Origin of the sequence: Roseovarius sp. MBR-78 (genome assembly GCF_040547535.1) — a bacterium.
Lineage (GTDB): Bacteria > Pseudomonadota > Alphaproteobacteria > Rhodobacterales > Rhodobacteraceae > Roseovarius.
Window position 1 is genome coordinate 108,407 of record NZ_JBEPPX010000001.1, and the last position, 55,895, is coordinate 164,301.

The following is a 55,895-nucleotide window of genomic DNA, read 5'->3' on the forward strand; positions in this document are numbered from 1 at the left end:
TCCTCGGACATGGTGGCGGCGAGCAGTTTCTCGCGCTGCGGCGTATCCACCCCGTAAAAGCAGGGCCAGGCCGTGGGCGGCGAGGCAATGCGGAAATGCACCTCCGCCGCACCGGCATCGAGGATCATTTCCTTGATCTTGCGCGAGGTGGTGCCGCGCACCACGCTGTCATCCACCAGGATCACCCGCTTGCCCTCAATGAGCGCGCGGTTGACGTTGAGCTTGAGCCGCACGCCCATGTTGCGGATCTGCTCGGTCGGCTCGATGAAGGTGCGGCCCATGTATTGATTTCGCACGATCCCCATCGCGAAGGGAATCCCCGATTCGTGGCTGAAGCCGATCGCCGCAGGCGTGCCGCTATCGGGCACCGGGCAGACCAGATCGGCCTCCACCGGGGCTTCGCGGGCAAGCTCCACCCCGATCTGGTGGCGGGTCTCGTAGACCGACCGCCCGCCGATGAGCGAATCGGGGCGCGAGAAATAGACATGCTCGAAGATGCAAAAGCGCGATTTGCGGCGGCGGAAGGGGAAATGGCTCTCGACGCCGCCCTTCGCGGAGATCACCACCATCTCGCCGGGGGCGATCTCGCGCACGAGGCGCGCGCCGATGATGTCGAGCGCGCAGCTTTCCGATGACAGCACCCAGCCCTCGCCCAACTGCCCCAGCACCAGCGGGCGCACGCCCAGCGGATCGCGCACGCCGATGAGCTTGGAGCGCGTCATCGCGACCACGGAAAACGCCCCCTCGACCCGGCGCAGCGCATCCTCCATCCGCTCAACGATGTTGCGTTGCAGCGAGCGCGCCATCAGGTGGATGATGCATTCGCTGTCCGAGCCGCTCTGAAAGATCGAGCCGCGCTCGATCAATTCGCGGCGCAGCGCGTCGGCATTGGTGATGTTGCCGTTATGGGCAATCGCCGCCCCGCCCATCGAGAACTCGCCAAAGAAGGGCTGCACGTCGCGGATCTGCGTCGGGCCCTTGGCGCCGGAGGTGGAATAGCGGACATGGCCGATGGAAAGCGGGCCGGGCAGCGTTTCCATGAGGCTCTGGCGGGTGAAATTGTCGCGCACATAGCCGAATCGGCGCGCCGAGTTGAAGCCGATCTCGGGGTCGTGGCTGACGATGCCGCCGGCCTCCTGGCCGCGATGTTGCAGCGCGTGAAGCCCGAGGGCCACGAAATTGGCGGCGTCCGAGAGGCCGATGACGCCGAATATGCCGCATTCCTCGCGCAGCTTGTCGTCGTCGAACGGGTGGGCGGGGGGCATGATGCCGGACAGGGACAAGGGCAGGCTCCGAATCCGTTGATGTCGCTTGGCCCCCTCTTACGCGCTTGGCGGGCCAGTGTCACGAAACTATCACGAATGGAGCGGCCTTGCGGCGCGTGGGTGACGTTAGGTCATCCGTCGGTCACGGGGGCATGGCTGATGCGCATGTGTGCGGTGCGGGGCAGGGGGCGGGCGTTCAAGGCTTCGTCCCCGCGCGGCTCGTTTATTGAAGCCAATAACTGACATGACACTTGATCACGCCTGACTTACCCCCTCGGGCACCGCCCCACCTCCCGACACGCGCACAGCGACTCAGGCCGCGTCGCACTTGCCGACAAGCTGCTCGTATTGCGCGGTGATCCATCCCAGCGCCTGTTCCGGCTCTTGCGAGGCCACCGCATCGGTGAGTTGCGAGAAGATGCGCGCCGAGCGGCTATCGTCGATCATGGCGATGGATTGCGCCGACATCACCGTATCATAGACGAAATAGGCGATCGCGACGAGCAACACCCCGCGCGCCACGCCAAAGAGAAAGCCCATCCCCTGATCGAGCCCTCCGAGCGCCGAGCGCTGCACCAGCGAGGCAAACAGCGGCGTGATGAGCGAGGCCAAGATGAGCGCCACCGCGAACACCGCCGCGAAGGCCCCGATCATCGACAATTCGCAACTGTCGGCGATGAATTCGCCCACCACCGGCACTTCCTTGACCAGCGGTTCCACCTGCGGGGCAAAGACAAAGGCCACCACCCCCGCCACGGCCCAGCCCGCGATGGCCAGCGCCTCGCGCACGAAGCCGCGCGAATAGGCCAGAAGCGCCGAGACCACGATGAAAAGCGCCACGACGCCGTCGATGATGGTAAACCCGTCCATACCTCGTCCTGTCCCTGCCGCGCGCCTATCCGGCGCCGAAAACCTCGCCCACGAACGCGGTCAGATCGCCCATGCGGGTCAGGCTGAGGCCGCTTTTGCCACCGGGTTTGCCGCCCGACGGAACGATTGCCGATGTGAAACCAAGTTTTTGCGCTTCTTTCAACCTGTTTTCGGTCTGACCCACGGGGCGCAGCGCGCCCGACAGGCTGATTTCCCCGAAAATCACCGTTTCCGCTGGAATCGGGGCGTCCTCGCGCGCACTGAGCAGCGCGGCGGCGACGGCGAGATCGGCGGCAGGCTCGGTGATGCGCAGGCCGCCCGCCACGTTGAGATAGACATCGAGCCCGGCGAACGGGATGCCGCAGCGCGCCTCGAGCACGGCGAGGATCATGGCAAGCCGCGCGCCATCCCATCCCACCACCGCGCGGCGGGGCTGGGCGTGGGGCGTGGGTGCGACCAGCGCCTGCACCTCCACCAGAACCGGCCGCGTGCCCTCGATGCCGGCAAACACCACCGATCCGGGGGCGGGCGCGCCGCGCCCCGCGAGAAACAGGGCCGAGGGGTTGGCGACCTCGGCCAGACCGCTGCCGGTCATCTCGAACACGCCGATCTCGTCGGCGGGGCCAAAACGGTTCTTGACCGAGCGCAGGATGCGGAACTGATGCCCGCGCTCGCCCTCGAAATAGAGCACGCAATCCACCATGTGCTCGACCACGCGCGGCCCCGCGATCTGGCCGTCCTTGGTGACATGGCCCACGAGGATGACGCTCGCGCCGCGCCGCTTGGCAAAACTGGTCAGCTCATGCGCGGCGGCGCGGACCTGGGACACGCTGCCCGGTGCCGAATCGATGCTGTCGGACCACATCGTCTGGATCGAATCGATGATCACCAGGTCAGGGCGCTCGGCGTCGAGCGTGGTGAGGATGTCGCGCAGGCTGGTGGCGGCGGCAAGGCGCACGGGGGCATTTTCCAGCCCCAGCCGCTGCGCGCGCATCCGCACCTGCGCGTTGGCCTCTTCGCCCGAGATATAGAGCGTCGATAGCCCCGCCCCCGCAAAGCGCGCGGCGGCCTGCAACAGCAGCGTGGATTTGCCGATGCCCGGATCGCCGCCCACCAGCACCGCGCTCGATGGCACAAGCCCGCCGCCCAGCACGCGGTCAAGCTCATCGAGCCCCGAGCGGGTGCGCGGCGGTGGCGGCTCCTCGGTGGAGAGATCGGTGATCGTAAGCGCCGCGCCGCGCGCGGCACCAAGGCTCTGGCCGCGCGGCCCGGAGGAGAGCGGGGCCTCCTCCTGGATCGTGTTCCACGCGTTGCACGCGTCGCACCGCCCCGACCATCGGGAATGCGCAGCACCACAGGCGGTGCAGGTGAAGGTGGCAGACGCTTTGGCCATGCCCGCTCACATGCCCCAGCGCGCGCGCTGCGTCAAACGCGATCTGCGGCGCGTCTATTCGGCGGCCTTGCGGGGGATGTCGATCACGGTGCCGTTCTCGGTGCCATCCGCGCGCAGGATATCCTCGATGCCAAGCTCGGGCAGGGCGGTGCGGATATCCTCGCGCAGGCGCGAAAGCTGGCTGGCGGCCACGCTTTCCTCAAGCTCGACCTCATGCGCCCAGTGGCGCAATTCCTGGCTGATCGCCTTGGCGCGCTCAATCCGGTCGTTGAAGGCGGCCACCTCTTCCTGCCGCTGGCGCAGAAAGGCACGGGCGCGGGCCACCTTGTCCTCGGAATAGATATCGGCCAGTTCTTGGCTGATATGCGACATCTGCGCCGCCACTTCGAGCAGGTCCGGCTCCAGCCCGCCAAGATCGGGATGCTCGCGCAGGTATGCCAGCCGCTCGCGCACCGCGTCGAATTCCGACGAGAGGCGAAATACGCCCTCGCGGTCGGCGGTGTGCGCGGCGTGATAGGCGCGCGCGATGTCGTGCATCCCGATGCCGAAGCGGCGATGCGAGGTTTCGAGCGCCATGATCCGCCCGTTGGCAGGCAGGTAGAAGCACAGCATGACCGCCAGCACCGTGAGGCCGATCTGCGCGATCTGGCCTGCATTGGCGTAGGTGGTGCCGCCGAACGCGGCCTCGAATTCGAGCCAGGGCAAGGCACCGAAAGCGGCGGCCCCGGTGGCGGCCAGAAGGCCCAGCGCGGTCAGGACGATAAGCGTGGCGGCAAGCCGCTGAAACAGCGCGCATGTTAGGTGCCATAAGGATGTGATCTGCGCGGACATCGTTCCCCCCAAGAAAATCATATCTTCAATATAAGCAATTTTACGCCGATTGCGCCGGTGACAAAGCGTTAATGCGGTCACGCGGCCATCAATCCGCAGAGAGCGGCGCGTGAGCAACAGGTGCAATTGTTCTCAATTTTGAAACAATTCGGGGTGACAGGCGGAATTGGCCCGTTATTGGCCGGAAGGTTCAGGGCCGCAGGATCGAGCGGCGCGGCTCCAGCGTCAGCGCCTCGGGCCAGCCGAAAAACAGCTCGATCCCGGCAATGGCCAGCCCGAGGCCAATCACGATGAGCCACAGCCGCACCGTGCGCGGCCCCGGCGGGCGGCGCGCCCAGCGCGCCATGCGCAACAGCCAGGTGATGTTCATGCCCCGGTGAACCGCACCGTGCCGATATAGGGCAGATTGCGGTTGCGCTGCGCGTAGTCGATGCCATAGCCCACCACGAATTCATCGGGGATCTCGAAGCCGGTCCAGTCGGCGCGGATATCGACCTCGCGGCGCGACGGCTTGTCCAGCAGCGCGATGGTCCGCAGGCGCGCGGGGCGGCGGCTTGCCAGCAGGTGCAGGACATGGGCAAGCGTGTGGCCGGTATCAACGATATCCTCGACCACGAGCACGTCACGCCCTTCAATTTCGCCGCGCAAGTCCTTGAGAATACGCACCTCGCGGCTCGATTTCATCGCATTGCCATAAGACGATGTCTCGACGAAATCGACCTCCACCGGCAAATCCAACTCGCGCACCAGATCGGCGATGAAGATGAACGAGCCGCGCAACAGCCCCACAACGATGAGCTTTTCGGTGCCCGCGAATTCCGCCTCGATCTCGTGCGAGAGCGCCTCGATGCGGGCGGCGATGCTCTTGGCCGAGATGAGCTTGTCGATCACATAGGCGCGCTGCGGCATGTCTTCCCCTTGAATTTTCGCCGCCAGTCTAGGACAAACCGCGCCACTGTCACGCAGAAAACCGGGGGCACCATGCCATCACATTCCGAGACGCGGGTGCTGCCCTACACGGCGGCGCAGATGTATGCGCTGGTGGCCGATGTGGCGCGCTATCCCGAATTCCTGCCCTGGACGGCGGCGGCGCGGGTGCGCAGCGTGACCCCGCGCGAGGATGGTGCCGAGGTGATGGAGGCAGATCTTGTGATCAGCTTCAAGGTGTTCCGCGAGCGATTCGGCAGCCGCGTGGTGCTCTGGCCCGAGGCGCTGCGGATCGAGACGGAATATCTGGACGGGCCGTTCCATCATATGCGCTCCAACTGGGCGTTCCGGGATGTGGAGGGCGGCTGCGAAGTGGCCTTTGACGTGGATTTCGCGCTTCGAAACAGGCTGTTGCAATCGGCGGCAGAGATATTTTTCCTCGAGGCCATGCGCCGCGTGGTGCGCGCATTCGAGACCCGCGCGCAGGCGCTTTACGGCTGAGCGCGCCTAAGCGCGTCGTGCAGCAGCGTCAGCGCGTGGTCGCGGGTCAGGCGGCGCACCTCGGCGCGGCCTTGCGCGCCGAAATCGCGGGTCTCGGTCTGCGTCGGGTGGCCCGTCATCGCAAGGCCGAAACACACCCGGCCCTCGGGTTTGTGCTCTGACCCGCCCGGCCCGGCGATGCCGGTGATCGACACCGCAAGCTGCGCCGCGCTATGGGCCAGCGCGCCCTCGGCCATCTCGCGCGCGACCTCTTCGGACACCGCGCCGTGGGCGGCGAGCGTGGCGGGGGCGACGCCGAGCATTTCCAACTTGGCGGCGTTGGAATAGGTGACAAAACCGCGATCCACCACCGCCGAAGAGCCCGCCACATCGGTGAGCGCCACCGCCACCATGCCGCCGGTGCAGCTCTCGGCGGTGGCGATCATGACCTCACGTTCTTTAGCAAGATCAAGGATTTGCGCGGCAATGCTCATGCGAAAGCCCCATGTGCCAGCCATGCGCCGAGCATCACGCAGAGCGCCGCCGCGATCCCGGCGAGGATGTCGTCGAGCATCACGCCAAGCGCGTCATTGCGCCGGTCGGCCCAGCCGATCGGCCCCGGTTTCCAGATGTCGAACAGGCGGAACGCCAAGAAGGCCACGATCCAGCCCGGCCAGAGCGCGGTGAGCGCGGCCCCCACATGCGCTGCGCCGATGGAAACCGGCAGGAAGGCCATCCATTGCCCCGCGACCTCGTCGATCACGATCTCGGAGGGGTCGTGATTGTCTTTTCCCTTTGTTTCCAGATGCGTGGCCAGCCATCCTAAAGTAAAGCCTACGACCACGCCTAGCGCCAGCAGGACCGGTCCGCCAAGCGTATGGAGCGCCCAGGCGGCAGGAAACGCGGCAAGTGAGCCCCATGTTCCGGGTGCGGGGCGGATGTGGCCAACATAGAAAAACGTTGTAATCAAATGGGTTATACGCATGTCTTCACCAATGTGACCACGGTTTGCGCGGCGATGCCCTCGGCCCGACCGGTAAAGCCGAGGCGCTCGGTCGTTGTGGCCTTGACCGAGACGCGTTCCAGCGCGACGCCGGTGATGGCCGCGAGCGCCGCGCGCATGGCCTCGGCATGGGGGCCGATCTTGGGGTGCTCGCAGATAAGAGTGATGTCCATATTGCTGATCTGAAACCCTTTTCCGCTGGCAAGCCCGACCGCGTGACGCAGGAAGATATGGCTCTCGGCGCCTTTCCATTGCGGATCAGAGGGCGGAAAATGCCGCCCGATATCGCCTTCGGCCAAAGCGCCATAAATGGCATCGGCCAGCGCGTGGAGGCCAACATCGGCATCCGAATGGCCCTGAAGCCCGCGTTCATGCGGCACGGCCACGCCGCAAAGCATGCAATGATCGCCCGGCCCAAACCGGTGCACGTCAAAGCCGGTGCCGGTGCGAATATCCATCTGCCCTCCAATGATGCGGCTGGCCCGGTCGATATCGCCGGGATGGGTGATCTTGAGATTGTCGGCGTCGCCTTGCGTGATCGTGACCGGCAGACCGGCGGCGCGGGCGATGGCGACATCGTCGGGCGCATCGCCCTGATGCGCGCGATGCGCGGCGAGGATAGACGCAAAATCAAAGCCTTGCGGGGTTTGCGCGGCAAAGAGGCCGTCGCGGTCCTGCGTGCCGGTGACGCGGGCATCACCCCCTGTCCAGAGCGCATCGGTCACGGGCAGCGCGGGGGCGGCAGCGGCGGCACCGGCGCGCAAGGCATCGAGCACGCCCTGCACAACGGCAGCGGGCAGCGTGGCGCGGGCGGCGTCGTGGATGAGGACGCGGCGCGGCGGCGTGCCGTGCCGCGCGAGATGCTCCAGCCCCGCGCGCACCGAGGCCGCCCGAGTGGCCCCGCCCGCCGTCACCTCGACGCCCTCGGGCGCGCGGTCCATGTCATCGGGGTGCAGTACGAGCACGCTGCGTGTGACAAAGGGCGCGAGCGCGGCCAATGTCCAGTCGATCACGCGGCTGCCCGCGAGGGGCTGCCATTGCTTGGGCAACGCCCCGCCCGCGCGAGTGCCCCGGCCTGCGGCGACGATGAGGGCGGCAACTGTCATGCCCCCTGATTACGGCGCGGCGCGGGTAAGCGCAATGCCGGGATATGTGCCCATATATTAGGCAATTGCATCGGTCCGAGGGCAGAATTGGCCCTTGTTGCGTTGTGCGCGCCGGGGTGAGGGGCTAGAAGAAAGGCGTTGCACAAGGATTGGGCAAGGATGTTCTCACTCGCCGACAGACCCATCGCGCCGCCGGTGCTGCTGGCCCCGATGGCCGGAATCACCGACCTGCCGTTTCGCACCCTCGTGAGCGGGTTCGGCGCAGGGCTGGTGGTGAGCGAGATGATCGCCAGCCGCGAGATGCTGAGCGCGCGGCCCGGCGTGCGAGAAAAGGCGGAGCTGGGCCTTGGCGCGGCCAATGCTGCGGTGCAGATCGCGGGCTGCGAGGCGGGGCCGATGGCCGAGGTGGCGCGGATGCTGGCGGGCGAGGGTGCGGGCATCATCGACATCAACATGGGCTGCCCGGCGAAGAAGGTGACGCGCGCGCGCGGCGCGGGGGCCTCTGGCTCGGCGCTGATGCGCGACCCCGACCACGCGCTGCGGCTGATCGAGGCGGTGGCGGGGGCGGTCGATGTGCCGGTGACGCTCAAGATGCGGCTGGGCTGGGATCATGCCAGCCTCAACGCGGCACAGATCGCGCGGCGCGCCGAGGGCGGGGGCGTGGCGATGATCACGGTGCACGGGCGCACGCGGTGCCAGTTCTACGAGGGCCGTGCGGATTGGGCGGCGATCGCGGAAATTTCCCAAGCCGTTAACCTCCCGGTCATCGCCAACGGCGATATTGTCGATGCAGAGTCGGCACTCCGGGCGCGGGCGGGCGCGCGGGCGGCGGGCGTGATGATCGGACGCGGTGCGCGGGGCCGCCCCTGGATATTGGCGCAGGTGGCGGCCGCGCTTTACGGCACGCCTGCGCCCGTGGTGCCGCGCGGCGCGGCGCTGGCCGAGATGGTGGCCGGGCATTACGAGGCGATGCTGGGCTTTTACGGGGCGGAGCTTGGCGGGCGTGTCGCGCGCAAGCATCTGGGCTGGTATATGGATCACGCGGGCACGCCGCCGCATCTGCGCCGCGCCGTGCTGACTGCCGCAGCGGGGCAGGTGGTGCGGCTTCTGCCCGAGGCGGTCGGGCTGCGGTGCGCGGCATGAGCGAGGAAGAGCCACTTTGGGCCTCGCTGCCGATCCCGGCGCTGGTGGTCGATGCGGATGACCGGATCGTGCGAATCAACCCGGCGGCGGAGGGGTTCCTGCTGGTGTCGCAGCGCGCGGTGGCGGGCGAGCCGCTCTGGGACCGGCTGGCCGTCGATGCGCCGCTGGAAGAGGCGTTTGCGCGCGCCCGCGACAGCGGCGCGCCCTTGTTCGTCAACGATGTCGATATCGGCACCGGGGCGCGCGCGCCGGTGCTGTGCAATCTTCAGGTGGCCCCGCTCATGGGGGCACCGGGGCAGATGCTCGTGCTCTTGTCCCCGCGCGAACTGGCCGGGCGCATGGCGCAGAAAAGCGGCGTCAAGGCCGCCGCGCGCTCGGCCATCGGCATGGCCGAGATGCTGGCCCACGAGATCAAGAACCCGCTGGCGGGGATCACCGGGGCGGCGCAGCTTTTGTCGATGAACGCCAGCGCCGAGGATCGCGAGCTGACCGATCTCATCGTCGGCGAGAGCCGCCGCATCGTCGGACTTCTGGACCGGGTCGAGCAGTTCGGCAACGTCATCCGCCCGGTGCTGCGGCGGGTGAACCTGCACGATGTGCTCGACCGGGCGCGGCGCTCGGGGCAGGTGGGGTTCGCCGCCGGCATGAATTTTGTCGAGGATTACGACCCCTCGCTGCCGCCCGCGCTTGGCGACGGGGATCAGCTTTTGCAGGTGGTGCTCAACCTTCTCAAGAACGCCGCCGAGGCCGCGCCGGGGGGGCGTGGCACGATCCGGCTCCATACCTATTACGACGGCGCGCTGCGGGTGCGGCAGGGTGACGGGGCGGGGCTGGCGCTGCCCTTGCAGGTCGAGATCATCGACGACGGCCCCGGCCTGCCGCCCGACATCGCCGAAGAGGTGTTCGAGCCCTTCGTGTCGGGGCGCGAGAACGGCACCGGGCTGGGGCTGGCGCTGGCGGCCAAGATCATCTCGGAGCATGGCGGCTGGATCTCGGTCGACTCGGTGCCGGGGCGCACGGTGTTTCGCATTTCGCTGCAACGCGCGGATGCGCCGGAGAGGGAGGGCTAAGGTATGGATGGCACGGTTCTGGTCGCCGATGACGACCGCACGATCCGCACGGTTCTGACGCAGGCACTGACTCGGGCGGGGTGCCGGGTTCATGCCACGTCGAGCCTGACCACGCTGATGCGCTGGGTGGCCGAGGGGCGCGGCGACGTGGTGATTTCGGATGTGGTGATGCCCGATGGCAACGGGCTGGAAATGCTGCCCAAGATCGCGCAGGACCGGCCCGGCCTGCCGGTGATCGTGATCTCGGCGCAAAACACCATCATGACCGCGATCAAGGCTGCCGAGGCCGAGGCCTTCGATTACCTGCCCAAGCCGTTCGATCTGCCCGACCTGATGAAGCGCACGGCGCGCGCGCTGGCGTCGCGCGAGCAGGGCGTGGCGCGGGCCGCGCCGGATGAGCGGCCCGAGGACTTGCCGCTGATCGGGCGCAGCGCCGCGATGCAGCGGCTCTACAAGGTGGTGGCGCAGGTCATGCATGCCGATCTGCCGGTGATGATCTGCGGCGAGTCGGGCACAGGCAAGACGCTGGTGGCGCGTGCGATCCATGACTATTCCGACCGGCGCAGCCTGCCTTTTGTTACCGTGACGGCGGCGGATCTGCATGATCTGGACGGTCCGGCGCAGGTCATGGCGCGGGTGCGTGGCGGCACGCTGGTGCTCGACGAGGTGAGTGACCTGCCGCCCGAGATACAGGGCCGCGTGGTGCGGATGATGGAGGCACCGGGCGCGCACGCGCCGCGCTTCATGGCAATAAGCCGGGTGCCGCCCGCAGCCGCGCTCGACGAGGGGCGGCTGCGCGAGGATCTCTATTACCGGCTGAGCGGGGTGGTGATCGAGGTGCCGCCCCTGCGCGAGCGGATCGAGGATATCGGCCTTCTGGCCGAGCATTTCCTGGGCCATGACCCGCGCCCCGGCGCGCCCGAGCGGCATTTTTCCGCCGATGCGCTGGAGATGATGCGCGCCTATGGCTGGCCCGGCAACGTGCGCCAGCTTGAAAACGCAGTGCGCCGGATCGCGCTGACCGCGCAGGGCGAGGAGGTAGCCCGCGCCGAGATCGCTGCCATCATCGGCACCCAGCCGCGCGCCGAGCCGGTGATGCAGCCTGGCCGCAAGGAGACGCTCACCGGTGCCGTGGCCGCGCATTTGCGGCGGTATTTCGACCTGCACGGCACCGATCTGCCGCCGCCGGGCCTGCACGCCCGCATCCTGCGCGAGATCGAGGCCCCGCTGATCGAGATCGCGCTGGAGGCGACGGGCGGCAACCAGATTCGCTGTGCCGAGCTGCTGGGGATCAACCGCAATACGCTGCGCAAGAAGATCACCGATCTGGATATTCGCGTGACTCGTCGTCGCAAATTGATGTAAACAGGCAACAGACCTGTGACAATCAGGGCGCATATCCGGCGCTGGCCCCAAGATACTGTGGTTTATCCGGTTGCGCCCACCGAATGATGGGGGATTTGCGTGGCCGAGGTGACACGCGCATTGCGTGCAGGTCGGCGCGGCTGGCTTCGGCCCGGTCGTGTCCGACAGTTGCGCAATTGGGGTGCCTTCGGCCTTGTGCTGACTGGCCCGGCGCTGGCGGTGCTCACCTTCATGGTGATGGGGCCGCTTGACCGGGGGGCCGGGTCGGGCGCGCTTCGGCTCGTGCTGCTGTCGGACATGATCTATGTGCTGATCGTGGCGGGCCTCGTGCTGCAACGGGTGGCACGGATGATCGCCGCGCGGCGCTCGCGCTCGGCGGGATCGCGGTTGCATCTGCGGCTCACGGGCGTGTTCGCGGTTATGGCGCTCTTGCCCACGGTGGCGGTGGCGGTGTTCGCGATGCTGTCGATCAACATGGGGCTGGAGGCGTGGTTCTCAGAGCGTGTGGGCCGCGTGGTCGACAGCTCTGTTGCCGCAGCCCAGGCCTATGAGGAAGAGCACCGGCGCGACCTGCTGGCCGATGCAAACGTGCTGGCGCGGGTGATCGACGGCACGCGCCGCGCCTCGGTCTACATGGATGACGGCGATATCCGGCAGGTGCTCTCATCAGGCCAGCGCGAGATTCAGCGCGGCCTCAAGGAGGCCTTCGTGATCGACGGCACCGGCGAGATCCGCGCCCGCGGCGAGCGCTCTTACCTCTTCGATTTCGAGCGCCCGTCCGAGGCCGAGATCGCCGCCGCGCGCGAGGCGGGCGAATTGGTGATCCGCGACTGGGACAATGACGAGTTTCGCGCGCTGATCCCACTCGATGCCTTTGTCGACCGGCTGCTTTATGTCAGTCGCAGGGTGGATGGCGATATTCTCAACCTTCTCGACGACACGCAGGAAACCGCGACGTTCTACAAGCGGCGCGAGAGCGAGCGGGGCCGCGTGCTGTTCGAGTTCGGGCTGGTCTATTTTGGCTTCGCGCTCATCCTCATCCTCGCGGCGGTATGGCTGGGGATGTGGTTTGCCGAGCGTCTGGCGCGGCCCGTGGGGCGGCTGACAAGCGCGGCGCAGCGCGTGGGCGAGGGCGATCTGGATACGCAGGTGCGCGAGGAAGAGGACGATGACGAAATCGCCGAGCTGGGCCGTTATTTCAACCAGATGACGCGGCAGTTGAAGGGCCAGCGCGACCGGCTTCTGGCCAATACGCGCCAGATCGAGCGGCGGCGCAGGTTGTTTGATTCGGTGCTGGGCTCGGTCTCGTCCGGCGTGGTGGGGCTCGATGCGCAGGGGCGGGTGACGTTCGTGAACCGCGCCGCCGAGCGGCTTCTGGATTGGCGTGAGGATCAGCAATCGCTGGCGCTGGCGGTGGCGGTGCCGGAATTCGCGGCGCTGTTCGCGCGGCTGATGCAGGCCCCCGCCGGCTTCGTGCAGGAGGAAATCGCGGTGACGCGCGGGCGGCGGCAGGAAAACCTGCTGGTGCGCATGTCCACCCGTGCGGGCGAGGGCGGGCGGCGCGAGGGCTACGTGGTGGCCTTTGACGACGTGACCGAGCTTGTGAGCGCGCAGCGCATGGCCGCCTGGGGCGACGTGGCGCGCCGCATCGCGCACGAGATCAAGAACCCGCTGACGCCGATTTCACTGAGCGCCGAGCGCATCAAGCGCAAGTTCTCGCGGCAATTGCCCGAGGCGGAGGCGCAAAAACTGGGCGAATTGACCGATGTGGTGGTGCGCCAGACCAATGATCTGCGCCATATCGTCGATGAATTCTCGAAATTCGCGCGGATGCCGCAGCCCAAGACGCGGGTTGCGAGCCTTGCATCGGTGTTGCGCGAGGCGGTGATGTTGCAGGAGGCGGGCCAGCCCGACACCCGCTTCGATCTGCACCTGTGCGAGGCGGATCTGATGGCCGAGATCGACGCGGCGATGATCGGGCAGGCGCTCACCAATCTCATCAAGAACGCGGGCGAGGCGATCGAGAGCCTTTACGAGGCGGGCGTGCCGCAAGGGCATGTGCCCACCATCCGCATCGAGAGCCGGGTGGAGGGTGGCGACGCCGTGATTGCGATTTCCGACAACGGCATCGGCCTGCCCGACGACCGCGCGCGGCTTTTCGAGCCTTACGTGACGACGCGCGCCAAGGGCACCGGCCTTGGCCTGCCCATCGTCAAGAAGATCATCGAGGAGCATGGCGGCACGCTGGTGCTTGAGGATGCGGACCCGTTTGCGGAAGCAGCGCCCGTCGGGGCGCGCGCCGTGGTGCGCCTGCCGTTGCGCGAGAGCGGCGCGGCTGAGACAGAGGCCCCTGCGGCAGAGTGAGGAAGAGGTGAGGGTGGTATGAGCGATATTCTGATCGTCGATGACGAGCGCGACATTCGCGAGGTGATCTCGGATATTCTGGATGACGAGGGCTATGGCACGCGCATCGCTGCCAATTCCGACGAGGCGATGGCGGCGATCCGGGCCGAGCCGCCGGGCCTTATGATCCTCGATATCTGGCTCAAGGACAGCCAGATGGATGGCATCGACATTCTCAAGACGGTCAAGCGCGACCATCCCGATATCCCGGTCATCATCATCTCGGGTCATGGCAATATCGAGATTGCCGTGGCGGCGATCAAGCAGGGCGCCTATGACTTCATCGAAAAGCCGTTCAACATCGACCAGCTATTGGTGGTGATCCGGCGCGGCATGGAGGCGAGCAGGCTTCGCCGCGAGAACCAGGCGCTGCGGCGGCGCGAGACCGCGCCCTCGCAGATGCTGGGCACCTCGCCGGGGTTTCGCACGCTTCTGGGCCAGCTTGACAAGGTCACGCGCTCGAACGGGCGGGTGATGCTGACCGGCCCGTCGGGATCGGGCAAGGAACTGGCCGCGCGCTATATCCACGCCAATTCGGCCCGCGCCGAGGCGCCCTTTGTCACCGTCAACTGCGCCGCCGTCGCCGCCGAGCGCATGGAAGAGGTGCTGTTCGGCCGCGAGGCGGCGGAAACCGGGGTGACGGCGGGCCTCTTGGAGCAGGCCAATGGCGGGGTGCTGTATCTCGACGAGGTGGCGGACCTGCCGCCGGGCACGCAATCCAAGATCTTGCGCGTGCTGGTGGATCAGACATTCGCGCGCGTGGGCGGGGCCGACAAGATCAAGGTCGATCTGCGGGTGATTTCCTCCACCAGCCGCGATCTGGAGGCGGATATCGCCGAGGGCCGCTTTCGGCGCGAGTTGTATCACCGGCTCAACGTGGTGCCGATCCGGGTGCCGGGGCTGGAGGAGCGGCGCGAGGACATCCCGCAGCTTGCCGAGCATTTCATCGAGATTTTGCACGAAACCCAAGGCCTGCCCCGGCGCGCGCTGAGCGAGGAGGCGGCGGCGCTGTTGCAGACGATGGGCTGGCCCGGAAATGTGCGGCAGTTGCGCAACGTGATCGAGCGGGTCTTGATCCTTGGCGATGGCGGCGATGCGATCGCGGCCTCGGAATTGCCCGGCGAGGCAGCGGCCCCGTCCGAGGGGGGGCGCGTGATCGTGTCGGGCAGCGTGGCCACGATGCCGCTGCGCGAGGCGCGCGAGGCGTTCGAGCGCGAATACCTGGTGACGCAGATCAACCGCTTTGGCGGCAATATCAGCCGCACGGCGGAATTTGTGGGCATGGAGCGCAGCGCGCTGCATCGCAAGCTCAAATCGCTGGGCGTGGTGCCGCCTGCGCGCGGCGACCGCGACGATCCAGCCGCCGCGGAGTAGCCGTCAGAGGCTGTCGCGCAACTGCCAGCCGCCCGCGTGCAGCCGCAGCGGCCCGCCCCCGGTGAAGGCCAGGATCACCGTGGCGAGCAGCGCGGCGACAAGCGCGACACTCAGCACCGGGTTGCCGAGCAGCACGATCGCGGTGGTCAGGATCACCATGCCCGTGGTCGCGATGACACGGCTGTAGATGCCGAGCAGCAGCCACAGGCTCACCATCGCGAAAAAGCCGAGCGCGACGGTGTCGAGCAAGGGGGTGTGGGTTTCGATGCCGAAACCGAAAGCGCCAACCGTCCCGTGCGAGAGATGTTCGACCACATGGGCCATGAAGAAAACCGCGAGCCAGAGCCTGCTCAGGAGGCCCGCGGTCTGGATAAGTGCCTGTTGCATCACCGCCTCGTTTTTTGGTCTATTGTCCGTGAGGGTGACGGCAGGCCCCAGTTAATTCAACCGCTAATTGTGCGAACATGGCTTTGCATATCGCGCAAATCCTCTGCCGGGTTGGGCAAAGTGGACATGTGGCGCAAGATCCAGGTCACGACGGCGCGGAGGTCTTCGTCGTCGCTCCGGCTCTCGTGATAGATGAGGTGAAGATCGCGCGTCACGTCCAGCCCGCTGCCCGGAATGTGGACAAGATCGGGCGCGTCTGCGGCCATCACCGTGGGCAGCACGCAGGCCAGCCGTAGGCTTTGCATCGCCGGGATGATCTGGGCAAAGCTGTCGGCCTTGAGCGCGGCCTCGCGCCCGAAGAAGGTGCCCCGCGCCTCGGCATATTGGGCGGCGTAGCGGTCGGTGAGGCTGGCCCAGCCGTCGCCCCTTTGCCAGCCGCGCGGCGCGTAGAGCGCGAAGGGAAATGCCCCGCAGCGCCGGGTCTTGAGCCGCCCGCTTTCGGGCAGGGAGAACACGAGCGCCACATCCGACATGCCAAGACCGGCCTCGTAGACGCGGTTTTCAAAGATCGGGCGCAGATGCGCATGGGTGTCCCACAATTTGCCCAGGGCAGGCACGAGCACATGCGAAATGATCGACGGCAGCGCGCCGATACGGATGTCGCGGGCCTCGTCGGGGGCGCTTTCGATCACGCGGGTCAATTCGGAAAAGATCATGCCATCGGCATGTTCGAACGTCTCGATCAAGGCCGCGAGGCGCGGGTTGAGCAGCCATCCGCCATCGGATTTCACGAAAGGCGAGATGCCCAACTCGGCGCGCAGGCGCGCGACCTGCCGCGACACGGTGGAGGTGGTGGTGTCAAGCTCCTCGGCGGCGCGGGTCATCGATCCGCAACGATGCACGGCAAGCAGGACGTGCAGATCGTCGAAAAGCCGGGTGTAGGAGATGGTTTGACGCGACAGTGGCAATCGATTTACGCTCCTTTCCGAGAGAAGGTGGGGTTACACAGGCACATAGAGGACATGTAATAATGCACGGCGCATATGGTCAGTTATACTTACCAATACAAGCCTTGCGATTGCATACCCGCCATGAGTCCGACGCCATGCCCGCAACGATAAAATGAATATCGCGACCGGCTCAGACTGCGCCAAAACCGGCGTGTTTGCCACCTGCGCCGAAGGATAGGGTGGTGCGGGGACAATTCCATTGACCGGTTTGCGGGGTTCTGTCATTCAGGCGGCCTTAATCAGGTCGGGACAAGCGGCATGAAGGTCATCATCTGCGGGGCCGGTCAGGTGGGCTGGCAGATCGCGCGCCACCTCTCGGGCGAAAACAACGACGTGACGGTCGTCGACAACAACCCCGAACTGGTGCGCCGCGCCACCGACACGCTCGATGTGCAGGGGGTGACGGGCTTTGCCTCGCATCCCGATGTGCTTGATCGGGCGGGGGCAGGTGATGCCGAGATGATCATCGCCGCGACCTATTCCGACGAGGTCAACATGGTCACTTGCCAGGTGGCGCATTCGGTCTTTGGCATCCGCCGCAAGATCGCGCGGTTGCGCAGCCAGACCTATCTCGATCCCGCCTACACCGATCTTTACCGCCGCGATCACATGCCCATCGACGTGATGATCAGCCCCGAGCGCGAGGTGGCGCAGGCGGCGCTGCGGCGGCTGGCGATGCCTGCCGCGTTCGATACCGAGATGTTCATGGGCGGCGAGGCGCAGCTTCTGGGGTTGCGGCTTGACGATGATTGCCCGGTGCTCAACACCCCGCTGCGGCAGTTGAGCGATCTTTTCTCGACGCTGCGGGTGGTGGTGCTGGCGGTGCGCCGCGACGGGCGGCTCTTTGCACCCGACCCCGGCGATCAGCTTTTCGAGGGGGACGATTGCTACCTCTTTGCGCCCGTAGAGGATGTGCCGCGCACGCTCGAGGTGTTCGGCAAGGCGCAGGCCCGGCAGGAACGCGTGGTCATCATCGGTGGCGGCAATATCGGCCTGTCGGTGGCGCAATCGCTGGAGACGCGGCAGGGCGGGCGCATCCGCGCCAAGGTGATCGAGAAGGACCGCGCCCGCGCCGAGCTTGCGGCCGACGCACTGGAGCGCACGATCGTGCTGCATGGCGACGGGCTGGGCGCGGCGATCCTGGCCGAGGCGGGGATCGCGCGCGCCGATGCCGCGCTTGCCGTGACCGATGACGACAAGACCAACATGCTCGCCGCCGTGCGCGCCAAGGCCGAGGGCTGCCCCTTTGCCATCGCGCTCATCAACGACCCGACGCTGGTGCCGCTGATGGAACCGCTGGGGATCGACGCCTATATCAACCCGCGCGCCACCACCGTAAGCTCGATCCTGCGCCATATCCGGCATGGCAAGGTGCGCGGTGTCTATTCGGTGGGCGATGCCGAGGGCGAGGTGCTGGAGGCGGAGGTGATGTCGACCTCCTCCATCGCAGGGACGGCGCTGCGCGACATCGACTTTCCCGAGGGGGTGCTGGTGGGGGGCGTGCGCAAGCCCGAGGGCCTGTTCAAGCCCACCGGCGCGATGCGCATCGAGGCGGGCGACGTGGTGGTGATCTTTGCGCTGGCGGCGGATGTGGCGGCGGTAGAGCGGCTGTTGCAGGTGTCGGTGGATTATTTCTGACGCCATGACCGCGCGGCTTCTCAGATTTCCGCTCATAATGATCCTCACGGGGATTGCCGCGCTGTTGATGCTTCTGCCGGCGCTCGATGCGCTGATGCGCGGCGATACCAGCGTGGCGCGGGCGTTTTTCTACGCGGGGCTTCTGGGGCTTGCGGCGGTGGTCTCGGTGGGGCTCGCGATCTCGGCCCGTGTCGCGGGGCGAGAGCCCACCGATGCGCAGCATCTCGGCTCGCTGTTGCTGGCCTATCTCTTGTTGCCGCTCTATCTCGCGCTGCCGCTCTACGAGGGGGTGGGCAACACAACCTATCTCAACGCCTATGTCGAGATGGTATCGAGCCTGACCACCACCGGGGCCACGATGTTCGGGGCCTCGGGGCGGATCGTGGACAGCCTGCACCTGTGGCGCGCGCTGGTCGGCTGGGGCGGCGGGCTGCTGATCTGGATATCGGCCTCGGCGGTGCTTGCGCCGATGAGCCTTGGCGGGTTCGAGGTGACGGTGCGCGCCGAGCCGGGGCAGGACGATGCCGTGCTGGGCCGGTTTCAGCGCGCGCGCCCGGCGCGGCGCGTGGCGCTGGCGGCGCGCACGCTGACGCCCGCCTATCTGGGGCTGACGCTGGTGCTGTGGATCGCGCTCATGGCCGGGGGCGAGCGCGCCTTTGTCGCGCTCATTCACGCCATGTCGACGCTGGCCACGAGCGGGATTTCCTCGGTGGGCGGGTTGCATAACGGGGCCTCGGGGCTGGGCGGCGAGATCGTGGTGTTCGGCTTTCTGCTCTTTGCGCTGTCGCGGCTTACCTTCTCCTCCGATACGGTGCCGACGGCGCGGCCCGGCCTCTTCTACGACCCCGAGTTCCGGCTGGGCCTCATGCTGGTGCTGACGGTGCCCTTGGTGCTGTTCGCGCGGCATTGGATCGGCTCGATCGAGGTCGAGGAGGCGGCGCGCCCGGCAGAGGCGCTGCGCGCGCTTTGGGGGGCGGTGTTCACGGTGCTGTCATTCCTCACGACCACGGGGTTTGAAAGCGCCGACTGGAGCCAGGCGCAGGCCTGGTCGGGGCTGGGCGCGCCGGGGCTTATCCTGATGGGGCTGGCGATGATTGGCGGCGGCGTGGCGACCACGGCGGGCGGCGTGCGCCTGCTACGGGTCTATGCGCTCTACCTGCACGCCTATCGCGAGTTCGAGCGGCTGGTGCATCCCTCGTCGGTGGGGCGTGCCTCTGACAGCGGGCGGCGCATCCGGCGGCAGGGGGCCTATATCGCATGGATATTCTTCATGCTGTTCGCGCTCACGCTGACCGCGGTCACGGCGCTTCTGGCGATGGCGGGGCTTGATTTCGAGGGGGCGCTGATCGTCGCGCTGGCGGGCCTGTCGACCACCGGGCCGCTGATTTCGAGCGCGAGCGACGTGCCGATCCGGCTCATTGAGCTTGGCGGTTTCGGCAAGCTGGTTTTTTCGGGGGCGATGGTGCTGGGCCGGGTCGAGACGCTGGCGCTGATCGCGCTCATCAACCCGGCAGCATGGCGTGAATGAGCGCATCTGAATTTCGGGCTGGAAACCCGGCCCGCCTCGGGACATACTGCGCCAGACCTGAGGTGAACCTGGTGCCGTGAACGGCACCCGCAAGAATAAAGGGCAGGGATATAATGGCTTCGGATCGTCAGAATTTGCAGGATGCGTTTCTTAATCATGTGCGCAAGGCCAAGATTCCGGTCACGATCTTTCTCATCAACGGGGTGAAATTGCAGGGCGTCATCACCTGGTTTGACAATTTCTGCATCCTTTTGCGCCGCGACGGGCAATCGCAGCTTGTCTACAAGCATGCGGTCTCGACCATCATGCCGTCGCAGCCAGTTTCGCTCTATGAAGGCGACGGCGAGAATTGAAGGAACACGCGCGCGCTGCGACACGGGCCCTTGTCCTGCATCCCGAGATTGTCGGCGGCCCCGGCACGCGCGACAGCGCGCTGGCGCTTGAGGAGGCCGTATCGCTGGCGCAGGCGCTGCCCGATCTCGAGGTCGTGGGCGCCGAGGTGGTGCGCCTGCGCAAGCCCGATGCCGGGCGGCTCTTTGGCAAGGGCAAGCGTGAGGAGCTGAAGGCGCTCATCAACGGGACCGAGGCCGAGCTGGTGCTGGTCGATGGCCCGCTAAGCCCGGTGCAGCAACGCAACCTGGAGCGCGACTGGGACGTGAAGATCCTCGATCGCACCGGCCTGATCCTCGAGATTTTCAGCGACCGCGCGGCGACGCGCGAGGGCGTGTTGCAGGTGGAAATGGCGGCGCTGTCGTATCAGCGCACGCGGCTGGTGCGCGCCTGGACCCACCTGGAACGGCAGCGCGGGGGCCTCGGATTCGTCGGTGGCCCCGGCGAGACGCAGATCGAGGCCGACCGCCGCGCGATCGACGAACAGCTTGTGCGCCTGCGCCGTCAGCTTGACAAGGTGGTGCGCACGCGCGGCCTGCATCGCGCGGCGCGCGCCAAGGTACCCTATCCCATCGTCGCGCTGGTGGGCTATACCAATGCCGGGAAATCCACGCTTTTCAATCGCTTGACCGGGGCGGACGTGGTTGCCAAGGACATGCTTTTCGCCACGCTCGACCCGACGATGCGGCGCGTGGCGCTGCCGCATGGCGGCCCCGAGGTGATCCTGTCGGACACGGTCGGATTCATCAGCGACCTGCCCACCGAACTGGTCGCCGCATTCCGCGCCACGCTCGAGGAGGTGCTGGAGGCCGATCTCATCTGCCATGTCCGCGATATCTCGCATCCCGAGACCGAGGCGCAGGCGCGCGATGTGGCCCTGATCCTCGACGGGCTCGGCGTGCGCGCCGACACGCCCCGGATCGAGGTCTGGAACAAGATCGACCGGCTGGAGGCACAGGCCCGTGACGCGGCGCTGACCCAGGCCGCGCGGGCAGAGCATGTGCAGGCCGTCTCGGCGGTCACCGGGCAGGGGGTCGCGGCGCTGGTGGCGGCAATGGCCGAGGCGCTGGCCGAGGCGCGCCACCTGAGCGATCTGCATCTGCGCTTTGACGAGGGGCGCAGGCGGGCGTGGCTTTACGACAAGGAGCTTGTCGAGGCCGAGCGCCAGACCGAGGACGGGTTTGACCTCACCGTGCGCTGGTCGGCCCGGCAAGAGGCGCGGTTTCGCGAGATATAAGCGGCCTGCCCGCCATCAGTTGCGCCCCGCGCCCGGTTCAGCCCGCCTCCTGCGATGCCGCCTCTTGGCTGTAGCGCTGAACCAGCAGGTAGTCAGATACCGAATCGACATCCACCGACGCATGGGCAAAGGGCAGGATCACCACGCCGATCCGAAGCCCCACCCGGCGCGACAGCCCGGCGAGGGCGGCATCGAGGCTCAGCCATCCCATCTTGTAGCGCAAGAGCGCCCATAGCCCCAGCAGCCGGATCACGACCAGCGGCTTCTTGCGGTCCTTCTCGACCTGGCGCCAGAAATCGGCCACGCGCCGCCCGTCCTTGGTGAGGAAGGCAAAGAGGTTGCAGCCGCAATACCCGCCGTCGCGAAACCGCAGAACGGTCTTTTTCAGGTCGGGATAGGTCTTGCGCACCAGATCATAGGGCGCGAGGCCGATCACCACGTCACAGCCGGTCTGCGCGCTGTTGCGGCAGAAATGATCGACGATCTCGGCAGAGAGCAGGGGGTGGTCGGCGGTGGTGATGAGGACCGGCTGCGCCTCGGGAAACCGGCGCAGCATGTCATAAGCGCTGGTGCTGGGCGAGGCACCGGGCGGGGCCCAGGTGATGCGGTTTTCATCGACCATGCCCGCGAGCCAGGCATCGCTCTTGACGCAGGTCTCGGTGGGGCCGCTCAGATTGACCGAGGCGATGGATTTGGCCGCGGTCAGCGCGTCGATCACGCGCCGGATCATGATCGTGCCGCCGATGTCGAGCATGGCCTTGCAGGGCACGCCGGTTTCATCGCGCAGCGGATCGCTGTCGGCTCTTTCACCGGCAAGAACGACTGAAGCAAAGTCTTTCACGGTCTCACTTTCCTGATGGGGGCACCCATGATCTGCTTGCGTCCGCGTCATAGCGGCTTCTGGTAGACGCGGTAGCGTTTGTAGATCGTGCTCCCGATGGCCTCGATGATGTGACGCATGCCATGATTATCCTCGAGCACCCAGCCCATTTCAACGGATGTGACATTGCGTTGCACCATCGCCTTGCGCACCGCGTCGATCACCAGAAAGGCCAGCGTCGGGCCGAGGCGGGAATACTGGTATTGCTTGCGCACCCCCATGAGCGCGACCCGCGCGCTGCGCGCGCCCCTGACCTTGATCCGCCACAGCAGTTTTGCCCAGCCGAACGGCAAGAGCCTGCCGCGCAGATCGCCGATCAGCTCGTTGATATTGGGAAACGCGGCGATAAAGGCCACGGGCTGCCCGTCGATCTCGGCGATCTGGATGTAATCCTCGGGCAGGAGCACCGATAGCAGCTTGGCGGTTTCCTCGAATTCCGCGTTGGTGAAGGGCACGAATCCCCAATTGTCCGACCACGCGTCGTTGAACATCTCGCGCATGGCCTCGAAATCGGCAGCCTTGTTCTTGCGATCCAGAGGGCGGATTTTCACCGTCCGGCTGGCGCGGGCGGCCAGTTTCTGCATCACGTCGGGGGCTACGAAATCGGGCCGCACCTTGTAGGTGATGAGATCCTTGACCATCGAAAGGCCCTGTTCCTCCAGCCGGGGCGCGTAATAGCGCGGCGCATGGCCCATCAGGATGAAGGGAGGATCGTCGAAATTCTCGACCAGAAGCCCGAGATCCTCGTTGATCGACAGGTTGTAGGGCCCCCGGATCGAGGCCGCCCCGCGCGCGCGCAGCCAGGTTTGCGCGGTGTCGAAAAGCGCATCGAACACCGCGCGGTCATCCACCGCCTCGAGCATCCCGAAATAGCCGATCTTGCCGGTCTCGTCCTCGGGCTGCATCTGGTCAAGCTGCGCGGTGATGCGCCCGACCGGGGTGCCGTTGCGATAGGCCACCCAGGCGGCAACCTCGCAATGGGCAAAGAGCGGCTTGTTGTCGAACACGCGCTGCTTCTGCTCAAGCAGAAGCGGGGCCACCCAGGCGGGATCATCGGCATAGATACGCTCTGGCAGGTGCAGGAAATCCTTGATGACCCGGCCGGTCGTGGCCTCGGCGATCGTGATCTGATCGCGATCAGACGTATCAGCGGACATGGGAGGCCTTTCTAGCAGTGACCGTGACGTTGCGCGCAATTGCACGCGCGCGCGGCGATGGATACCTTGACGGAGCGTCGATCGCGGCGTGAAAGGGTCGCGATGTCACCTTACCCAACCAATGATGATCCCGGATCGGAGCCGGGGGAACATCGTTCGGAAAATGCTTGTAATTCCCGCATCTGGCTCCATTTAACCGTGGCAAGTATCCACATTGCAAAACAAGAAGTCGAGTCTCCTTGGCCAAATTCATTCTCGGTAATGCGCATCGGCAAAGGGCGGTCGATAACGTGGTTGTGCGCAACGCCCTCTGGCTTGCAGATCTCGTCTTTGTCGGGGCGTTTCTCGGGCTGTTTCGGTGGCTTCCGGTAAGCTGGGGCTCTGCCTTCGGGGCGCGTCTGGGCCGCATTTTCGGCACTATCGCCAAACGGCGCACCCTGCATGTGCGCGCCAATCTGTCGCTGGTCCTGCCCGAGGCACCGCCCGCCAAGATCGACCGGCTGGCAAGCGATGTCTGGGCAAATGCCGGTGCGCTTGTCGCGCAATATCCCAAGCTGCAGATTCTGTGCGATCCGGCGCAGGACCGCTTGGATATCGAGATTGATGAGCAAATTCCCGCCTATGGAACACCCGGTGCCTCGGCGGTTTTCGTGTCGGCGCATATCGGCAATTGGGAAGTGGCGGCGGCTGCGGTCACCCGGCTGGGCATCGCGGGCTGCGCGATGTATGCGCCGCTTTCGAACCCGTGGCTTGATCGCAAGATGCTCAAGTATCGCGCCGCGCTCGGCTGTGACCTGATTGCGCGAGATGCCGGTCTGCGCGGGTTCATCGAGACGCTCAGGGCCGGAAAATCCCCACTTATCGTCACCGACAGGCGCATAGAGGGCGGAAAACCCATTCCCTTTTTCGGCGAGGACAAGGAATCGTCGATCCTGCCCGCGCGCCTTGCCATGCGCTTCGGCGTGCCGCTGGTGCCGGTCGAGGTCACGCGCTTGCCCGGCCTGCGGTTTCGCGTGCGCTTTCACGCGCCGTTGCGCCCGTGCGACCCAGAGGCCACTTACGACGAGCAGGTGATGGATCTCGCGCATCAGATCAACGCCACGTTCGAGCGCTGGATCACATCCCGCCCCGGCGAATGGCTTTGCACCAGCAAAATCTGGCCATCATCTGTTCTGCGGACTAAAACCGATGTATACGAGCCTGCGCGCGGAGCAGCCGAATAACTGGAGTATCCCATGTCGAACCATCAACCGAGTCGCACCCGCCGTGTCGACGAGTCGGTGCGCCTGTTCAAGAACCCGATCCTTGAAAAACTGAGCCACGTGCACCCGATCGTGCCGCTTCTGATCTGGGGGCCGGTGGCGGCATGGCTCGTGCTGCGCGCCGTGCGCGTGCATGAGATCGGCCTGAGCAGCATGGCGCTGCTCGCGGTGGCGGGGCTTGTGACCTGGACCCTGGCCGAATACCTGCTGCACCGCTACCTGTTTCATTTCGAGCCGCAGACCGATCTGGGGCGGCGCTTCATCTACCTGTTTCACGGCGTGCATCACGACACCCCGCAAGACAAGACCCGGCTGCTTATGCCGCCTGCGGGCGCATTGCCCATTATCGCCGTGCTCTACCTGATATTCTACCTGGTGCTGCCCTATCCCCTGGCCGAGCCGTTTACCGGGTTCTTCATCATCGGTTACCTCATCTATGATTATATCCACTATGCGACGCATCATTTCCCGATGCGGCATCCGGTGCTGAAATTCCTCAAGCACTATCACATGCGCCATCATTTCAGCGATGAGCATGCGCGCTATGGGGTCAGCACGCCGTTCTGGGACTGGGTGTTCAGCACCTATCCGTCGCGGCCGGAGAAACCGAACAGGGGCTAGGTCTGCGGCCTGCCGCTTTCTCTTCATGGTGCAATGGTGCCGCTTCGGCTTGGGGTCTTTCGATGGCCAAGAACTACTTGATGCCCAAGGGGTTGATCGCGCGGATGCACTGGGTGCAAACGCCGATATGGCTGGCCGAGGCGTCGCTGTTCTACATCCTGCTTGGCCTTGCCCGGATGATGCCGTTTCCGGTGGTCGCAGCGGTGTTCGCGCGGGGGCTTGGCTGGTTGGGCTATCGCAACGCGCAGAAACGCTGGGTGGTGCGGCGTAACCTGTTCACCGTCCTGCCGCAGGCCAGCGAGCCGGAGCGCGAGGCGGTGGTGCGGCAGATCTTTCGGACAACGGGGCTGGCGGCGGCGGAGCTGTTCCTGCTCGGGCGGATCTGGCGGCGGCGCGGGCGCTATCTCGACTTCGCGATCCATCCGGAGGCGGGCGAGGTCATCGCCCGCAAGCAGGCGATCGTGTTCGCCACCGCCCATGCTGGCGCGTGGCAGATTTGCAATCTTGTCGGGCGCGAGCACGGGTTGAATATTTCGGTGATCTACACCCGCGAACCCAATCCATGGCTGCACCGGTTCTTTCTGGCGCGGCGCCGCGCCTTTGGTGGCCCCCTCGTGCCGGGGGTTGGCGGCGCGCGCACCTTCCTGCGCGAGTTGGCCGCCGGCAACTCGGTCGGTGCGGCGTTTGATACGCGCGTCGATCAGGGTGAGATGGTGCCCTTCTTCGACGTGCCCACCCCGACCAGCACCTTGCCCGCCATGCTGTCGATGCGGGGCTATCCGCTGTTGCCGATCCGCACGGTGCGGCTGCCGGGCTGCCGGTTTCGGATCGAGGTCGAGGCCCCGCTCGTGCCGCGCAATCCGCAAGCGCCCCGCGCCGAACAGATCATCGACCTGACCCATCAGCTCAACCAGCGTTTCGAGGCGTGGATCCGCGAGAGCCCTGGCGAATGGGTCTGCCTGAAGCGGCGCTGGCCCAAGGCACCCCCCGCGCCGCAGGCAACCGATGTCTGAGCCGCGACAAGGCCCGCGCGTTTGGGTGGTGGACGCCTATCGCTCGGGCGAAAAGACGCAGGTGCGCGCGCTCGCCGAAGGGCTGGGATGGCCCTACGAGATAAAGACCCTGCGCTATCGCAAATACGAGATGCGCACCAACCTGTTGCGCGGGCGCGATTTGCGCGGCATCGACCTCGCGCGCTCTGACACGCTTGCGCCGCCCTGGCCCGATCTGGTGCTGTCGATGGGGATGCGCAACGAGCCGGTGGCGCGGTGGATCCGCGACCAATCCGGCGGGCGCACGCGGCTGGTGTTCCTGGGGCGGCTCTGGGCCGATCCGGCGCTGTTCGACCTGGTCATCACAACCCCGCAATACCGCGTGCCCGATCGCCCCAACGTGCTGCGCAACGCGCTGCCGCTGCATCCGCTGGGCGCGCGGCCACTGGCCGAGGCCGCGCGCCGGTGGGCCCCGGCGCTTGCGCATCTGCCGCGCCCGTATCTGACGGTGAATATCGGCGGCAGCAGCGGGCCATATGCCTTTGGCCCGCGCGCGGCGGCGCGGCTGGTGCGCGATGCGCTGGCGCTGGCGCGCGCGCGCGGTGCCTCGCTGCTGATAAGTTCCAGCGCCCGCACCCCGGCTGCGGCCATCGACGCCTTTGCCGCGCAATCGCAGGTGCCGATGCAACTCTATCGCTGGAAGCCCAACGATCCTGATAATCCCTATCTCGGCTTTCTGGCGCTGGCCGATGAGATCATCGTGACCGCCGACAGTATCTCGATGCTGTCAGAGGCCTACGCCACCGGCAAACCGGTGCATATGTTCGATTGCGGGGCAGGGCGGCTGAGTATGCGGCGCGACATGGCGCTGGCGCTTGGCGAGGCGGAGGCGGCGCAGGCCCTCGCGCGGCAGGACAGGGACCGCCCCGACCTTAGCCTCGGCGCGCTGGCCTATCGCGCGCTGATGCGCTGGGGGTGGAAGCACCTGTCGCGCGATATCAGCCAGATGCATCTGCGGCTGGTGCAGTCGGGGCGGATGGGCTGGCTCGGCGATCCGGTGCCCGCGGTGCAGCAGACCCCGCCGCCCAGCGACATGGCGCGCGCGATTGCCCGTATCGGCGCACTGATGGAAGAGGCACCGCCCGGCATCCCCGGCACAAGCCCCCGCGCGGAACGTATCAGCCAGCTTTGAGCGCGCCGCCCGGCTCCAGCCGGTGAACGATGTCGGCGGCATCCGAGAGCCGGCTGTTATGGGTGATGGCGAGGATCGTCACCTGATCGCGCAAGGCGCGCAACGTGTCGATGATGGCCTCCTCGCTCTCGGCGTCGAGCGCGCTTGTCGCCTCGTCGAGGATCAGCAGCTTCGGGTCGTTTATCAGCGCGCGCGCGATGGCGATACGTTGCCGCTGCCCGCCCGAAAGCCGCCCGCCGCGCTCGCCCACAACGGTGTGGATGCCCTCGGCAAAGCCGCTGACAAATTCCCAAGCCCCGGCCTTTTTCAGCGCCTCGATGACCCGCTCTTCGGAGATGGCGGGATCGCCAAGGGTGACGTTGTGGCCGATCGTGTCGTGCAGCAGCACCGTTTCCTGCGGCACATAGCCCACCATGCGCCGCCACGCCTTGAGGTCGATCTGTTGAAAGGGGATGCCGTCGATGGTGATCTCACCCGCATCGGCGCGCAACAGCCCGATCACGAGGTCGATGATCGTGGTCTTGCCCGACCCGGACGGCCCGACCAGCGTTGTCATCCGGTGCGCGGGAATATCGAGGTCGAGCCCCGACAGCACCGGATTTCCGTCATAGGCAAAGCTGACATCGCGCAAGGCAATGCCCGTGTTCAGCGCCGGGGCCACATGCCCGCCGAGATGCTCCTGCTCGTCCTGCGCGCGGCGGCTGGTTTCCTTCAGTGACCAATAGGCGCTCTCGCTCTGCGCGAGCTTTTGATACTGTTTCTGCACCTTACCAAGGAAATTGAACGCCCGCCCCAGCGTGATTGCGAGGATGAGCACGGTGGCAAATTCCATCGAGAGCACACCCAGTGCCATGTAGATGCCGAAGGCGATGACGATCACGAACATCAGATCCTGCCCGGAATTGAGCCCGGCACTGGCCAGAACCTGACGGCGCAACGCCTTGTTGAGGCGGTTGGTCTCCTGATACAGAAGTTGGTCTGCAAGGTTCTCGCGCGCCATCGCCTTGAGCGGTTTGACCGATTGCAGCATGTCGGTCAGGTGCGACATCAGCGACACCATCAGATCGGTCTGCTTCTTGCCGGCCTTGCGGGTGACGCGCACCAGGAAATGCGACAGCCAGATGATGACAGTGCCGCCGATCAGGCCAAGCAATGTCGCCTCCCACGAGACCAGAACGGCCACCGTGCCATAGACCAGCGCCTGCACCAGGAACGTGATCGCCGCCGCGCCAAACATATAGGCCTCGGCGGATCGCTGCGCCTCGGTCGCAAGCGCATTGGTGAGCTTGCCTGCGGGCTGGTGCAGGAAAAAGCACCAGCGGCTGCGCATCATGTTGCGCAGGGTTTCCAGCCGCAGGTCGGTGGCCACCTGCGCGGCGGTATAGCCGACCTGCCGCTGCGCGAGCAGAAGCAGGACCGCCTTGAAGACCGCGGCCACCACGATCACCAGCAGCAATGCGCCAAGCGTGATCGGAATGCCCAGCCATGTCATGACATCCATGACCGTCTGTTCCAGCTCTCCGGGCGGCTCGGCTGATGCCGCGCCTTCGGAGGAATAAAGCGCGATCTTGAGCATCGGCAGCAGGGCCGACAGGCCAAGCCCCTCGGCCAGACCGGAGAGGAACAGCGCCAGCACCATAAGAAAACTGGCCATCGGATAGGCGCGGAAGAGATCGGTCATCAGGCGCATGGGCGGTCTTTCGTAAATGGGCCGGGCATCCGGCGCGCAAGGCGCGCGGGGGTGGCGCAGCGGTAGCACGCGCGCGGCGCGAGCGCCACGGCCACGCGTCGGTGCGCTGCATGGAATGGCGCGCGCGCCTTCACGCCGCGTGCCCGCGCGCGAGCGTCAGGCGGGTGCAGGGGCCTGCCAGCATGCGCTCTGCCGCGCTCATGCGCCGGGGGCGCACCTCCACCTGCCAGCCGCCGGTGCCGGGGGTGATCCGATAGAGGTTATAGGCCGCTGCTTCGCGATGCATCGACGAGGCCGAGGGCACGCCGATCACCGGGGCCGGCCCGTCGCGCGTGGGCAAGACCTGGTGATGGCTGCGGTGGCTGTGGCCATGCAGCACCATCTCGACCCCTTCACGCTCCAGCAGCGCGCAAACCGCCGCGTGATCGCGCAGGTGCTTGCGCGGCGAGACCGTCCCCGCGAGCGGCGGGTGATGGATCATCAGCAGGCGAAACAGCCCCGCCTCGCGCGTGGCGCGCAGCATCGCGGCAAGCCGGTCGCGCTGCGTCGCCCCCACCGCGCCGGTGGCAAAGCCCGGCGGCGAGGCAATCGCGCTCGACACGCCGATCAGCGCCAGCGGCCCGCGCCGACGCAGCGCCGGAAAGGCCTGTGTGACCTCGGCAGAGCGCGCGGCCGCATCGCCCTGCCAATAGGGCTGCCACGCCGCCGCCCCGCGCGGCCAGGCCCCGGCCACGAGCGCATCGTGATTGCCGGGGATCGTCATCACGCGGGACGCATCGCCCAGGGTGTCGAGCCAGGCCCGTGCCGCGCGATACTCGCTGTCGAGGCCGAGATTGGTCAGATCGCCGCTGACCATGATCAGATCGGGGGCCTGCGCCTGCATGTCGGCCACCAGCCGGGCCACTATCTCGGGGCGGTGGTGGCGGTGGCGCTTGTGATGCCAGGACAGCAGGCCAAGCAGCCGCTTGTTGAGCACCTCGCCCAGCCGCACGCCCCCCGGCAGGGGCAGGTGCGGGTCGGAAAGATGCGCCAGCGTCACGCTCGCATGTGGCGTGGGGCCGGAATCGTGCGTTGTCATCGTCACCCTGTCTGAGACCGGCCGCGCGCGCCCGGCGCGCGGCCCGGATACCTGCTATGCGCGCGCGCCCAGTGCCATGCGTGATCCGGCACTTGCCGTCGCAAACGCGGCCAGGATGGTGTCGATCTGCTCGAAGCTGTGCGCGGCGCTCAGGCTGCACCGCAACAGCGCCGCCGAATCGGGCGCGGCGGGCGGCAGGACCAGATTGACATAGACCCCCTCGGCCAGAAGGGCATTCCACAGTTGCGCGCCCTCGTCGCGTGACGGTACGCGCACCGCGATCACCGGGCTGACCGTCGAGGCAAGCTCGAAGCCCAGCCCCTTGAGACCATCGTAGAGCCGGGTGGCATTGGCCCACAGCTTTTCCTTGAGTTCGGGCCGGGTGCGGATCGCGCGCAGCGCGGCATCGGCGGCGGCGATATTGGCCGGGCTCGATGAGGCGGTAAAGATATAGGGGCGGCTGCCATAGCGCAAAAGCTGCATTTCGGGGTGGCGGCTCACGCAGAAGCCACCCAGCGAGGCGAGGCTCTTGCTGAAGGTGCCGGTGATGAAATCGACCCGGTCGAGAATGCCCGCCTCTTCGCACAGGCCAAGGCCCCGGTCGCCGTAAACGCCGAAGGAATGCGCCTCGTCGACCATGAACCACGCGCCGTATTCCTTGGCCACGGCGCACAGATCCGCCAGCGGCGCGGTATCGCCCAACATGCTGTAAAGCCCCTCGGCGATGACCAGCGCGCCCTCGGCCTCGCTGCCCAGACGGCGCAGGCGTTTGCGCAGATCCTCGGGGTCGTTGTGCCGGAATGCCATGAAATCCGCGCCGCTGATGCGGCAGCCGTCATAGATGCAGGCATGGCTGTGGCTGTCGAGTATGACCTTGTCGCCGGGTTTCAGAATGCCCATCAGCAGGCCCAGGTTGGTCTGATACCCGGTCGAGAAGATCATCGCCGACGGCACGCCGTAGAATTCGGCGAAATCGCGCTCCAGCGCGGCGTGCCCGGCAAAGCTGCCATTGGCCATGCGCGACCCGGTGGTGCCGCTGCCCTGCTCGTGCATCGCGGCGCAGGCGGCCTCGATCAGCGCGGGCTCGAAGGTGAGGCCCAGATAGTTGTTGGTGCCGACAAGGATCGTGGTGCGGTTGGCAATCAGCGCCTCGGTGGGCGACAGGAACCTTTCCATCACGATCCGGCTGGGATCGGCATCGACGGTGCCCAGCGAGTCGCGGATGTGCGCCAGTTCGGCAAAGCGGTCTGTAATGCTCATGGCTTCTTCTCAACCAGTTGCTTGATTTGATCGGCGAGGTCCTGAACGGTGTTGACATTGGCCATCATGTTCAACGGAAAGCTCACGTCAAAGGTATCCTCGACCTCCATCAACAGTTCCATCATGTTGACCGAGTCGATGTTGATATCGGCGGCAAGGTCGGTTTGCGCGCTCAACTCGGCGGTCTTGGTGGGAAAGCGCGCAAGATGCGTCAGCAGCGTCTGCATGATCTCGCGGTCGAGGTTTGGGGTGTCATGTGGCATTCGATCTACCTTCTCGGGGTTTGACGGGGGCGGCCCCAAGCAGCGGGCACAGGCCGACATGGAGCGATATTTCCGGCTGCCAGCCAGTGGCGCGGGTGAGTTCGGTATTGTCGCACACCCAATCGGGGTGGCGCAGTTCGTTGACCTTGCCGGGCGTCATCATCGGCAGATACCCGAACAGGCGGGCGGCCAGAAGATTCACCGTTGCAACGGAGCGCAGCATAGCCTCGGGCAGGCGCAGACGCCAGCCGCGACCGCGCCCCGCGACGCTCTCGACGATCGTCGCGATCTCGTCCCAGCCATATCCGGCCTCGTGGCCGTCATGGAGCTCGAAAATGCCCTGCGCGGGGCTGTCGAGAAGGCAGAGCGCCGCGCGGGCGAGATCGTGCACATGCAACAGCGAGGCGCGCGCGCCCGCGACCCCCGGCATCGGCACCACCCCGCGCGACATCAGCCGCAACAGCGGCAGCAATTCCTGGTCGCCGGGGCCGTAAATGGCCGGCGGGCGCAGCACCGCGCAGCCCAGATTGCCGCCGCGCGCCACCTCCTCGGCCAGCCGCGTCTCGCCCGCGCGCTTGCTCGCGGCATAGGGCGACAGCCCCGGCTCGCGCGCAGCGAGCGACGAGATCAGCACCAGCCGGGTCACCGTCCGCGCCGCGCAGGCGGCCCGCGCAACCCGCGCCGCGCCCTCGGCATTGACCGGCAGGAAATCGGCCTCGTCGCGCCCGCGCACCCGCCCTGCGACATGGATCACGCCGCAGGCCCCCGCCATCAGCCGGTCCAGCGCGGCATCGTCGGACAGGCTGCCCTGCACGGTGGCAAGGGCAGGGTGGTTCATTGCAAGCGATTGCCGGTGCACCAGCGCCCGGACGCTCCGCCCGGACGCGAGAAGATGCGCCACGAGCGCCTGCCCGACAAAGCCAGAGGCACCGGTGACGGCAACGGTTGTGCTCATGCGATGTTACGGATCGGCGCCCTGTCGTGCTCTGCCGGTGCGGTCTCGATCGGCGCGGGGCTGGCCGTCGCGCCAGCCGCAAGCCGCCGCGCAAGATAATCGAGCCGCGCCCGCGCCCGCGCCAGCTTGCCCGACGAGGTGCGGGGCAGGGTGCGGGTTGGCACCAGTTCGATGATGCAGTCGATGCCGTATTCCGAGCGCACCAGCGAGGCGATGGTCTTGACCAGGCGCGCGCGCTTGATCTCGTCGCGCTCGCGGCACTGGATCACCAGCACGGCGGTTTCCTGTTGATCCTTTTCCGACGGAACCGAGAAGGCAGCGGCATCGGTGTAATTCACACCGGGCTGCGTCTTGGCGATATATTCCAGATCCTCGGGCCAGATGTTGCGACCATGAATGATGATCATGTCCTTCTTGCGCCCGGTGACGAACAACCGGCCATCGGCGACATAGCCGATATCGCCGGTATTGAGCCAGCCATCCTCGCTCAGCGTCTCGCGCGTCATCGCCTCGTCCTGGAAATAGCGGCTCATCACGCTGGGGCCGCGCAGATGGACGACACCGGCGCGGCGCTCGGGTAGGTCGCGGCCCTCCTCGTCGCGGATCGCGATGTCAAAGCTGGGCAGCAGCGCGCCGCAATCGACATAGCGCGCGACGCGGCGCTTTTGCTTCAGCGCCGCCTCGGGGGAAAGCGGCTCTGCCACGCTGTCATGCTGCATGGTCTCGGCATCGACATAGTCGATCTTGAGCTCTTCATCGAGCCCGGCAAAGCTTATCCCGAGCGAGCATTCGGCCATGCCATAGCAGGGCAGGAAGGCGGTCGACCGGAACCCGGACGGGGCCAGCGCCTCGGCGAAGCGTTGCAGCGGTTCGGGATTGATCATTTCCGCACCCACGCAGGCCACGCGCAGCGCGCTGAGATCCCACTTGGCCGCATCGCTGGGGCGGACCCGCATCGCCGCCAGATCATAGCCGAACGGCGGCCCGGAGGTGATCGTGGTGCGGTTGGCCGACATCATTTCCAGCCACTTTCGCGGGCGCATCGCGAAATCCTGCGTGCCCAGGAAATCCACCGACCGCTGGGTGGCCAGCGGCATGATGATGAAGGCGACAAGGCCCATATCGTGGTAGAACGGCAGCCACGAGCCGAAACGGTCCTCGGGCGTCATTTTCAGCCCATGCTCGGCCATGTCGCTGATATTGGCCAGCACGGTGGCCTGGTCGATCACGACGCCACGCGGAAACCGGGTGCTGCCCGAAGTATACTGAATATAGGCGACGCTGTCGGGCGCGACCGTGGGCAGGTCTTGCGACGAGGGCTTGAGCGCGTCGAAATCGTCGGGCGTGCCGACAAAGGTCAGATCGGCATCGGCGGTGGCTTCTTCGAGAAAGCTCATCCATTCGGTGGGGGCCATCGCCACCGAGGCCTTGCAACTGTCGATCAGCCCGCGAAGCTGCGCGACATAGCCCGCATGGCCACCGATATGCATCGTGGCCGGCAGCGGCACGGGCACCAGCCCGGCATATTGGCAGGCACAAAAGAAGCGCACGAAATGCGGCGAGGTTTCCGCGACCAGCGCAACGCGCGTGCCCGGCTCCAGCCCCAGCCCCACGAGGCGGCGCGCAAGCGCGATCGCGTCCTCGCGAAGCTCGGCATAGGTCGAGCTGGCATAGATCTCGCCACGGGCGTTGTAGAAATTGACGCCGGTATTCCCTTGCGCGGCATAGTCGAGTGCCTGGTTCAGAGTCCTGAAATCTGCCCGCCGCAAAGCGAGGGCGTGCGAACTGCCTGTCGCCTGCATCTCAATTATCCTTGTTTCGTCTCCGATTGGTTTCGGAGGTCACATCACTGTTTCGCATGTATCGCATCTGCGGTTCTACTGGCACAAGCGGAGGTTTCAGGTCAAGACTGTGGCACTAGGGGTAGGGGTGCCCCCCGTGGCCCCGTCTGGGCCAAAACAGGCGCGCCCGGAACCCGAAAACCGCCTGGCCGGCGCCCCTCGACAGGGTGCCCGCGCGGGGGGCAGGGGCCGGGCTTTGCGGTGCAGTCTTTGAGACCGGTCCATGCCGTGCCGGTGCCGTGCCCGCTTTGTGCCGCGCGGCGGCGCCATCGCGGCTGAAACAGCGCCCCGTCCCGTCGCTGCAGGCAGGGCTGGAGTTCGAGAATTTTGTTAATAATTACATTGATTTAATTAAAGAAACCGCAAGCAGGGCGAGCACAGACCCAAGTCGTGCCCCGCCCCGCAAGCCCGGCGGCGTATCCGGCTCTGCCGCGAGCCTGCGACGGCGCTGCCCGCTGGCGGGGCAAGTGCCGTCGCGTGCCGCCGTGCGCGTGTGCCGCTCTGCCCTGAGCTGCGCGGGGCGCGCGCGCCTGTCGCACCGCCGGTTCGCGGCGTAGAAACGCATCGGCAATATCTTGCAGTTCTTATAACAAAAGGTTTCATAGTCGTAACATATCAGGTTTCATGAGCCCGGTGCCCATGGCGCACCGCCCCCCGCATCCGTGGTGGCGGCGCGCGGGCAACTGCGGTGTTTTGACCGAAGGGGGGGCCTGGGCGATTGCCGCCGCGCGGCAGATGTGTCAGAACCCGTCTCATGGCTTCACAGAAACGAGACCTCAGCCGATGACCGATTTTGCCGCGCGCCGCACCATCATGGTGGATACGCAGGTCCGCCCCTCGGACGTGACCAAATTCCCGATTATCGACGCCATGCTGCGCGTCCCGCGCGAGGGCTTCGTGCCGACGCGGCTGCGCGAGGTGGCCTATCTTGGCGAAAATCTCGATCTTGGTGGCGGGCGGGTGCTGCTGGCACCGCGCACGCTGGCCAAGATGCTGGATGCGCTCGATATCGGTGGCGGCGATCTGGTGCTCGATATCGGTCCGGCGCATGGCTATTCGGCGGCTGTGATCGCGCATCTTGCAGAGGCCGTGATCGGGGTCGAGGATGACGCCGCGCTGGTCGAGGAGGCGCAGCGCGCGCTGGGCGAGGCAGGGGCCGACAACGTGGTGATGATCGAGGCCGCGCTGGCTGAGGGCGCGCGCGATCATGGCCCCTACGACGTGATCGTGATCGAAGGCGGTGTGGGCGATCTGCCCGACGGGGTCGCCGGTCAGCTCAAGGAAGGCGGGCGCATCGCCTGCCTCTTTGGCGAGGGCGCGCTGGGCGTGGTGCGCATCGGCTACAAGATCGACGGGCGCATCAACTGGCGCGACGCGTTCCATGCCGCGGCACCGGTCCTGCCGGGATTCGAGCGGCAGACGGTCTTCGCGCTGTGAGTGATCGGGTTGGGAGCGCAGGCGGGATGATGACGGGATGGCTCTTGCGGCGGGTCTGCGCGATGGTCCTCGGCGTGGCGGGGGTGCTGGCGCAGCCCGGCCCTGCGCACGCCGAGACGCTGGCGGATGCGCTCACCTCTGCCTATGTCAACAGCGGGTTGCTGGATCAGAATCGGGCGCTGTTGCGCGCCGCTGACGAGGATGTGGCACAGGCGGTGGCCAACCTGCGCCCGATCATCGACTGGACGGCGGGTCTGCGGCACGACTTTTCCAGCACGCGCCTGACCGGCAGCACGCGCGATTCCACCGCGACGAGCGGCGATCTGGGGATCGTCGGCTCGCTCCTGCTCTATGATTTCGGGCGCAGCGATGCCCTGACCGAGGCAGCAAAGGAAACTGTTCTCGCCACGCGCGAGACGCTGCGCAGCGTCGAGCAGTTGGTGCTGCTGACCGCCGTGCGCGCCTATATGAACGTGATCCGCAACCGCGAATTCGTGTCGCTGCGGCAAAACAACCTGCGGCTTCTGCAAGAGGAATTGCGCGCGGCCAATGACCGTTTCGAGGTCGGCGAGGTGACGCGCACCGACGTGGCGCAGGCCGAGGCGGCGGTGGCGCTGGCGAAAAGCGGGCTGGCGGTGGCCCAGGGCGATTTTGACCGCGCGGTCGAGGAATTCCGCGAGGCGGTGGGCCGCGCGCCGGGTGATCTGCGCGCGCCGGATGATCTCACGGGCATTGGCGGTGACGTGGCGGCGGCCAAGGCGGCGGCGATGCAACGCCATCCTGATATCCTTGAGGCGCAGCGCAGCGTGACCGTGGCCGAGCTTAACATGCGTGCCGCCGAGGCGGCAAAGCGGCCGACGCTCAACCTGACCGGGCGGCTCAACAGCAGCGACGATCTCGCAGGATCGGATTTCACCCGCTCGGGCAGCGTCGGGCTGGAGCTGCGCGGGCCGATCTACCAGGGCGGGCGGCTGACATCGCTGGAGCGTCAGGCGCGGGCGCTGCGCGATCAGCGGCTGGCACAGCTTCACCTCGCAGGGCTTCAGGTCCGGCAGGATGTGGGCGATGCCTTTGCCAATCTGCGGGCCGCGCGGGCCGGGCGCGTGGCCAATATCGAGGCGGTGCGCGCCGCGCGCGTGGCCTTCGAGGGCACGCGCGAGGAGGCCAAGCTGGGGGCGCGCACCACGCTTGATGTGCTCGACGCCGAACAGGATCTGCTCGATGCCGAGGCCAACCTGATCTCGGCCAATGCCGATGTGGTGATCGCGGCCTATTCGGTGCTGGCCTCGCTGGGCGACCTGACGGCGCGCGCCCTCAATCTCGGGGTGCAGACCTATGACCCGGCGGCCTATTACGATCTGGTCAAGACGGCACCGGTGGCGATCAGCCCGCAGGGCCAAAAGCTCGACCGGGTGCTGCGCGCGTTGGGAAAAAAGTGAAAACTGTTCCAAAAGGTTGTGCAAAAATACCTGGGCGGGTAAACTCACCCGAAGGCAAGAGTGGTATCAGGCATGTCGAACCCGGTCGCAAATGTGGATATCGAGGACGTTTTGTCGTCGATTCGTCGGCTTGTCTCCAATAATCCCGAGGCTGAGGATGCTATGTCGCGTCCCGCAGAGGGGGCCGACCGGCTTGTTCTGACGCCATCGCAGCGTGTCGATGACACGCGCGACGAAGAGCAGGGCACGCGCGCCGCCGCGCCCCCGGATCGTGACGCGTCAAAGGCGGAGGCCACCGCGTCATGGGCTGAGGATATCGCGCCGCCCCTGTCCGACACTGACGCCGACACCGACACTGATGGCGCGGATTTCGCGACGGAAGAGGCCGAACCCGAGTCGATTTTTCCACAAGACGAGTCGGAACCCGAGTCGATTTTTCCGCAGGATGAGGATGACGGCGCAGAGGCGGGGGCCGAGGGCACGCCCGACCCGGCGCTTGACGGGATCGCCGCGATGTTTGCCCGCCACGACGCCGCCGCACCAACCGCGTGGGAGCCCGATGGCGACGACGAGGATGCCTTTGCCGAGGGGGCCGAGGCCCCGGCGCTCGATTGGCGCGATGTCGATGATACAGGCGAGGATGCCGAGCCGGACCGCGCCTCAGAGCGTGCTGAAACGGTCGAGCGTGACTGGGGCACAGAGGCCCCCGGCGATGCGGAAAACGCCTTTGCGCTCGACGACGAGGCCGTGCTCGACGAAGAGGCCCTGCGCGACCTTGTGGCCGAGATCGTGCGCGAGGAACTCATGGGCACGCTGGGCGAGCGCATCACCCGCAACGTGCGCAAACTGGTGCGGCGCGAGATTCACCGCGCGCTCAACTCTCAGGATTTCGACTGATCCGGCGCGGTTTCGGCGGCAAGCGACAGCAGGCGGTCCACATCCATGAAGCTCTCGATATGGCGGGCCAGCGCGTCAAGCGTGCTGTCCATGGTCGTCTCGTAGAGTACATCCGACACAACGCCCAGCTCGCACAGAAAGGCCGCGCGAAAGGTATCCTCGGCGAACAGCCCGTGCAGATAGGTGCCCTGCACGCGCCCATCCTCTGACGCGGCCCCCTCGCGGCGGCCTGCCACCTCCATCCAGCCGCGTGCGCAATCGGGGCCTGTGGTCTCGCCAAGGTGGATCTCGTAGCCCGCGACCGCCGCGCCCGATGCGAGGTGCCGTGCCTGCGTGAGGCCCAGCCGCTTGCGCGGGCGCAGCACGGTCTCCACGTCGAGATGGCCAAGGCCTGCGACGCTGCCGGGCGGGCCTTCGATCCCGCCGGGGTCACTGATGCGGCGGCCCAGCATCTGGTAGCCGCCGCAGACGCCCAGCACGCGGCCCCGGCGGCGGATATGGGCGGCAAGGTCGATATCCCAGCCGTTGCGGCGGAACGTCTCCAGATCGGCGATGGTGGATTTGCTGCCCGCCAGCAGGATCAGGTCGGCCTCGGCGGGCAGGGGGCGGCCCGGCGCGATGATCTCGACGCTGACGCCCGGCTCGTTGCCGAGCGGCGTGAGGTCGTCGAAATTGGCAATCGCCCCGAGATGCGGCACCACCACGCGCAGCCCGCCCGCGCGCCGGACCGAGGTGAGATCCTGCACATCCTCGGGCGGCAGGCGCCAGGCGTGCTCGAACCAGGGCACCACGCCCAGCGAGGGCCAGCCGGTGCGCGCCTCGATGGTGCGCTCGCCCTCGGTGAAAAGGCTCAGATCGCCCCGGAACTTGTTGACCGCAAAGCCCCGGATCATCGCCGCGTCGTCCGGCGCGATCACCGCCTGCGTCCCGACGATCTGCGCGATCACGCCGCCCCGGTCGATATCGCCCACAAGGATCACCGGCACGCCCGCCGCGCGAGCAAAGCCCATATTGGCGATGTCGCCCGCGCGCAGGTTGATCTCGGCGGGGCTGCCCGCGCCCTCGACGATCACCAGGTCGGCGGTGTGGCCGAGGCGCGCGAAACTTTCCAGAACCGCACCCAGAAGACGGGGCTTTTCCCGCGTATAGTCCCACGCGCCGAGGCGGCCCACGGGATGGCCCTGCACGATCACCTGCGCGCCATGCGTGCCTTCGGGCTTGAGCAGGACGGGGTTCATGTCGGTATGCGGGATACGCCCCGCCGCGCGCGCCTGAAGCGCCTGCGCGCGCCCGATCTCGCCGCCATCGCCGGTGACGGCGGCGTTGTTCGACATGTTCTGCGGCTTGAACGGGGCGACGCTGATGCCGCGGTGCAGGCAGGCGCGCGCCAGCCCCGCCACAAGAAGCGATTTGCCCACGTTCGAGCCGGTGCCCTGGATCATGATCGCGCGGGTCATGCCGCCATCCCGGATCGTTAAAAGAAAAAGGCCCCGCCGCAGGCGACGGGGCCGAAAAGACAGGGGGTCAAGGCGCGGTTCAGGCGGCTTCGGCCTGGGCTGCGGCGTGGCGACGCTCGCTTTCCTCGCGCGACAGCGCAACCGAGGTGCGCACGCCCTTGGAGACGAACTCCATCAGCCCTGACACGACGCGCTCGTTCGGGTCAATACCCGCGCAGGAAAGCACCTCGCGCCCATCGCGCGAGCGCGCCCAGCGGGCGATTTGCTCGGGTCCGTTGCCGTATTTCTTGTCATCGGCGATGGCATCATCGAGCGCGGCCAGAACCACGGCCGCAAAAAGTTTACGCGCACGGTTGCCTTGTTCGGCATTGAACGCCGTGCCGTCAACGAAATCCTTCATAGTTGGTCCTGTTCTTATTGCTCTTGCGTTTCGGGCGTGCAGGCGGTTATGACGCCTTTTGATCGATTCGGATAGAGCCTAGATGCATAGCATCTATGCAAAATTCGCATTGCTTACGCTCCAACGACACGAAATCTGGTTGGCTTGCCCCCGTGCACCACACGAGATATAGGGGCGACCATCGCCATATCAACCTTTTGCCACGGTTTGGACCCATGCCCAAGATCAACGGAAACGAAATTCGCCCCGGCAATGTGCTGGAACATAATGGCGGCCTCTGGGCCGCTGTGAAGGTCGATCACGTCAAGCCCGGCAAGGGCGGTGCCTTTGCCCAGGTCGAGATGAAGAACCTGCGCAACGGCTCCAAGCTCAACGAGCGGTTCCGCAGCGCCGACAAGGTCGAGCGCGTGCGCCTTGAACAAAAGGACCAGCAATTCCTCTACGAGGAAAACGGCAAGCTGGTGTTCATGGATACCGAGACCTATGAGCAGATCGAACTGCCCGCCGACCTTCTGGGCGAGCGGCGTCCTTTTCTTCAGGATGGGATGACCATCACGGTGGAATTCCACGAGAGCGAGGCGCTGCATGCGTCGCTGCCGCAAAAGGTGGTGTGCCGCATCGTCGAGACCGAACCGGTGGTCAAGGGCCAGACGGCGGCCAACAGCTTCAAGCCCGCGATCCTTGACAATGGCGTCAAGGTCATGGTGCCGCCCTTCGTGGGCCAGGACGAGCAGATCGTCGTCAACACCGAGACGATGGAATATTCCGAGCGCGCCTGAGCGCGCTCAGCAGCCCAGCGGATCGACCCGCGCCGCGCCCGCGCTCATGCCCGGCCCGGCGCGGTCGTGGCGCAGATAAGCGATGCCGCGCCCGCCGGATTGCGTGTAAAGCGTGCCCGCACTCTTGCCGCCCTCGGTGGTGATCGCCGCCCCCACCGGGGCCTCGCCATGCACCGCGACCAGCGCGAGGCCCTTTTTCAGCTCGGTCTTGTGCTTCATCCGCGCGGTGACCTCCTGGCCGACATAACAGCCCTTGCGAAAATCGACGCCACCCAGCCGCTCGAACCCGGCCTCGAGGATGAAGGTCTCGGGCGTCAACTCGATCCCCGTCTCGGGGATGCAATGGGCCACGCGGATACGCTCGAAATCGGTGCCGTCATCGCCCGCCTCCGCGCCATAAAGCCGCCAGCCCAGATCGGGGTGGCGCGGATCGGGCAGGGCGCCTTGGGGGGCGGGGCCGGTGCCACGGCGCAGGGCCATGTCGGTCTCGGCGATCTGCACATCGGCGCGCAGCTTGTAGAGCGAGAGCCGCTGCAACAGCATCGGCGCAAGCCCTGCATCCACATCGAGCAGGATCGCGCCCGCATGGCGCAGCAGGAAGAAATCGGCCAGATACTTGCCCTGCGGTGTCAGCAGCGCGGCATAGACCAGCCCCTGATCGAGCCGCTTGAGGTCGTTTGTCACCAGCCCTTGCAGAAAGCTCTCAGACTCGCTGCCGGTGATTTTCAGAATGCGCCGTGCCATGCCCGTTCCCTTGCCTGTTACGGGGTAATATAGGAGTTCGGGCGGGGCACGAAAGGGGGGCTGCGATGCGGGCCGAGCTATCGGTGGTGATTCCGACGCTGGAGGCCGGGGAGGCGCTGCCCGCCTGTCTGGCCGCGCTGGTCGAGGGGCTGCATGCGGGGCTGATCCGCGAGGTGATCGTGAGCGATGGCGGATCGGGCGACGCCACCGCCCGGATCGCCGAGGCGGCGGGGGCGGTGCTTGTCACCGGTGCGCCCTCGCGCGGGGGGCAGTTGCGGCGCGGGGCTGTGGTGGCGGGCGGCGGGTGGCTCTTGTTCCTGCACGCCGACACGGTGCTGCCCGAGGGCTGGGCCGGGGCCGTGCGCGCGCAGATGGCGCGGGGCGGGGCGGCGGCGTTCCGGCTGTCGTTCGACGCGCGCGGGCCGGCGCCGTGGCTGGTGGCGGGCTGGGCCAACCTGCGCACGAGGGTTTTCGGGCTGCCCTATGGCGATCAAGCGCTTCTGGTGTCGCGGGCGGATTACGAGCGGGCGGGCGGCTACCGCGATATCCCGCTGATGGAGGATGTGGCGCTGGCGCGCGCGCTCGCGCGTCGCGTGGGGCGGATCACGCTCTTGCCGCTGGCGGTGCGGACCTCTGCGGCGCGGTTCCAACGCGACGGCTGGCTGCGGCGGGGGGCGCGCAACCTGTGGCTTTTGGCGCGCTATCTGTGCGGGGCCGAGCCGGCGCGGCTGGCGGCTCGGTATCGGCGGTAGCGGCGGGGGGGCGGCGGGGCAGGTGCCTATCGGGTGGCCGACACCTGATACAAGGTGCACGATGCTGCACGGGGGACGTTTCTGGTGTGTGCTGCCATTCGCCCCCTGTCCCCGCGCGGAATCGAGGCGCGCTTGCGCGCCGCCGCGCGAGCGCCCGACCGCCCGGACGGGCGGGCGCTTTTGCAACGTCTAAACCACAATAATCGTTCAAGTATTTTGCGCCATAAAGTGCGCCCCACACCCGTTGCAGCGCCCACCCGCAGTCGGGCACTCGCGCGGATCTGCACATTACCGCGGATCCGCTCCACGCCCTTCACGGCGCCTGCGATGCCCCTCTGCGCCATTGTCCCGAGCCGATCGGTCCGCCCTGACCGCTAGAACAATGGCTGATACGCCGCGTCATACGCCCCCTGGATCTCGGCGTGGTCGTATTCCGTCGCGATCCACTCCTCAAAGCCGATGCCGGTCTCGGTCGCGCGTGCGCCGTATCGGGCAAGGATGAAATCGAGCACGCCGGTGCGCGACCATTTCAGGTGGATATATTTCACCCCCAGCATCTTTTGCGCCTTAGCCAAGGGGCGGCCCTCTATCACCATGAGATAGATCGCCGAGGCAAAGCCCGCCCTGTCGGCCCCGGATTTGCAATGCATCACGAAGGGGCGCTCGATCTCGCGAAAGGCGGCGATCAGCGCCTCTATATTGGCGCGCGGGGCCGCGTCGCGGGCCTGGAGCGTGCAATCGACGAGGGTCAGGCCAAGGCGGCGGCAGCTTTCGGCCTCGGCGAGGTAATGCGCCGCCCCGGCCGCGCCGCGCAGGTTGAGGATGGTGCGCACCCCCATCGCCTTGAGCCGGACCAGCCGGGCATGGGTGGGCTGGTTCGAGCGCCACACGCCGGGGGCCAGCTCGAACTGGTTGGTCCAGACCATGCGCAGGATCGCGTGATCGAACCACAGGTTGTAGATCTGCGCGCGGCGGCGGTTTTCGGGGGTGGACAGATCGGTGTTGTAAGAGGCGCGCAGCCTGCGCTCCCAACCCGATATACGTTTGACAAGGCCCATCCGCGCGGCGCTCTCCGGTCTCCGGGGCCGCCTGCGGCCCGCCGCCCCCGATTAGGCGAGCGCGCCGCCGATGACAAGCCGGTGACAGGCCGGAGACACGCCGCGCGGAGGAGGCGTTGACGCCGCCGGACAGGGGCGTAATGTCGCCCGCATAATCAACGGGAGTCCTCCATGAGCCTTGCCAACGGTCGCGCCTATCTCGCCATTCCCGGCCCCTCGGTCATGCCCGAGGAGGTGCTGCGCGCGATGCACCGCGCCTCGCCCAATATCTACGAGGGCGCGCTGATCGAGATGACGGCGGGCCTCATCCCCGATCTGCGCGCGGTGGCGCGCACCAAGGGCCGCGTGGCGATCTATATCGCCAACGGGCATGGCGCCTGGGAGGCGGCGCTGGCCAATACCGTGGCACCGGGAGAGCGGGTGCTGGTGCCCGCCACGGGCCGCTTTGGCCACGGATGGGCCGAGGTGGCGCAGCTTCAGGGGATTGCGCCCGAGATCATTGATTTCGGCAAGCGTTCGGCGGTGGATCTTGACCGGGTGGAGGCAGCCCTGCGCGCCGATACCGCCCATGAGATCCGCGCCGTGCTCGCCACCCATGTCGATACCTCGACATCCGTTCTGAACGATATCAAGGGATTGCGCGACGTTCTTGATGCGGTGGGTCATCCGGCGCTGTTGATGGCCGATTGCATCGCCTCGCTGGCCTGCGACCGGTTCGAGATGGATGCCTGGGGCGTCGATGTGATGGTGGCGGCAAGCCAGAAGGGGCTGATGGTGCCGCCCGGCCTTGGTTTCGTGTTCTTTTCCGACAAGGCGGCGGCGGCGCGCGCGCGGCTGGAACGGGTGAGCCGCTACTGGGACTGGACCGGGCGCGCCGACCCGGAAATGTTCTACCAGTATTTCGGCGGCACCGCGCCCACGCATCACCTTTACGGGCTGCGCGCGGCGCTTGACCTGATTGCCGCCGAGGGGATCGAGGCGATCTGGCACCGCCACGAGGTGCTGGCGCGCGCGATCTGGGCCGCCTGCGAGACCTGGGGCAGCACCGGCCCGCTGGAAATGAACATCGCCGACCGTGCCTTGCGCAGCCACGCCGTCACCGCGCTCAGGATCGGCGCGCCGCATGGCTCCGCCTTGCGGGCCTGGGTGCAGGAGACTACCGGCGTCACCCTCGGCATCGGGCTGGGCATGGCAGAGCCGGGCGACCCGGCCTGGCACGGGTTTTTCCGCATCGGCCATATGGGGCACGTCAACGCGCATATGATCCTTGGCGCGCTCGGCGCGATCGAGGCCGGGCTGGTGGCGCTCGATATCCCGCATGGCGCGGGCGGGCTGGCGGCGGCGGCGGCAGAGGTCGCGCGCGGCTCAACCGTCGCGGGTTAGCCGATCTGCCTTCTTGCGCACCAGAACGGTGCGCAGGTCGTGCATGGCCATCAAAAGCGCGTCGGTGACCTGGTCAAGCTGTTCATCGGTCGCGCGCGATTGCGCCCAATGGGCGGTGGTGTTGAGGTAATCGACCGCGCGCAGGATGTCGTCGATATCGCGATGCGCAAGCACCGCCTGCCGCTCTTCCATCCATGCGGTGATCGCGGCAAGGTCGGCCTCGGTCAGCTCGCGGTCGCCATGCGGCTTGATCTCGGCCTTGCGGATATTGACCACGGCGATCTGGTCCATGTCGATGCGGCGCTGGCGGTTCTCGGTATCGACGCGAAACACGAAGGCCCCGTTGTCGCGCACCCTGAAGAAATATTCCGGCAGATCGCCCGACATGCGCCCCCCTTACCTCAGCCCGGCGCAGAACGCCGCGATCCTCTGGCACGCCTTTGCGAGCGCCTCATCCGAGGTGGCATAGCTCACCCGGAAATTCGGCGACAGACCAAAAGCCGCGCCGAACACCACGGCCACGCCCTGCTCGTCGAGAAGGGCGGTGGCGAAATCCTCATCCGTCTCGATCCGCGCGCCGCCCGCGCTTGTCTTGCCGATCAGCCCGGTGATGGAGGGATACACATAGAACGCCCCGTCCGGCACCGGGCAGGTGATGCCGGGGATCGCGTTCAGCATCGTGACGACCAGATCGCGGCGGCGTTTGAACACGGCGTTGTTCTCGGCGATGAAATCATGCGGACCATTGAGCGCCTCGACCGCCGCCCATTGGCTTATGGTGCAGGGGTTGGAGGTGCTCTGGCTCTGGATCTTGCGCATCGCGGCAATGAGCCGCTCCGGCCCCGCCGCATAGCCGATCCGCCAGCCGGTCATGCAATAGGCCTTGGAGACGCCGTTGCAGGTGAGCGTGCGCGGATACAGCCCCGGCTCGACCTCGGCGGGGGTGCAGAATTTGAAATCGTCATAGGCGAGATGCTCATACATGTCGTCACTCATCACCCAGACATGGGGATGGCGCATCAGCACATCGGTCAGCGCCTTCAATTCATCCCAGCTATAGCCCGCGCCGGTGGGGTTGCTGGGCGAGTTGAAGATGAACCACCGCGTGCGGGGCGTGATCGCCGCCTCAAGCGTCTCGGGCGTCAGCTTGAACCCGGTCTCGATCCCGGCCTCGACGATCACCGGCTCGCCGCCCGCCAAGAGCACCATATCGGGGTAACTCACCCAATAGGGCGCGGGGATCAGCACCTCGTCGCCGGGGTTGAGCGTGGCCATCAGCGCGTTGTAGAGGATCTGCTTGCCGCCCGAGGCGACGCTGACTTGGCCTGGCACGTAGTCCAACCCGTTGTCGCGGCGGAATTTCTCGCAGATCGCGGCCTTCAACTCGGGGATGCCATCGACGGCGGTGTATTTCGTGCGCCCCTCTTCGATCGCTCGGATGCCCGCCGCGCTGATATGCGGCGGGGTCGGGAAATCCGGCTCGCCCGCGCCAAGGCCGATCACGTCGCGCCCCTCTGCGCGCAACTCCTGCGCACGGGTCGTGACCGCGATGGTCGGCGAGGGTTTTACGCGCGATAATGTCGCGGACAGGTCGGACATGGACGCCTCCGGTTTGAACTCACCTCGCAAATCTCTTAGGCTGTGCGCGACGACCGTTCAAGAACGATCACCGGAAAGGAAGATCATGACCACCGAGCAAGACGAAAGCTGGTTTGACCCCGACGCGACCACCTTTGGCGACCGTGTCGCCGGCGCGCGCGAGCGTGCGGGCATGAGCCAGAGCGAGATGGCCAAGCGGCTTGGCGTCAAGCTCAAGACGCTCAAGGGCTGGGAGGACGACCTCTCGGAGCCGCGCGCCAACAAGCTGTCGATGATGGCGGGGCTTTTGAACGTGTCGCTGCTGTGGCTGCTGTCGGGCGAGGGCGAGGGGCCGGATTCGCCCACGACAGGCGCGCTTGAGCCCGATATCAACGGGCTCTTGACCGAGATACGCGATATCCGCACGCAGATCGCCTATTCCACCGACCGCCTTGGGCGGTTGGAAAAGACGCTGCGCGCGCGCCTGATGGAACAAGCCGGTGAGTGAGCCGCGCGAGCATCGCTTGCGGCGTCTGACCATGCGCGCGAACCGGCGTGGAATCAAGGAGATGGACATCATCCTTGGCCGCTATGCCGGGGCGCAGCTTGCCATGATGGACGCGGGCGCGCTCGATCTTTTCGACGCGCTCTTGTCCGAGAACGATCACGATCTCTATCAATGGGTGACCGGGCAGGGCACGCCGCCCGACCGCTTCGCGCCGATGGTGGCCGAGATCGCGCAGATCGCCTGCAACGCGAAATAGCGCGGATTTTAGACGTCTGCCGCGAGATTTAACCTATTATTGGCGGTTTTGCTGGAATGTCCCTCGCGAATGGTTCGCGAGGGAGACGTCTATGAGCTTTCACAGCCCCCTTGGCACCGGGTCCGCGCCGGGTGCCTTCATCGCCGGGTATCTCGATGCGCTGTCGCTGGTCGAGCGGCTGCACCGGTTGCTGCTCGATGTCATCAAGGACGAGTTCGAGCGCGTCGGTATTCTTGAAATCAACGCGGTGCAGGCGCTCTTACTCTTTAATATCGGCGATCACGAGGTGACGGCGGGAGAGCTCAAATCGCGCGGCTATTACCAGGGCAGCAATGTCAGCTATAACCTGAAAAAACTGGTCGAGACCGGTTACATGCACCACCAGCGCTGCGAGGCCGACCGGCGCGCCGTCCGCGTGCGCCTCACCGAGAAGGGGCGCGGCATCCGCGACGTGGTGGCGATGCTGTTCGAGCGCCACGCCGAGGGCCTGCAAAAGCGCGGGGTGCTGGGCGAGGACGGGCTCGACCAGGTGACCACCGCGCTGCGGCGCGTGGAACGGTATTGGACCGATCAGATCCGCTATATCTATTGAGGCGCGGGCGGGAGATCCTCGGGTCGGGCCCGAGGATGACGGGGCACCGGATGCGCCCGTGCAGGCGATCGCCGCCGCGCCCTACCAGTGGCCGATATTCTCCATGCTGGTCCAGGGCTCTGCGGGGGGCAGCGCGTCGCCCTCCTGCAACAGCTCGACCGAGACATTGTCGGGGCTGCGCACAAAGGCCATGCGGCCATCGCGCGGCGGGCGGTTGATGGTCACGCCATTATCCATAAGGTACTGGCACATCTCGTAAATATTGCCGACAGAATAGGCCAGATGGCCAAAATGGCGGCTGTCCGAGGGCAGGCCCTCGTCGCCATCCCAGTTATATGTCAGCTCCACCGGGCAGTCCTCCTGCCCCTCGGGGGCCATGAAAATAAGGCTGAAGCGCCCGCCCTCGTTATCCAAGCGGCGGGTCTCGCGCAGGCCCAGAAGCGAGAAGAAGCGCATCGTGGCGTCGAGGTCTTTCACCCGGATCATCGTGTGCAGGTAGCGGATTTTCATTGGCGGTCTCCTATCGGTTTCGCGCGGGTCATTTTCGGACTTGTCCTTGCCGCGCAGGATAGGGCCTGAAATCGCGGTGTCGAGGGCAAAGCGGCACCACGGGGCAACCCCCCGATATCGCGCTTTGCCACAGCCCCGCCCCAAGATAGAGTGGGGGCCGACTCGTCCCATCCCCGAAAGGTGCCCCCATGCCGCTGACCCCGGAGCAAAAGGCCGAAATCGACGCGCAACGCGCCGAGGCCACCCCCACCCTGCGCGCCACCGCCAAGGGCATGGAGGCTCATCTCTACACCGCCCACGAGGTGCTCGACCACGGGTTCGTGCGGGTGATCGACTATATGGGCGACGATGCCGCGATCTGCCAGGCGGCGCGGGTGAGCTATGGGCGCGGCACCAAATCGGTGAGCAATGACGAGGGGCTGATCCGTTATCTCATGCGGCACTGGCACTCGACCCCGTTCGAGATGTGCGAAATCAAGCTGCATGTGAAACTGCCGGTTTTTGTCGCGCGGCAATGGATTCGCCACCGCACGGCCAATGTAAACGAATATTCCGCGCGCTATTCGATCCTCGACCGCGAATTCTATATCCCCGCGCGCGATGATCTGTCGGCGCAATCCTCGACCAATAACCAGGGCCGGGGCGAGGTGCTGGGCGATGAGGAGGCCGCCCGCGTGCTGGCAATCCTGCGCGAGGACGCGATGCGCTGCTATGACCATTACCAGGACATGATTTCGGAGGACGGGCAACAGGGGCTGGCGCGCGAATTGGCGCGGATGACCCTGCCCGCAAATATCTATACGCAATGGTATTGGAAGGTGGATTTGCACAACCTGCTGCATTTCCTGCGGCTGCGCGCCGACGCCCACGCGCAATACGAGATCCGCGTCTATGCCGAAGCGATCTGCCGGATCGTAGCCGATTGGGTCCCCGCCGCCTACCGCGCCTTCGAGGATTACCGGATGGGAGGGGCGACGCTTTCAGCCACGGCGCTTGAGTGCGTGCGGCGGATGGTCAAGGGTGAGAAGGTGACGCAGGAGAGCTCGGGCATGTCCAAGGGGGAATGGCGGGAGTTTATGGGGGTTTTGAAGTGAGTTGCATTACATGACTTCCACACTTGACGGTGTTTTCTTGCGTAAAGTTTGGCGTCGACTGCGAGATAGTCAAGTCCCAATTGTATCTCAAGAAATATACAGTGACGCTGACAATGTCGCAAAAGAACTTTCACGTTCAATTAAAGAACACTTGTTTTTGCCTTCTACAATTCATGGATATCTTGGAATTCAAAAAGGTGGTGGTGTAACCAGATTTTTACCAATTCTGACAGCTGAAGATATGGGGGTATATTACTACCTCTGTTATCGTTTGGCACCAAAGATACTTGAGAAACAGACTGGCATTTTCGGCGCGTGGCACATGCAGCCTCTTATACGTGACTGCACAACTAAGGAGATTGAAGCCGAGGCATTTGGTCAAGGCTATTGGCAGAATCCATTTTCTAGTAAGTGGTGGTTGAGAGAGTGGCGACAGTTCAACGATTTGATCCGTGAATTACTAAATGATCGCAGCGTTGGAAAGTTTGTAGTTGCAACTGACGTAGCAAATTTTTATGATTCTATTGAAGTTCCACGACTCATTGGCAAAGTGAGACAAGTTGCGCATGAAGATAATGACACGGTAGAGGCGCTTAACGCGTTCTTGTCGTCATGGAATCGACGACATATTGGATACATGCCATCTACAAAAGGAATTCCACAAGAAATTATATCTGATGCCTCAAGGGTTCTGTCACATTTTTACCTTCAACAGCTCGACGTTGAGTTTAACTATTATTGCAAATCTAGGAATTTAACTTATATCCGATGGTCCGACGATATTTTGGTATTTGGAGGATCAAAATTGATGCTTGAGAAAGCTGTGCACCATCTTTCGCGGCTCATGCGAGATATTGGGTTGAATCTAAATGCAGCTAAAACAAGATATATGTCTAAAACAGAATTGAAGCGGTATCGAGCTTTAGACTTTCTTTCCGCCGTTTCAGAGGATGATAACCAAAAATTATCCAAAGAGATTAAAATTATTAAATCCTGGATTTCTTCTGGGCGTGATTTCAGAATAGACACTGTGTTTCGTGCTTTAATAGGATTTCTTTCAAGAAACCAAGCTGCTCAAACAAGCATAAATCGCGCTTTTATCGCCGACATTGGCGAGCATAACAGAGATCTTTTGCATTCGTTAAATAATACTCAGTTACTTAGGTACATTCAAATATCTGATGATCCAATCGCAACTTTCCACAACCTTCGGAACGATATTTGTAAAGCGCAATTTGGGGGGCCAAAGGCATCATACTTACATATGTTGAGAAAGTATCGCAATCAACTTTCGGCAATTGGAATGACCAAACCAAAGGCGATTTCTGCAATTTATCAAATCGAAAAAAGTAGTGATGATAGTGAGGTAATTCGTGATTTTTGTGTCCCTGCGGTACGAGAACAATATTCCTAGATTTGTCGATTGCGTTTAGAAGGCGCAAAGCAACCGTAGGCGAGGGCAACGGTATCCCGCGCGGAACAAGGCGCGCTTGCGCGCCGCCGCGCGAGCGCCCGACCGCCCCCTCGGGCGGGCGCTTTTGTTACGGTGCAGTCCCTTGATGACGTTGCTGTATTTGGCGGGGATAAAGTGCCATGCGTAGCCGTTGCAGCGCCCACCCGGCGGTCGGGCGCTCGCGCGGGGTGTCGATGCCTTCTGTGGGGAAGGGGGGCCGGGTGTCCCGGCCCCGTCCAGATCAGGCCGATTTGGCGAGGTTGCGCAGCACGTAGTGCAGCACGCCGCCATGCTCGACATATTCCTTCTCGATGGCGGTATCGATCCGGCATTTGAGGGTGATCGCCTTCTCGGTGCCGTCGCCATAGGTCACCGTGCAGGCGACCTCCTGCAAGGGTTTCACATCCGCCAGCCCGGTGATGGTGAAGCTCTCGTCGCCCTTGAGCGCCAGCGTCTTGCGGGTGTCGCCGCCGGTGAACTCGAACGGCACCACGCCCATGCCGACGAGGTTGGAGCGGTGGATGCGCTCGTAGCTCTCGGCGATGACCGCGCGCACGCCCAAGAGCGCCGTGCCCTTGGCCGCCCAGTCGCGGGAACTCCCGGCACCGTATTGCTCGCCCGCCACCACGACAAGCGGCGTGCCGGTCTCGGCCCAGGCTGCGGCGGCGTCGAAAATCGAGGTCTCCTTGCCGTCCGGCCCGAGCGTGTAGCCGCCCTCGGTGCCGTCGAGCATTTCGTTCTTGATGCGGATATTGGCGAAGGTGCCGCGCATCATCACCTCGTGATTGCCGCGCCGCGAGCCGTAGGAGTTGAATTCGCGCACCGGCACCTGACGTTCGATCAGGTATTGGCCTGCGGGGGTGCTGTCCTTGAACGAGCCGGCGGGCGAGATGTGATCGGTCGTCACCATATCACCCAGAAGCGCCAGCATCCGCGCGCCCTCTATATCGGCGATGGTGCCCGGATCGCGGGCCATGTCCTTGAAATAGGGCGGGTTCTGGACATAGGTCGATTGTGCGGGCCAGTCATAGGTCTCGCCCTCGGAGGTCTCGACCGCCTGCCACTTGTCGTCGCCCTTGAAGACATCGGCATATTTCGAGCGGAACGCCTCGCGGGTCACGGTCGCCTCGACCAGATCGGCGATTTCCTTCTGGCTGGGCCAGATATCCTTGAGATAGACATCGCGGCCATCCGGCGTTTGCGCGATGGGGTCGGTGGCGAGGTTGATATCGAGCGTGCCCGCCAGCGCATAGGCCACGACGAGGGGCGGCGAGGCGAGGTAGTTGGCGCGCACGTCCGGGCTGATCCGGCCCTCGAAATTGCGGTTGCCTGAGAGCACCGAGGTGGCGACCAGATCGCCCTCGGCGATGGCCGCGGAAATCTCCTTTTGCAGCGGGCCCGAGTTGCCGATGCAGGTGGTGCAGCCATAGCCCACGAGGTTGAAGCCGATCTTGTCGAGATCCTCTTGCAGACCGGCGGCCTCGAGGTAATGCGACACCACCTGAGAGCCGGGCGCGAGCGAGGTCTTGACCCAGGGCTTGCGGTTCAGCCCCAAAGCGGCGGCCTTGCGCGCCACAAGCCCGGCACCGATCATCACGTAGGGGTTGGAGGTGTTGGTGCAGGACGTGATCGAGGCGATCACCACATCGCCCGAGGAGAGGGTGTAGTCTTCGCCATTGACCGGCACCTGTTTGTCCATCGGGCGCTTGAAGGTCTCGGCCATTTCGCGGGCAAAGGCGGTCTTGGCCTCGGTCAGCGCCACGTAATCCTGCGGGCGTTTGGGGCCGGAAATGGCGGGCACGATCTCGCCCATGTCGAGATGCAGCGTGTCGCTATAGACCGGAGCGTAATCGGCCCCGCGCCAGAAGCCGTTTTCCTTGGCATAGGCCTCGACCAGCGCGACGCGATCCTCGTCGCGGCCGGTGTTGCGCAGATAGCGCAGGGTTTCGTCGTCGATGGGGAAGAAACCGCAGGTGGCACCGTATTCGGGGGCCATGTTGGCGATGGTGGCACGATCCGCCAGCGGCAGGGTATCGAGCCCCGCGCCGTAAAATTCGACGAATTTGCCCACCACGCCCTTCTCGCGCAGCATCTGCACGACCTTGAGCACGAGATCGGTGCCGGTGGTGCCCTCGACCATCGCGCCGGTCAGCTCAAAGCCGACAACCTCGGGGATGAGCATGGAGATGGGCTGGCCCAGCATCGCGGCCTCGGCCTCGATCCCGCCGACGCCCCAGCCCAGCACGGCCACGCCGTTGATCATGGTGGTGTGGCTGTCGGTGCCCACCAGCGTGTCGGGATAGGCCACCGTCTCGCCGTTCTGGTCCTCGTCGGTCCAGACGGTCTGCGCCAGATATTCAAGGTTGACCTGATGGCAGATGCCGGTGCCCGGCGGCACGACGCGGAAATTGTTGAACGCGCCCTGGCCCCATTTCAGGAACTGGTAGCGCTCCATGTTGCGCTCGTATTCGCGGTCCACGTTCATCTGGAAGGCGCGGGGATTGCCGAACTCGTCGATCATCACCGAGTGGTCGATCACCAGGTCAACCGGGTTCAGCGGGTTGATCTTTTGCGCATCGCCGCCCAGCGCCTTGATCCCGTCGCGCATCGCCGCAAGGTCCACCACCGCCGGAACCCCGGTGAAATCCTGCATCAAGACGCGGGCCGGGCGATAGGCCAGCTCGCGATTGGCGCGGCCGCCGTTTGCGGCCCATTCCGAGAACGCGCGGATATCGTCGAGCGAGACGGTCTTGCCATCCTCGAAGCGCAGCATGTTTTCCAGCACCACCTTGAGCGCGGCAGGCAGGCGCGAGAAATCACCAAGCCCCGCCGCCTCGGCGGCGGCGATGGAATAATAGGCGATGGATTTGCCGCCGACGGTAAGCGTCTTGCGGGTCTTGGCGCTGTCTTGACCGACTGTGATGGGCATGGCGTGCCGTCCTTTCATGTCAGGGCTGGATGACGTTTGTCTTGCTTCTGACCGATATTGTGCGCCCGATCAAGGGGCGGATGGCGTTTTTGTATACTGTTGCACACAATGTGACGGGTGTTACAACGCGCACGGGCATCTCGCGAAACCTTGAATTGGCAGGGCGGGCGGCAGGGCCTAAGATCAGGCCAAGCGCCCAGCCAATCCAGACGGGAAAAATCCGCCCATGCGACACCTCATTTTCGGCCTGCTTGCAGGAATCGCGGCGTTTTCGACGCCGCTTCATGCCGCCGACCGGCCCGTGGTGGTGGAGCTGTTTACCTCGCAGGGCTGCCCCTCCTGTCCGCCCGCCGACGGGTTTTTCGAGCAACTGGCCGCGCGCGATGATGTGCTCGCGCTGTCGCTGCATGTCGATTACTGGGATTACATCGGCTGGGAGGATACCTTTGCCAGCCCCGCCAATACCGCGCGGCAGCGCGGCTATGCGGCGGCGGCGGGGCGCAAGATGGTCTATACCCCGCAAATGGTGGTCAACGGGACCGATCGTGTTGTCGGCACGCGCTATCGCGACGTGACCGATGTGATTGACAAACACCTGGCGCAGCCCGATAACGGGCTGGAAGTGGCGCTGCGGCGCGAAGGCGCGCGCGTCTACCTCGACGCCCGCGCGAGGACCCCGCGCGAGATGCCGCTGGTGGTGCAATTCGCCCGCTACACGCCCGAGGAAACGGTCGAGATCGAGCGCGGCGAGAATGCGGGGCGCACGATCACCTATACCAATATCGTGACCGAACTGGTCGAGGTCGCCACCTGGGATACGCAGGCGCCGCTCTCGCTCGATATCGCCTGGCCCGAGGATGCGCCGCTGGCGGTGCTGCTGCAATATCCCGATTTCGGCACCATCGAGGCGGTGGCGCGGCTGCGCTGAGGGGGTTGAAAGGCAGTCCTTATCCTTATCCTTATCCTTATCCCTATCCCTTTGCCGCCTGTGCGCCAAGCGCGCCCGCAAGATCGCCATAGCCGGTGAAGCGGTATTCGTAGTCAAGCCCGAGGCGGCGGGCGCAGTCCTCGGCGCGGGCGCGCAGGGCGGCATCGTCGGTCTGCGCCTGATAGATCAGCTTGGTATAGTTGCCAAAGATCATGTCGCGCAATTCCGGGTGCCGGTCGAGGCCCATGGGCCGCCACACGAAGGCATCGAACTGCCGCACCAGGAAATCGGTGAGGTAGAAGGCCGTGATCTCGTCCTCATGCGCGGCAAAGCGGTCCACCCCCTCATAGAACGCATAGCAATGCGGGCCGGCCACCATCTCGACGCCCAATTCGGCGCATTTCGCCTGCAAGAGGCCCCCGGTGCCGCAATCGGCATAGACCACGAAGATGCGGCCATAGGCGTCACGCTGGCGCAGAACGGATTTTTCCACCTCGGCGGTGATCTTTTCGGGGTAAAGATGCAGCTTGGCGGGCAGGCACTGCAGGTCCATGTGGTCCCAGCCATTGGCGCGCTTCAGGCTGAGGATTTCATGGGCCAGCGCGCCGCAGGCAATCAGCAGGATGCGGCCCCGCCCCTCGGGGGGCAGGCCCTCACTCGTCAGCAGATCGTCGCTTGGTCCCGTCATCGCATCCTTTCAACGCAAACGGCCCGCACCACACGGGGGCGGGCCGCCGCGCGAGATCTCGTGCGCTCAGCCCGCCGCGAGGGCGTTGTGCTTGCGCGCCATGAAATCCTTGGCCGTCTCGACCGCCACGGCGGCGTCGCGGCAATAGGCATCAGCACCGATGGCCTTGCCGAATTCCTCGTTGAGCGGCGCGCCGCCCACCAGCACGACGTAATCATCGCGCTTGCCCTGTTCAATCAGCGTGTCGATCACGACCTTCATATAGGGCATGGTGGTGGTCAGCAGCGCCGACATGCCGAGGATGTCGGGCTGTTCGGTCTCCAGCGCCTCAAGGTAATTCTCGACCGGGTTGTTGATCCCGAGATCGACCACCTCGAATCCTGCCCCCTCCATCATCATCCC

55 protein-coding genes (2 of these 55 running past the window's edge) are annotated in these 55,895 nt (G+C 65.6%); 26 read left to right on the forward strand and 29 right to left on the reverse strand.

What is annotated here, in order from left to right; genetic code table 11:
* The 6 genes from purF to hpt all read right to left on the reverse strand — a co-directional run.
* On the reverse strand, positions 1–1,265 hold the 5' portion of the coding sequence (purF, locus tag ABIE58_RS00565; RefSeq protein WP_354542923.1) for an amidophosphoribosyltransferase. 193 nt of this gene lie to the left of the window's left edge; the window shows 1,265 of its 1,458 coding nt (coding positions 1–1,265); its start codon is at positions 1,263–1,265; its stop codon lies off the left edge, out of view.
* Between the two features lie 312 nt (positions 1,266–1,577).
* A complete protein-coding gene (locus tag ABIE58_RS00570; protein WP_354542724.1) occupies positions 1,578–2,135 on the reverse strand; it encodes a CvpA family protein in 558 nt (185 codons plus the stop codon).
* A 25-nt stretch (positions 2,136–2,160) separates the two neighbouring features.
* Entirely contained in the window at positions 2,161–3,528 is a 1,368-nt protein-coding gene (radA, locus tag ABIE58_RS00575; RefSeq protein ID WP_354542725.1) for a DNA repair protein RadA, read from the reverse strand.
* Between the two features lie 54 nt (positions 3,529–3,582).
* Positions 3,583–4,359 (reverse strand): DNA repair protein, encoded by a 777-nt coding sequence (locus ABIE58_RS00580; RefSeq protein ID WP_354542726.1) that lies wholly within the window; start codon positions 4,357–4,359, stop codon positions 3,583–3,585.
* A 190-nt stretch (positions 4,360–4,549) separates the two neighbouring features.
* Positions 4,550–4,729 (reverse strand): hypothetical protein, encoded by a 180-nt coding sequence (locus ABIE58_RS00585; protein WP_354542727.1) that lies wholly within the window; start codon positions 4,727–4,729, stop codon positions 4,550–4,552.
* Complete coding sequence (gene hpt, locus ABIE58_RS00590; RefSeq protein WP_354542728.1) at positions 4,726–5,268, reverse strand: hypoxanthine phosphoribosyltransferase; 543 nt, start codon at positions 5,266–5,268, stop codon at positions 4,726–4,728. Before hpt ends, ABIE58_RS00585 begins: the two co-directional genes overlap by 4 nt.
* Positions 5,269–5,340: 72 nt before the next feature.
* On the opposite strand from hpt, the gene ABIE58_RS00595 reads away from it, so the two are divergent.
* Complete coding sequence (locus tag ABIE58_RS00595) at positions 5,341–5,787, forward strand: type II toxin-antitoxin system RatA family toxin (protein ID WP_354542729.1); 447 nt, start codon at positions 5,341–5,343, stop codon at positions 5,785–5,787.
* Here the strand turns inward: ABIE58_RS00595 and ABIE58_RS00600 are convergent.
* From ABIE58_RS00600 to ispF, 3 genes are read right to left on the reverse strand one after another with little or no spacing between them, the layout of a single operon-like run.
* Positions 5,778–6,260, reverse strand: coding sequence for a CinA family protein (locus tag ABIE58_RS00600; protein ID WP_354542730.1), 483 nt, complete (start codon positions 6,258–6,260; stop codon positions 5,778–5,780). The genes ABIE58_RS00595 and ABIE58_RS00600 overlap by 10 nt on opposite strands.
* A complete protein-coding gene (locus ABIE58_RS00605; protein WP_354542731.1) occupies positions 6,257–6,751 on the reverse strand; it encodes a phosphatidylglycerophosphatase A family protein in 495 nt (164 codons plus the stop codon). Before ABIE58_RS00605 ends, ABIE58_RS00600 begins: the two co-directional genes overlap by 4 nt.
* Positions 6,742–7,875, reverse strand: coding sequence for a 2-C-methyl-D-erythritol 2,4-cyclodiphosphate synthase (gene ispF, locus ABIE58_RS00610; protein ID WP_354542732.1), 1,134 nt, complete (start codon positions 7,873–7,875; stop codon positions 6,742–6,744). Before ispF ends, ABIE58_RS00605 begins: the two co-directional genes overlap by 10 nt.
* A gap of 159 nt (positions 7,876–8,034) precedes the next feature.
* On the opposite strand from ispF, the gene dusB reads away from it, so the two are divergent.
* The 5 genes from dusB (at position 8,035) to ntrX (ending at position 15,230) form a co-directional block, all read left to right on the forward strand.
* A complete protein-coding gene (gene dusB / locus ABIE58_RS00615) occupies positions 8,035–9,018 on the forward strand; it encodes a tRNA dihydrouridine synthase DusB (RefSeq protein WP_354542733.1) in 984 nt (327 codons plus the stop codon).
* Entirely contained in the window at positions 9,015–10,088 is a 1,074-nt protein-coding gene (locus ABIE58_RS00620; protein WP_354542734.1) for a two-component system sensor histidine kinase NtrB, read from the forward strand. Before dusB ends, ABIE58_RS00620 begins: the two co-directional genes overlap by 4 nt.
* 3 nt (positions 10,089–10,091) lie before the next feature.
* A complete protein-coding gene (locus tag ABIE58_RS00625; protein WP_354542735.1) occupies positions 10,092–11,453 on the forward strand; it encodes a response regulator in 1,362 nt (453 codons plus the stop codon).
* Positions 11,454–11,561: 108 nt separating this feature from the next.
* Positions 11,562–13,817: a sensor histidine kinase NtrY-like gene (locus ABIE58_RS00630; RefSeq protein ID WP_354542924.1), complete on the forward strand. Its 2,256-nt coding sequence runs from the start codon at positions 11,562–11,564 to the stop codon at positions 13,815–13,817.
* An 18-nt stretch (positions 13,818–13,835) separates the two neighbouring features.
* Positions 13,836–15,230, forward strand: a complete 1,395-nt coding sequence (gene ntrX / locus ABIE58_RS00635) for a nitrogen assimilation response regulator NtrX (protein WP_354542736.1) — start codon at positions 13,836–13,838, stop codon at positions 15,228–15,230.
* Between the two features lie 3 nt (positions 15,231–15,233).
* Here the strand turns inward: ntrX and ABIE58_RS00640 are convergent, their stop codons facing one another.
* Both ABIE58_RS00640 and ABIE58_RS00645 read right to left on the reverse strand, forming a co-directional pair.
* The gene (locus tag ABIE58_RS00640) at positions 15,234–15,617 is read right to left on the reverse strand and encodes a hypothetical protein (protein WP_354542737.1); all 384 of its coding nucleotides are present in this window, start codon (positions 15,615–15,617) and stop codon (positions 15,234–15,236) included.
* Between the two features lie 56 nt (positions 15,618–15,673).
* Positions 15,674–16,585, reverse strand: a complete 912-nt coding sequence (locus ABIE58_RS00645) for a LysR family transcriptional regulator (RefSeq protein ID WP_354542738.1) — start codon at positions 16,583–16,585, stop codon at positions 15,674–15,676.
* A gap of 300 nt (positions 16,586–16,885) precedes the next feature.
* Here ABIE58_RS00645 and trkA point away from each other — a divergent pair, with 300 nt between their 5' ends.
* From trkA to hflX, 4 genes are all read left to right on the forward strand, one after another.
* Positions 16,886–18,265: a Trk system potassium transporter TrkA gene (gene trkA / locus ABIE58_RS00650; RefSeq protein ID WP_354542739.1), complete on the forward strand. Its 1,380-nt coding sequence runs from the start codon at positions 16,886–16,888 to the stop codon at positions 18,263–18,265.
* A gap of 4 nt (positions 18,266–18,269) precedes the next feature.
* On the forward strand, positions 18,270–19,793 hold the full coding sequence (locus ABIE58_RS00655) for a TrkH family potassium uptake protein (protein ID WP_354542740.1): 1,524 nt from the start codon (positions 18,270–18,272) through the stop codon (positions 19,791–19,793).
* Between the two features lie 113 nt (positions 19,794–19,906).
* Complete coding sequence (gene hfq / locus ABIE58_RS00660; RefSeq protein ID WP_354542741.1) at positions 19,907–20,146, forward strand: RNA chaperone Hfq; 240 nt, start codon at positions 19,907–19,909, stop codon at positions 20,144–20,146.
* Positions 20,143–21,420 (forward strand): GTPase HflX, encoded by a 1,278-nt coding sequence (gene hflX, locus ABIE58_RS00665; protein WP_354542742.1) that lies wholly within the window; start codon positions 20,143–20,145, stop codon positions 21,418–21,420. Before hfq ends, hflX begins: the two co-directional genes overlap by 4 nt.
* 37 nt (positions 21,421–21,457) lie before the next feature.
* On the opposite strand, the gene ABIE58_RS00670 is transcribed toward hflX, so the two are convergent.
* Positions 21,458–22,261, reverse strand: a complete 804-nt coding sequence (locus ABIE58_RS00670; RefSeq protein WP_354542743.1) for a nucleotidyltransferase family protein — start codon at positions 22,259–22,261, stop codon at positions 21,458–21,460.
* Between the two features lie 47 nt (positions 22,262–22,308).
* Positions 22,309–23,457 carry a GNAT family N-acetyltransferase gene (locus ABIE58_RS00675; RefSeq protein ID WP_354542744.1) on the reverse strand — a complete coding sequence of 383 codons (1,149 nt, stop codon included), beginning with the start codon at positions 23,455–23,457 and terminating at the stop codon, positions 22,309–22,311.
* Positions 23,458–23,696: 239 nt separating this feature from the next.
* Between ABIE58_RS00675 and ABIE58_RS00680 the strand changes: the two genes are divergently transcribed.
* The 4 genes from ABIE58_RS00680 (at position 23,697) to ABIE58_RS00695 (ending at position 27,524) form a co-directional block, all read left to right on the forward strand.
* Positions 23,697–24,680: a lysophospholipid acyltransferase family protein gene (locus ABIE58_RS00680; RefSeq protein ID WP_354542745.1), complete on the forward strand. Its 984-nt coding sequence runs from the start codon at positions 23,697–23,699 to the stop codon at positions 24,678–24,680.
* A 12-nt stretch (positions 24,681–24,692) separates the two neighbouring features.
* Positions 24,693–25,340, forward strand: coding sequence for a sterol desaturase family protein (locus tag ABIE58_RS00685; RefSeq protein ID WP_354542746.1), 648 nt, complete (start codon positions 24,693–24,695; stop codon positions 25,338–25,340).
* 62 nt (positions 25,341–25,402) lie between these two features.
* A complete protein-coding gene (locus ABIE58_RS00690) occupies positions 25,403–26,353 on the forward strand; it encodes a lysophospholipid acyltransferase family protein (RefSeq protein WP_354542747.1) in 951 nt (316 codons plus the stop codon).
* Complete coding sequence (locus ABIE58_RS00695) at positions 26,346–27,524, forward strand: mitochondrial fission ELM1 family protein (protein WP_354542748.1); 1,179 nt, start codon at positions 26,346–26,348, stop codon at positions 27,522–27,524. The genes ABIE58_RS00690 and ABIE58_RS00695 overlap by 8 nt, the downstream gene beginning before the upstream one ends.
* On the opposite strand, the gene ABIE58_RS00700 is transcribed toward ABIE58_RS00695, so the two are convergent.
* The 6 genes from ABIE58_RS00700 to ABIE58_RS00725 form a co-directional block, all read right to left on the reverse strand.
* The gene (locus tag ABIE58_RS00700; protein ID WP_354542749.1) at positions 27,511–29,205 is read right to left on the reverse strand and encodes an ABC transporter ATP-binding protein; all 1,695 of its coding nucleotides are present in this window, start codon (positions 29,203–29,205) and stop codon (positions 27,511–27,513) included. The two genes, ABIE58_RS00695 and ABIE58_RS00700, sit on opposite strands and share 14 nt — an antisense overlap.
* Positions 29,206–29,344: 139 nt before the next feature.
* Positions 29,345–30,292 (reverse strand): metallophosphoesterase family protein, encoded by a 948-nt coding sequence (locus ABIE58_RS00705; RefSeq protein ID WP_354542750.1) that lies wholly within the window; start codon positions 30,290–30,292, stop codon positions 29,345–29,347.
* A 54-nt stretch (positions 30,293–30,346) separates the two neighbouring features.
* On the reverse strand, positions 30,347–31,552 hold the full coding sequence (spt, locus tag ABIE58_RS00710) for a serine palmitoyltransferase (protein ID WP_354542751.1): 1,206 nt from the start codon (positions 31,550–31,552) through the stop codon (positions 30,347–30,349).
* A complete protein-coding gene (locus tag ABIE58_RS00715; RefSeq protein ID WP_354542752.1) occupies positions 31,549–31,815 on the reverse strand; it encodes an acyl carrier protein in 267 nt (88 codons plus the stop codon). The genes spt and ABIE58_RS00715 overlap by 4 nt, the downstream gene beginning before the upstream one ends.
* Positions 31,805–32,770 (reverse strand): NAD-dependent epimerase/dehydratase family protein, encoded by a 966-nt coding sequence (locus ABIE58_RS00720; RefSeq protein WP_354542753.1) that lies wholly within the window; start codon positions 32,768–32,770, stop codon positions 31,805–31,807. Before ABIE58_RS00720 ends, ABIE58_RS00715 begins: the two co-directional genes overlap by 11 nt.
* The gene (locus ABIE58_RS00725; RefSeq protein WP_354542754.1) at positions 32,767–34,572 is read right to left on the reverse strand and encodes a fatty acyl-AMP ligase; all 1,806 of its coding nucleotides are present in this window, start codon (positions 34,570–34,572) and stop codon (positions 32,767–32,769) included. The genes ABIE58_RS00720 and ABIE58_RS00725 overlap by 4 nt, the downstream gene beginning before the upstream one ends.
* Positions 34,573–35,394: 822 nt before the next feature.
* Between ABIE58_RS00725 and ABIE58_RS00730 the strand changes: the two genes are divergently transcribed.
* The 3 genes from ABIE58_RS00730 to ABIE58_RS00740 all read left to right on the forward strand — a co-directional run bounded on the left by ABIE58_RS00730 (position 35,395) and on the right by ABIE58_RS00740 (position 38,384).
* The gene (locus ABIE58_RS00730; protein WP_354542755.1) at positions 35,395–36,048 is read left to right on the forward strand and encodes a protein-L-isoaspartate O-methyltransferase family protein; all 654 of its coding nucleotides are present in this window, start codon (positions 35,395–35,397) and stop codon (positions 36,046–36,048) included.
* 26 nt (positions 36,049–36,074) lie between these two features.
* Positions 36,075–37,487: a TolC family outer membrane protein gene (locus ABIE58_RS00735; RefSeq protein ID WP_502950048.1), complete on the forward strand. Its 1,413-nt coding sequence runs from the start codon at positions 36,075–36,077 to the stop codon at positions 37,485–37,487.
* A gap of 72 nt (positions 37,488–37,559) precedes the next feature.
* On the forward strand, positions 37,560–38,384 hold the full coding sequence (locus ABIE58_RS00740; protein ID WP_354542757.1) for a hypothetical protein: 825 nt from the start codon (positions 37,560–37,562) through the stop codon (positions 38,382–38,384).
* Here ABIE58_RS00740 and ABIE58_RS00745 read toward each other — a convergent pair.
* Entirely contained in the window at positions 38,369–39,841 is a 1,473-nt protein-coding gene (locus ABIE58_RS00745; RefSeq protein ID WP_354542758.1) for a cobyric acid synthase, read from the reverse strand. The two genes, ABIE58_RS00740 and ABIE58_RS00745, sit on opposite strands and share 16 nt — an antisense overlap.
* A 79-nt stretch (positions 39,842–39,920) precedes the next feature.
* Positions 39,921–40,241 (reverse strand): DUF6280 family protein, encoded by a 321-nt coding sequence (locus tag ABIE58_RS00750; RefSeq protein WP_354542759.1) that lies wholly within the window; start codon positions 40,239–40,241, stop codon positions 39,921–39,923.
* Between the two features lie 215 nt (positions 40,242–40,456).
* Here ABIE58_RS00750 and efp point away from each other — a divergent pair, with 215 nt between their 5' ends.
* A complete protein-coding gene (efp, locus tag ABIE58_RS00755; RefSeq protein ID WP_354542760.1) occupies positions 40,457–41,020 on the forward strand; it encodes an elongation factor P in 564 nt (187 codons plus the stop codon).
* A gap of 6 nt (positions 41,021–41,026) precedes the next feature.
* Here the strand turns inward: efp and ygfZ are convergent, their stop codons facing one another.
* A complete protein-coding gene (gene ygfZ / locus ABIE58_RS00760; protein WP_354542761.1) occupies positions 41,027–41,764 on the reverse strand; it encodes a CAF17-like 4Fe-4S cluster assembly/insertion protein YgfZ in 738 nt (245 codons plus the stop codon).
* Positions 41,765–41,829: 65 nt separating this feature from the next.
* On the opposite strand from ygfZ, the gene ABIE58_RS00765 reads away from it, so the two are divergent.
* Positions 41,830–42,516, forward strand: a complete 687-nt coding sequence (locus ABIE58_RS00765) for a TIGR04283 family arsenosugar biosynthesis glycosyltransferase (protein ID WP_354542762.1) — start codon at positions 41,830–41,832, stop codon at positions 42,514–42,516.
* A gap of 374 nt (positions 42,517–42,890) precedes the next feature.
* Here ABIE58_RS00765 and ABIE58_RS00770 read toward each other — a convergent pair whose 3' ends face one another.
* Entirely contained in the window at positions 42,891–43,574 is a 684-nt protein-coding gene (locus ABIE58_RS00770) for a fused DSP-PTPase phosphatase/NAD kinase-like protein (RefSeq protein ID WP_354542763.1), read from the reverse strand.
* A gap of 171 nt (positions 43,575–43,745) precedes the next feature.
* Between ABIE58_RS00770 and ABIE58_RS00775 the strand changes: the two genes are divergently transcribed.
* Positions 43,746–44,957 carry a pyridoxal-phosphate-dependent aminotransferase family protein gene (locus ABIE58_RS00775; protein WP_354542764.1) on the forward strand — a complete coding sequence of 404 codons (1,212 nt, stop codon included), beginning with the start codon at positions 43,746–43,748 and terminating at the stop codon, positions 44,955–44,957.
* Here ABIE58_RS00775 and ABIE58_RS00780 read toward each other — a convergent pair.
* On the reverse strand, positions 44,940–45,344 hold the full coding sequence (locus tag ABIE58_RS00780; protein WP_354542765.1) for a hypothetical protein: 405 nt from the start codon (positions 45,342–45,344) through the stop codon (positions 44,940–44,942). The two genes, ABIE58_RS00775 and ABIE58_RS00780, sit on opposite strands and share 18 nt — an antisense overlap.
* A 9-nt stretch (positions 45,345–45,353) precedes the next feature.
* Positions 45,354–46,556: a pyridoxal phosphate-dependent aminotransferase gene (locus tag ABIE58_RS00785; protein WP_354542766.1), complete on the reverse strand. Its 1,203-nt coding sequence runs from the start codon at positions 46,554–46,556 to the stop codon at positions 45,354–45,356.
* A gap of 85 nt (positions 46,557–46,641) precedes the next feature.
* Here ABIE58_RS00785 and ABIE58_RS00790 point away from each other — a divergent pair, with 85 nt between their 5' ends.
* The 3 genes from ABIE58_RS00790 to ABIE58_RS00800 all read left to right on the forward strand — a co-directional run bounded on the left by ABIE58_RS00790 (position 46,642) and on the right by ABIE58_RS00800 (position 47,891).
* A complete protein-coding gene (locus ABIE58_RS00790) occupies positions 46,642–47,043 on the forward strand; it encodes a helix-turn-helix domain-containing protein (protein ID WP_354542767.1) in 402 nt (133 codons plus the stop codon).
* Positions 47,036–47,299, forward strand: coding sequence for an FAD assembly factor SdhE (locus ABIE58_RS00795; protein WP_354542768.1), 264 nt, complete (start codon positions 47,036–47,038; stop codon positions 47,297–47,299). Before ABIE58_RS00790 ends, ABIE58_RS00795 begins: the two co-directional genes overlap by 8 nt.
* Before the next feature lie 91 nt (positions 47,300–47,390).
* The gene (locus ABIE58_RS00800) at positions 47,391–47,891 is read left to right on the forward strand and encodes a MarR family winged helix-turn-helix transcriptional regulator (protein ID WP_354542769.1); all 501 of its coding nucleotides are present in this window, start codon (positions 47,391–47,393) and stop codon (positions 47,889–47,891) included.
* An 81-nt stretch (positions 47,892–47,972) separates the two neighbouring features.
* Here the strand turns inward: ABIE58_RS00800 and ABIE58_RS00805 are convergent, their stop codons facing one another.
* Positions 47,973–48,401 (reverse strand): VOC family protein, encoded by a 429-nt coding sequence (locus ABIE58_RS00805; RefSeq protein ID WP_354542770.1) that lies wholly within the window; start codon positions 48,399–48,401, stop codon positions 47,973–47,975.
* A gap of 188 nt (positions 48,402–48,589) precedes the next feature.
* On the opposite strand from ABIE58_RS00805, the gene thyX reads away from it, so the two are divergent.
* Both thyX and ABIE58_RS00815 read left to right on the forward strand, forming a co-directional pair.
* Entirely contained in the window at positions 48,590–49,495 is a 906-nt protein-coding gene (thyX, locus tag ABIE58_RS00810) for an FAD-dependent thymidylate synthase (RefSeq protein ID WP_354542771.1), read from the forward strand.
* A 10-nt stretch (positions 49,496–49,505) separates the two neighbouring features.
* Complete coding sequence (locus tag ABIE58_RS00815; RefSeq protein ID WP_354542772.1) at positions 49,506–50,909, forward strand: RNA-directed DNA polymerase; 1,404 nt, start codon at positions 49,506–49,508, stop codon at positions 50,907–50,909.
* 280 nt (positions 50,910–51,189) lie between these two features.
* Here ABIE58_RS00815 and acnA read toward each other — a convergent pair whose 3' ends face one another.
* The gene (gene acnA, locus ABIE58_RS00820; RefSeq protein WP_354542773.1) at positions 51,190–53,877 is read right to left on the reverse strand and encodes an aconitate hydratase AcnA; all 2,688 of its coding nucleotides are present in this window, start codon (positions 53,875–53,877) and stop codon (positions 51,190–51,192) included.
* A gap of 226 nt (positions 53,878–54,103) precedes the next feature.
* On the opposite strand from acnA, the gene ABIE58_RS00825 reads away from it, so the two are divergent.
* Positions 54,104–54,805, forward strand: a complete 702-nt coding sequence (locus ABIE58_RS00825; protein ID WP_354542774.1) for a DUF1223 domain-containing protein — start codon at positions 54,104–54,106, stop codon at positions 54,803–54,805.
* Between the two features lie 43 nt (positions 54,806–54,848).
* Here the strand turns inward: ABIE58_RS00825 and ABIE58_RS00830 are convergent, their stop codons facing one another.
* Positions 54,849–55,493, reverse strand: a complete 645-nt coding sequence (locus ABIE58_RS00830) for a DUF1638 domain-containing protein (protein ID WP_354542775.1) — start codon at positions 55,491–55,493, stop codon at positions 54,849–54,851.
* Positions 55,494–55,559: 66 nt separating this feature from the next.
* Positions 55,560–55,895: the 3' portion of a cobalamin B12-binding domain-containing protein gene (locus ABIE58_RS00835; RefSeq protein ID WP_354542776.1), read on the reverse strand. The gene runs 369 nt beyond the window's last position; the window shows 336 of its 705 coding nt (coding positions 370–705); its start codon lies off the right edge, out of view; it ends in the stop codon at positions 55,560–55,562.

Coding starts and splice junctions, on each gene's coding strand:
- ABIE58_RS00570 (WP_354542724.1), bottom strand. CDS start 2,135: ATGGACGGGTTTACCATCATCGACGGCGTCGTGGCGCTTTTCATCGTG.
- radA (WP_354542725.1), bottom strand. CDS start 3,528: ATGGCCAAAGCGTCTGCCACCTTCACCTGCACCGCCTGTGGTGCTGCG.
- ABIE58_RS00580 (WP_354542726.1), bottom strand. CDS start 4,359: ATGTCCGCGCAGATCACATCCTTATGGCACCTAACATGCGCGCTGTTT.
- ABIE58_RS00585 (WP_354542727.1), bottom strand. CDS start 4,729: ATGAACATCACCTGGCTGTTGCGCATGGCGCGCTGGGCGCGCCGCCCG.
- hpt (WP_354542728.1), bottom strand. CDS start 5,268: ATGCCGCAGCGCGCCTATGTGATCGACAAGCTCATCTCGGCCAAGAGC.
- ABIE58_RS00595 (WP_354542729.1), top strand. CDS start 5,341: ATGCCATCACATTCCGAGACGCGGGTGCTGCCCTACACGGCGGCGCAG.
- ABIE58_RS00600 (WP_354542730.1), bottom strand. CDS start 6,260: ATGAGCATTGCCGCGCAAATCCTTGATCTTGCTAAAGAACGTGAGGTC.
- ABIE58_RS00605 (WP_354542731.1), bottom strand. CDS start 6,751: ATGCGTATAACCCATTTGATTACAACGTTTTTCTATGTTGGCCACATC.
- ispF (WP_354542732.1), bottom strand. CDS start 7,875: ATGACAGTTGCCGCCCTCATCGTCGCCGCAGGCCGGGGCACTCGCGCG.
- dusB (WP_354542733.1), top strand. CDS start 8,035: ATGTTCTCACTCGCCGACAGACCCATCGCGCCGCCGGTGCTGCTGGCC.
- ABIE58_RS00620 (WP_354542734.1), top strand. CDS start 9,015: ATGAGCGAGGAAGAGCCACTTTGGGCCTCGCTGCCGATCCCGGCGCTG.
- ABIE58_RS00625 (WP_354542735.1), top strand. CDS start 10,092: ATGGATGGCACGGTTCTGGTCGCCGATGACGACCGCACGATCCGCACG.
- ntrX (WP_354542736.1), top strand. CDS start 13,836: ATGAGCGATATTCTGATCGTCGATGACGAGCGCGACATTCGCGAGGTG.
- ABIE58_RS00640 (WP_354542737.1), bottom strand. CDS start 15,617: ATGCAACAGGCACTTATCCAGACCGCGGGCCTCCTGAGCAGGCTCTGG.
- trkA (WP_354542739.1), top strand. CDS start 16,886: ATGAAGGTCATCATCTGCGGGGCCGGTCAGGTGGGCTGGCAGATCGCG.
- ABIE58_RS00655 (WP_354542740.1), top strand. CDS start 18,270: ATGACCGCGCGGCTTCTCAGATTTCCGCTCATAATGATCCTCACGGGG.
- hfq (WP_354542741.1), top strand. CDS start 19,907: ATGGCTTCGGATCGTCAGAATTTGCAGGATGCGTTTCTTAATCATGTG.
- ABIE58_RS00675 (WP_354542744.1), bottom strand. CDS start 23,457: ATGTCCGCTGATACGTCTGATCGCGATCAGATCACGATCGCCGAGGCC.
- ABIE58_RS00685 (WP_354542746.1), top strand. CDS start 24,693: ATGTCGAACCATCAACCGAGTCGCACCCGCCGTGTCGACGAGTCGGTG.
- ABIE58_RS00690 (WP_354542747.1), top strand. CDS start 25,403: ATGGCCAAGAACTACTTGATGCCCAAGGGGTTGATCGCGCGGATGCAC.
- ABIE58_RS00695 (WP_354542748.1), top strand. CDS start 26,346: ATGTCTGAGCCGCGACAAGGCCCGCGCGTTTGGGTGGTGGACGCCTAT.
- ABIE58_RS00700 (WP_354542749.1), bottom strand. CDS start 29,205: ATGACCGATCTCTTCCGCGCCTATCCGATGGCCAGTTTTCTTATGGTG.
- ABIE58_RS00705 (WP_354542750.1), bottom strand. CDS start 30,292: ATGACAACGCACGATTCCGGCCCCACGCCACATGCGAGCGTGACGCTG.
- spt (WP_354542751.1), bottom strand. CDS start 31,552: ATGAGCATTACAGACCGCTTTGCCGAACTGGCGCACATCCGCGACTCG.
- ABIE58_RS00715 (WP_354542752.1), bottom strand. CDS start 31,815: ATGCCACATGACACCCCAAACCTCGACCGCGAGATCATGCAGACGCTG.
- ABIE58_RS00720 (WP_354542753.1), bottom strand. CDS start 32,770: ATGAGCACAACCGTTGCCGTCACCGGTGCCTCTGGCTTTGTCGGGCAG.
- ABIE58_RS00725 (WP_354542754.1), bottom strand. CDS start 34,572: ATGCAGGCGACAGGCAGTTCGCACGCCCTCGCTTTGCGGCGGGCAGAT.
- ABIE58_RS00730 (WP_354542755.1), top strand. CDS start 35,395: ATGACCGATTTTGCCGCGCGCCGCACCATCATGGTGGATACGCAGGTC.
- ABIE58_RS00735 (WP_502950048.1), top strand. CDS start 36,075: ATGATGACGGGATGGCTCTTGCGGCGGGTCTGCGCGATGGTCCTCGGC.
- ABIE58_RS00740 (WP_354542757.1), top strand. CDS start 37,560: ATGTCGAACCCGGTCGCAAATGTGGATATCGAGGACGTTTTGTCGTCG.
- ABIE58_RS00745 (WP_354542758.1), bottom strand. CDS start 39,841: ATGACCCGCGCGATCATGATCCAGGGCACCGGCTCGAACGTGGGCAAA.
- ABIE58_RS00750 (WP_354542759.1), bottom strand. CDS start 40,241: ATGAAGGATTTCGTTGACGGCACGGCGTTCAATGCCGAACAAGGCAAC.
- efp (WP_354542760.1), top strand. CDS start 40,457: ATGCCCAAGATCAACGGAAACGAAATTCGCCCCGGCAATGTGCTGGAA.
- ygfZ (WP_354542761.1), bottom strand. CDS start 41,764: ATGGCACGGCGCATTCTGAAAATCACCGGCAGCGAGTCTGAGAGCTTT.
- ABIE58_RS00765 (WP_354542762.1), top strand. CDS start 41,830: ATGCGGGCCGAGCTATCGGTGGTGATTCCGACGCTGGAGGCCGGGGAG.
- ABIE58_RS00770 (WP_354542763.1), bottom strand. CDS start 43,574: ATGGGCCTTGTCAAACGTATATCGGGTTGGGAGCGCAGGCTGCGCGCC.
- ABIE58_RS00775 (WP_354542764.1), top strand. CDS start 43,746: ATGAGCCTTGCCAACGGTCGCGCCTATCTCGCCATTCCCGGCCCCTCG.
- ABIE58_RS00780 (WP_354542765.1), bottom strand. CDS start 45,344: ATGTCGGGCGATCTGCCGGAATATTTCTTCAGGGTGCGCGACAACGGG.
- ABIE58_RS00785 (WP_354542766.1), bottom strand. CDS start 46,556: ATGTCCGACCTGTCCGCGACATTATCGCGCGTAAAACCCTCGCCGACC.
- ABIE58_RS00790 (WP_354542767.1), top strand. CDS start 46,642: ATGACCACCGAGCAAGACGAAAGCTGGTTTGACCCCGACGCGACCACC.
- ABIE58_RS00800 (WP_354542769.1), top strand. CDS start 47,391: ATGAGCTTTCACAGCCCCCTTGGCACCGGGTCCGCGCCGGGTGCCTTC.
- ABIE58_RS00805 (WP_354542770.1), bottom strand. CDS start 48,401: ATGAAAATCCGCTACCTGCACACGATGATCCGGGTGAAAGACCTCGAC.
- thyX (WP_354542771.1), top strand. CDS start 48,590: ATGCCGCTGACCCCGGAGCAAAAGGCCGAAATCGACGCGCAACGCGCC.
- ABIE58_RS00815 (WP_354542772.1), top strand. CDS start 49,506: ATGACTTCCACACTTGACGGTGTTTTCTTGCGTAAAGTTTGGCGTCGA.
- acnA (WP_354542773.1), bottom strand. CDS start 53,877: ATGCCCATCACAGTCGGTCAAGACAGCGCCAAGACCCGCAAGACGCTT.
- ABIE58_RS00825 (WP_354542774.1), top strand. CDS start 54,104: ATGCGACACCTCATTTTCGGCCTGCTTGCAGGAATCGCGGCGTTTTCG.
- ABIE58_RS00830 (WP_354542775.1), bottom strand. CDS start 55,493: ATGACGGGACCAAGCGACGATCTGCTGACGAGTGAGGGCCTGCCCCCC.